The organism is Bacillus sp. SJS, from assembly GCF_000732485.2.
Lineage (GTDB): Bacteria > Bacillota > Bacilli > Bacillales > Bacillaceae > Metabacillus_B > Metabacillus_B sediminis.
The window spans coordinates 1-57,671 of the sequence record NZ_JAQV02000015.1; the positions used below are offsets into that span (position 1 = coordinate 1).

The 57,671-nt window shown below is 39.6% G+C and carries 50 protein-coding genes, 1 other RNA gene, 5 pseudogenes and 1 riboswitch; of the genes and pseudogenes, 9 read left to right on the forward strand and 47 right to left on the reverse strand.

Annotation, left to right across the window (positions count from 1 at the left end; genetic code table 11):
* Positions 1-442: 442 nt before the first annotated feature.
* From AS29_RS07100 to AS29_RS07120, 5 genes and pseudogenes are all read right to left on the reverse strand, one after another.
* The gene (locus tag AS29_RS07100; RefSeq protein WP_035404433.1) at positions 443-1,207 is read right to left on the reverse strand and encodes an SDR family oxidoreductase; all 765 of its coding nucleotides are present in this window, start codon (positions 1,205-1,207) and stop codon (positions 443-445) included.
* Between the two features lies 1 nt (position 1,208).
* The gene (locus AS29_RS07105) at positions 1,209-1,832 is read right to left on the reverse strand and encodes a sterol desaturase family protein (protein WP_035404437.1); all 624 of its coding nucleotides are present in this window, start codon (positions 1,830-1,832) and stop codon (positions 1,209-1,211) included.
* A complete protein-coding gene (locus AS29_RS07110; RefSeq protein ID WP_035404440.1) occupies positions 1,829-2,524 on the reverse strand; it encodes a GntR family transcriptional regulator in 696 nt (231 codons plus the stop codon). The genes AS29_RS07105 and AS29_RS07110 overlap by 4 nt, the downstream gene beginning before the upstream one ends.
* A 159-nt stretch (positions 2,525-2,683) precedes the next feature.
* Positions 2,684-2,992 carry an iron-sulfur cluster biosynthesis family protein gene (locus tag AS29_RS07115; protein WP_035404442.1) on the reverse strand — a complete coding sequence of 103 codons (309 nt, stop codon included), beginning with the start codon at positions 2,990-2,992 and terminating at the stop codon, positions 2,684-2,686.
* Between the two features lie 16 nt (positions 2,993-3,008).
* Positions 3,009-3,800 (reverse strand): annotated as a pseudogene (locus tag AS29_RS07120) (SDR family NAD(P)-dependent oxidoreductase).
* Between the two features lie 146 nt (positions 3,801-3,946).
* On the opposite strand from AS29_RS07120, the gene AS29_RS07125 reads away from it, so the two are divergent.
* Positions 3,947-5,752, forward strand: a complete 1,806-nt coding sequence (locus AS29_RS07125; protein ID WP_035404445.1) for a DNA/RNA non-specific endonuclease — start codon at positions 3,947-3,949, stop codon at positions 5,750-5,752.
* 31 nt (positions 5,753-5,783) lie between these two features.
* Here the strand turns inward: AS29_RS07125 and AS29_RS07130 are convergent, their stop codons facing one another.
* A complete protein-coding gene (locus tag AS29_RS07130) occupies positions 5,784-6,146 on the reverse strand; it encodes a winged helix-turn-helix transcriptional regulator (protein WP_035404448.1) in 363 nt (120 codons plus the stop codon).
* A gap of 168 nt (positions 6,147-6,314) precedes the next feature.
* Between AS29_RS07130 and hxlA the strand changes: the two genes are divergently transcribed.
* Together hxlA and hxlB are read left to right on the forward strand one after the other, a co-directional pair.
* The gene (gene hxlA, locus AS29_RS07135; protein ID WP_035404451.1) at positions 6,315-6,947 is read left to right on the forward strand and encodes a 3-hexulose-6-phosphate synthase; all 633 of its coding nucleotides are present in this window, start codon (positions 6,315-6,317) and stop codon (positions 6,945-6,947) included.
* Between the two features lie 4 nt (positions 6,948-6,951).
* A complete protein-coding gene (gene hxlB / locus AS29_RS07140; protein WP_035404454.1) occupies positions 6,952-7,509 on the forward strand; it encodes a 6-phospho-3-hexuloisomerase in 558 nt (185 codons plus the stop codon).
* A 174-nt stretch (positions 7,510-7,683) separates the two neighbouring features.
* Here the strand turns inward: hxlB and AS29_RS07145 are convergent, their stop codons facing one another.
* From AS29_RS07145 to AS29_RS07185, 9 genes are all read right to left on the reverse strand, one after another.
* Positions 7,684-9,390: a hypothetical protein gene (locus AS29_RS07145; protein WP_035404457.1), complete on the reverse strand. Its 1,707-nt coding sequence runs from the start codon at positions 9,388-9,390 to the stop codon at positions 7,684-7,686.
* A gap of 35 nt (positions 9,391-9,425) precedes the next feature.
* Positions 9,426-10,622 (reverse strand): hypothetical protein, encoded by a 1,197-nt coding sequence (locus tag AS29_RS07150; RefSeq protein ID WP_035404460.1) that lies wholly within the window; start codon positions 10,620-10,622, stop codon positions 9,426-9,428.
* Between the two features lie 234 nt (positions 10,623-10,856).
* Complete coding sequence (locus tag AS29_RS07155; RefSeq protein ID WP_035404463.1) at positions 10,857-11,957, reverse strand: Ger(x)C family spore germination protein; 1,101 nt, start codon at positions 11,955-11,957, stop codon at positions 10,857-10,859.
* Position 11,958: 1 nt separating this feature from the next.
* Positions 11,959-13,056 carry a GerAB/ArcD/ProY family transporter gene (locus tag AS29_RS07160; RefSeq protein WP_035404466.1) on the reverse strand — a complete coding sequence of 366 codons (1,098 nt, stop codon included), beginning with the start codon at positions 13,054-13,056 and terminating at the stop codon, positions 11,959-11,961.
* The gene (locus AS29_RS07165) at positions 13,049-14,587 is read right to left on the reverse strand and encodes a spore germination protein (protein ID WP_082883767.1); all 1,539 of its coding nucleotides are present in this window, start codon (positions 14,585-14,587) and stop codon (positions 13,049-13,051) included. Before AS29_RS07165 ends, AS29_RS07160 begins: the two co-directional genes overlap by 8 nt.
* Before the next feature lie 87 nt (positions 14,588-14,674).
* On the reverse strand, positions 14,675-15,691 hold the full coding sequence (locus AS29_RS07170; RefSeq protein ID WP_051860495.1) for a fatty acid desaturase: 1,017 nt from the start codon (positions 15,689-15,691) through the stop codon (positions 14,675-14,677).
* Between the two features lie 188 nt (positions 15,692-15,879).
* A complete protein-coding gene (locus AS29_RS07175) occupies positions 15,880-16,569 on the reverse strand; it encodes a YqjF family protein (protein ID WP_051860496.1) in 690 nt (229 codons plus the stop codon).
* A gap of 109 nt (positions 16,570-16,678) precedes the next feature.
* Positions 16,679-17,872, reverse strand: a complete 1,194-nt coding sequence (locus AS29_RS07180; RefSeq protein ID WP_035404472.1) for a nucleoside transporter C-terminal domain-containing protein — start codon at positions 17,870-17,872, stop codon at positions 16,679-16,681.
* Between the two features lie 134 nt (positions 17,873-18,006).
* A riboswitch (purine riboswitch) is annotated at positions 18,007-18,111 on the reverse strand.
* 89 nt (positions 18,112-18,200) lie between these two features.
* Positions 18,201-18,863: a type 1 glutamine amidotransferase gene (locus AS29_RS07185; protein WP_035405010.1), complete on the reverse strand. Its 663-nt coding sequence runs from the start codon at positions 18,861-18,863 to the stop codon at positions 18,201-18,203.
* A gap of 315 nt (positions 18,864-19,178) precedes the next feature.
* On the opposite strand from AS29_RS07185, the gene AS29_RS07190 reads away from it, so the two are divergent.
* The gene (locus tag AS29_RS07190) at positions 19,179-20,003 is read left to right on the forward strand and encodes an SDR family oxidoreductase (RefSeq protein ID WP_035404475.1); all 825 of its coding nucleotides are present in this window, start codon (positions 19,179-19,181) and stop codon (positions 20,001-20,003) included.
* A gap of 15 nt (positions 20,004-20,018) precedes the next feature.
* Here AS29_RS07190 and AS29_RS07195 read toward each other — a convergent pair whose 3' ends face one another.
* The gene (locus AS29_RS07195; protein ID WP_035404477.1) at positions 20,019-20,999 is read right to left on the reverse strand and encodes a nuclease-related domain-containing protein; all 981 of its coding nucleotides are present in this window, start codon (positions 20,997-20,999) and stop codon (positions 20,019-20,021) included.
* Between the two features lie 345 nt (positions 21,000-21,344).
* Between AS29_RS07195 and AS29_RS07200 the strand changes: the two genes are divergently transcribed.
* Positions 21,345-22,064 (forward strand): YebC/PmpR family DNA-binding transcriptional regulator, encoded by a 720-nt coding sequence (locus AS29_RS07200; RefSeq protein WP_035404480.1) that lies wholly within the window; start codon positions 21,345-21,347, stop codon positions 22,062-22,064.
* A gap of 18 nt (positions 22,065-22,082) precedes the next feature.
* On the opposite strand, the gene AS29_RS07205 is transcribed toward AS29_RS07200, so the two are convergent.
* From AS29_RS07205 to AS29_RS07230, 6 genes are all read right to left on the reverse strand, one after another.
* Positions 22,083-23,264 carry an MFS transporter gene (locus tag AS29_RS07205; protein WP_035404482.1) on the reverse strand — a complete coding sequence of 394 codons (1,182 nt, stop codon included), beginning with the start codon at positions 23,262-23,264 and terminating at the stop codon, positions 22,083-22,085.
* A 55-nt stretch (positions 23,265-23,319) separates the two neighbouring features.
* Entirely contained in the window at positions 23,320-24,126 is an 807-nt protein-coding gene (locus tag AS29_RS07210; RefSeq protein ID WP_051860497.1) for a MerR family DNA-binding transcriptional regulator, read from the reverse strand.
* Between the two features lie 89 nt (positions 24,127-24,215).
* Positions 24,216-24,521 carry a hypothetical protein gene (locus tag AS29_RS21710; RefSeq protein WP_035404484.1) on the reverse strand — a complete coding sequence of 102 codons (306 nt, stop codon included), beginning with the start codon at positions 24,519-24,521 and terminating at the stop codon, positions 24,216-24,218.
* Between the two features lie 140 nt (positions 24,522-24,661).
* On the reverse strand, positions 24,662-26,794 hold the full coding sequence (locus tag AS29_RS07220; protein WP_035404486.1) for a peptidoglycan D,D-transpeptidase FtsI family protein: 2,133 nt from the start codon (positions 26,792-26,794) through the stop codon (positions 24,662-24,664).
* A 207-nt stretch (positions 26,795-27,001) separates the two neighbouring features.
* Positions 27,002-27,376, reverse strand: coding sequence for a hypothetical protein (locus AS29_RS07225; RefSeq protein WP_051860498.1), 375 nt, complete (start codon positions 27,374-27,376; stop codon positions 27,002-27,004).
* A gap of 46 nt (positions 27,377-27,422) precedes the next feature.
* On the reverse strand, positions 27,423-28,112 hold the full coding sequence (locus tag AS29_RS07230) for an MgtC/SapB family protein (protein ID WP_035404489.1): 690 nt from the start codon (positions 28,110-28,112) through the stop codon (positions 27,423-27,425).
* Positions 28,113-28,479: 367 nt separating this feature from the next.
* On the opposite strand from AS29_RS07230, the gene AS29_RS07235 reads away from it, so the two are divergent.
* Entirely contained in the window at positions 28,480-28,914 is a 435-nt protein-coding gene (locus AS29_RS07235) for a DUF6526 family protein (RefSeq protein ID WP_035404492.1), read from the forward strand.
* 84 nt (positions 28,915-28,998) lie between these two features.
* On the opposite strand, the gene AS29_RS07240 is transcribed toward AS29_RS07235, so the two are convergent.
* The gene (locus AS29_RS07240) at positions 28,999-29,379 is read right to left on the reverse strand and encodes a VOC family protein (protein ID WP_035404495.1); all 381 of its coding nucleotides are present in this window, start codon (positions 29,377-29,379) and stop codon (positions 28,999-29,001) included.
* Between the two features lie 404 nt (positions 29,380-29,783).
* Positions 29,784-30,011, reverse strand: coding sequence for a hypothetical protein (locus tag AS29_RS07245; RefSeq protein WP_035404497.1), 228 nt, complete (start codon positions 30,009-30,011; stop codon positions 29,784-29,786).
* 42 nt (positions 30,012-30,053) lie between these two features.
* Between AS29_RS07245 and AS29_RS07250 the strand changes: the two genes are divergently transcribed.
* On the forward strand, positions 30,054-30,317 hold the full coding sequence (locus AS29_RS07250; RefSeq protein ID WP_035404499.1) for a hypothetical protein: 264 nt from the start codon (positions 30,054-30,056) through the stop codon (positions 30,315-30,317).
* Between the two features lie 147 nt (positions 30,318-30,464).
* Here AS29_RS07250 and AS29_RS07255 read toward each other — a convergent pair whose 3' ends face one another.
* Positions 30,465-31,043, reverse strand: a complete 579-nt coding sequence (locus tag AS29_RS07255; RefSeq protein ID WP_035404500.1) for a hypothetical protein — start codon at positions 31,041-31,043, stop codon at positions 30,465-30,467.
* A 160-nt stretch (positions 31,044-31,203) separates the two neighbouring features.
* On the opposite strand from AS29_RS07255, the gene AS29_RS07260 reads away from it, so the two are divergent.
* Positions 31,204-31,905 carry a hypothetical protein gene (locus AS29_RS07260; RefSeq protein ID WP_035404502.1) on the forward strand — a complete coding sequence of 234 codons (702 nt, stop codon included), beginning with the start codon at positions 31,204-31,206 and terminating at the stop codon, positions 31,903-31,905.
* Positions 31,906-32,041: 136 nt separating this feature from the next.
* Here the strand turns inward: AS29_RS07260 and AS29_RS07265 are convergent, their stop codons facing one another.
* The 16 genes and pseudogenes from AS29_RS07265 to AS29_RS07340 all read right to left on the reverse strand — a co-directional run bounded on the left by AS29_RS07265 (position 32,042) and on the right by AS29_RS07340 (position 50,294).
* Positions 32,042-32,458, reverse strand: coding sequence for a DUF4304 domain-containing protein (locus AS29_RS07265; RefSeq protein WP_051860499.1), 417 nt, complete (start codon positions 32,456-32,458; stop codon positions 32,042-32,044).
* 26 nt (positions 32,459-32,484) lie between these two features.
* Positions 32,485-33,491: pseudogene (locus tag AS29_RS07270) on the reverse strand (IS1595 family transposase).
* 87 nt (positions 33,492-33,578) lie between these two features.
* Entirely contained in the window at positions 33,579-34,931 is a 1,353-nt protein-coding gene (locus AS29_RS07275; protein WP_035404504.1) for a TniQ family protein, read from the reverse strand.
* A 27-nt stretch (positions 34,932-34,958) separates the two neighbouring features.
* Entirely contained in the window at positions 34,959-36,110 is a 1,152-nt protein-coding gene (locus AS29_RS07280; protein WP_035404506.1) for an AAA family ATPase, read from the reverse strand.
* A 175-nt stretch (positions 36,111-36,285) separates the two neighbouring features.
* Entirely contained in the window at positions 36,286-38,850 is a 2,565-nt protein-coding gene (locus tag AS29_RS07285) for a TnsA endonuclease N-terminal domain-containing protein (RefSeq protein ID WP_066098999.1), read from the reverse strand.
* 94 nt (positions 38,851-38,944) lie between these two features.
* Positions 38,945-40,213 (reverse strand): helix-turn-helix domain-containing protein, encoded by a 1,269-nt coding sequence (locus tag AS29_RS07290; RefSeq protein WP_051860500.1) that lies wholly within the window; start codon positions 40,211-40,213, stop codon positions 38,945-38,947.
* 987 nt (positions 40,214-41,200) lie between these two features.
* A complete protein-coding gene (locus AS29_RS07295) occupies positions 41,201-41,713 on the reverse strand; it encodes a HEAT repeat domain-containing protein (RefSeq protein WP_035404508.1) in 513 nt (170 codons plus the stop codon).
* 85 nt (positions 41,714-41,798) lie between these two features.
* Positions 41,799-42,038, reverse strand: a complete 240-nt coding sequence (locus AS29_RS07300) for a hypothetical protein (RefSeq protein ID WP_035404511.1) — start codon at positions 42,036-42,038, stop codon at positions 41,799-41,801.
* A gap of 104 nt (positions 42,039-42,142) precedes the next feature.
* A pseudogene (locus AS29_RS07305) lies at positions 42,143-42,553 on the reverse strand (transposase); the annotation flags it as partial.
* A 119-nt stretch (positions 42,554-42,672) separates the two neighbouring features.
* A pseudogene (locus tag AS29_RS07310) lies at positions 42,673-43,444 on the reverse strand (recombinase family protein).
* Positions 43,445-43,877: 433 nt separating this feature from the next.
* Entirely contained in the window at positions 43,878-44,243 is a 366-nt protein-coding gene (locus AS29_RS07315; protein WP_035404515.1) for a hypothetical protein, read from the reverse strand.
* Between the two features lie 22 nt (positions 44,244-44,265).
* Entirely contained in the window at positions 44,266-45,597 is a 1,332-nt protein-coding gene (locus tag AS29_RS20970; RefSeq protein ID WP_156505887.1) for an RHS repeat domain-containing protein, read from the reverse strand.
* A gap of 794 nt (positions 45,598-46,391) precedes the next feature.
* Positions 46,392-46,727: a hypothetical protein gene (locus AS29_RS07325; RefSeq protein ID WP_035404519.1), complete on the reverse strand. Its 336-nt coding sequence runs from the start codon at positions 46,725-46,727 to the stop codon at positions 46,392-46,394.
* A gap of 38 nt (positions 46,728-46,765) precedes the next feature.
* Entirely contained in the window at positions 46,766-48,685 is a 1,920-nt protein-coding gene (locus tag AS29_RS07330) for an RHS repeat domain-containing protein (protein ID WP_051860501.1), read from the reverse strand.
* A gap of 65 nt (positions 48,686-48,750) precedes the next feature.
* Entirely contained in the window at positions 48,751-49,197 is a 447-nt protein-coding gene (locus AS29_RS21715; protein WP_035404520.1) for a hypothetical protein, read from the reverse strand.
* A 269-nt stretch (positions 49,198-49,466) separates the two neighbouring features.
* Positions 49,467-50,294 carry an Ig-like domain-containing protein gene (locus tag AS29_RS07340; protein WP_035404521.1) on the reverse strand — a complete coding sequence of 276 codons (828 nt, stop codon included), beginning with the start codon at positions 50,292-50,294 and terminating at the stop codon, positions 49,467-49,469.
* A 491-nt stretch (positions 50,295-50,785) separates the two neighbouring features.
* Here AS29_RS07340 and AS29_RS07345 point away from each other — a divergent pair, with 491 nt between their 5' ends.
* Positions 50,786-51,016, forward strand: coding sequence for a hypothetical protein (locus AS29_RS07345; protein ID WP_035404522.1), 231 nt, complete (start codon positions 50,786-50,788; stop codon positions 51,014-51,016).
* Between the two features lie 117 nt (positions 51,017-51,133).
* Here AS29_RS07345 and AS29_RS21315 read toward each other — a convergent pair.
* The 6 genes and pseudogenes from AS29_RS21315 to secG form a co-directional block, all read right to left on the reverse strand.
* Positions 51,134-52,140 (reverse strand): annotated as a pseudogene (locus tag AS29_RS21315) (IS1595 family transposase).
* A 301-nt stretch (positions 52,141-52,441) separates the two neighbouring features.
* Positions 52,442-52,806, reverse strand: a transfer-messenger RNA (tmRNA) gene (ssrA, locus tag AS29_RS07355).
* Positions 52,807-53,080: 274 nt separating this feature from the next.
* Positions 53,081-53,548 carry an SsrA-binding protein SmpB gene (gene smpB, locus AS29_RS07360; protein WP_035404524.1) on the reverse strand — a complete coding sequence of 156 codons (468 nt, stop codon included), beginning with the start codon at positions 53,546-53,548 and terminating at the stop codon, positions 53,081-53,083.
* 90 nt (positions 53,549-53,638) lie between these two features.
* The gene (gene rnr / locus AS29_RS07365; protein WP_051860545.1) at positions 53,639-55,936 is read right to left on the reverse strand and encodes a ribonuclease R; all 2,298 of its coding nucleotides are present in this window, start codon (positions 55,934-55,936) and stop codon (positions 53,639-53,641) included.
* Positions 55,937-56,005: 69 nt separating this feature from the next.
* Positions 56,006-56,746 (reverse strand): alpha/beta hydrolase, encoded by a 741-nt coding sequence (locus tag AS29_RS07370; protein ID WP_035404531.1) that lies wholly within the window; start codon positions 56,744-56,746, stop codon positions 56,006-56,008.
* A gap of 452 nt (positions 56,747-57,198) precedes the next feature.
* Positions 57,199-57,432 carry a preprotein translocase subunit SecG gene (secG, locus tag AS29_RS07375; protein WP_035404534.1) on the reverse strand — a complete coding sequence of 78 codons (234 nt, stop codon included), beginning with the start codon at positions 57,430-57,432 and terminating at the stop codon, positions 57,199-57,201.
* Positions 57,433-57,671 lie beyond the last annotated feature (239 nt).

Consider the following 57,671-nt stretch of genomic DNA (forward strand, 5'->3'; position numbering starts at 1 on the left):
TTTATCGGTCACTCATTTCAGGATATCGGACCCTCGCTACCTTTTATCGGACACAGCCAGCCTTATATCGGACATTGAACCAGTTATCGGACATTCACGCTCCTTTATCGATCACTCACTTCAGGATATCGGACCCTCGCTACCTTTTATCGGACACAGCCAACCTTATATCGGACATTGAATGAGTTATCGGACATTCCCCTTCTTTTATCGATCACTCACTTCAGGATATCGGACCCTCGCTACCTTTTATCGGACACAACCAGCCTTATATCGGACATTGAATCGGTTATCGGACATTCACGCTATTATATCGGTCACTCACTTCTGGATATCAGACTCTGACCTCCTTTTTTCGGACACAGCCCTCCCGATATCGGCGAAGCTGAATGAAGACCAGACCGCCTCCCCCCAACCTCAGCGGTCCCCCCCATCCATCCCACTACCTCCGAAACCCGCCTTCCGAGTGCAGCACCTGCCCCGTGATCCAGGCTGCTTCCTCACTAACTAAAAATCGGATGAGCCGCGCGGCGTCTGCAGGCTGTCCGATTCGGCCGAAGGGAAACATCGGCGCCAGCTGCTCTTTTACTTCGCGGTTCATCCAGCCGCTGTCGGTGGGTCCTGGGTTGACGGCGTTTACGGTGATGCCCATTGGTGCGAGTTCAGCTGAAATGGATACAGTCAGAGCGTCGATGGCTCCCTTGCTTGCGGCATATGGAATTTCACCCGGCATGGGACCGCGTGATTGGCCGGACGTCATGTTGACGATGCGGCCTCCGCTCGCCTTAGAAAAATGGCGGGCGAAGGCTCCGCACATGAGGGCGGTTCCTCTGACATTGACGTGATAATGACGGTCCATGTCCAGGGCGGTCATCTCCAAAATGTCTTTATTCATGCTGAATGCGGCATTATTAATGAGGATGTCAGGTTCTGTACCGAATCTCCTTATTACTTCACTAAAAATCATTTCAGGTACCGCAGGGTCAGATAAATCAGCGTCCATCATTTCCGCTTGGACTCCGATTGTGCGCAGTTCGTCCAGCAATAACCCGGGTTCATTTACATGATTTTTCTCGTACACAGCCTGATCAAATGGAGACCATGCTGTAAAGAAAATGTCGTGTCCTGCCGCCGCCAGCTCTCTGCATAAAGCGGCTCCAATACCATTTAAACGGGAGGCCCCCGTAATAAGCGCGATTTTATTCATATCACAATCCACCTTTTCCCTCTAAATCTTTCGCTGTTTGACTCATTTCTACCTTTTTTTCATCCTTTAATGTTCCAAACAGAACATCTCCGATTGGATTGGAGACGCCATACCAGTAGTTTTCATTTTTAAAATGGTGAAGCTGATGGGTTTTTTTCATCCATTTTCCGAATCCGAAAAGCGGTTTGATCGGCCGGTGGGCGACATAGTGCTTCCACTCATAGGTGAGCAGCATGAGAATCAGCCCCATGCCGAAAGCGGCTGTACTTATTACATTCGCTGTGAAAAGATAAAAAATGGCCGCCAAAACAATAAAATTCGGAAGACTGTACCAGACCGGCAGAAATAACAGTTTTAAGTCATTCGGATATTTGTGATGATCGTAATGTAAACGCTTTAAAAACTGGAGAAACAAACGATTTTTTGGCGGTTTAAGATGAAAAAGAAAGCGGTGTGTTAAATACTCGCTGAAAATAAAAACGATTAATCCAGTACAGAAAAAAACGAAATTCAGCCAGGAAGGATTCATAATTAGAACAGCAGCACCAAGGACAATAAATATCAGTCCCATTACTAAAATATCAAAATGAAGGAAAAAATCACGATACAATCCTTTACTTTTCATTTTTTCAGCTCCTCATTTTTAGCTTCCCATAACACCAGACTATCCTGCATCATCTTCCTTGCGATTGCTTCCGCTTCCCTTGAACTCCCGGCGAGAACAGCCTCCAGCAAATCCGTATAATACTTCCTCGAAGCAATTCGATGATTCTCCTCATCAAAATACTGCACAGCCATCGCTATATAACAATCTGTAAAACTATTAATAATGAGCAAATATATTGGATTAGAGGACAATCTCGCCATTCCCCGTTGAAGCTCCCAGTCAAATTCCGCAAAATCTTCAGCGGCATGCTTAAGAGTATCGGCTTTGATTAAGAGAGCAGCGGCCTCTGCCCGATTCGTTTCAACGGCATCCCGAATATAGGCAGGGGTGAGTGAGATCCTCAGCTCCAGCATATAGCTAATCCATTCCCGCGGAATATTCTCATAGGATTTGAGCAGGCTGGCAATTGTCATCAGATTCCCATGCTGCCAAATATCATTGACAGTCGGCGGCATTCCTTTTCTCAAAGTAACCCACCCATCACGCTCCATTCTTTGGATCGCTTCCCTGACAGCCGGTCTGCCAACCCCATAGATTGAAGCAAGCTCTCTCTCAGGCTTTAAAGAGGTGTGCGGCAAAAGTTTGTGCGCCAGAATGGATTGAACGAGTTCTTTTTCAACAAAATCTGATGCCCTTTCCACATTCCCCATCTCCTTTTTGGTATGACCAAAATATATGCTGGTAAGACCAAATTATTCTAAAATTCAGAAATTGTCAACATCCAATAGGGACTTTTATGCTTTATTCCTTACCATCTTCCGGAAATCTCCATAAAAAAAGCGAACCCATTGCGGTCCGCTTCCCCCTTACTATTCGACTGTTAATCTCACCCGGCTGTTAAAAATCTGATTTTTATTGCGGAGGACAAAGTGGTTGTTGGAGAAGTCAATCTCCAGCTCATGATCAAAGCCTTCTTCGAAATCCTTGTCAACGATAAAATCGTATCCTTCGGCTGAAATTTTCTTTTCGCGGCCTTCCAGATCGCGGTCCTTCATTCCCTTGATTTCATAAACATTGTTTACGATATCGCAGCTTCCGGGATCAAAAGGGATGGCAAAGACTGTGCCCTCCGGCGCCTCATTCAGCTTCTGTTTTGCTTGTTCGGTTAGCTTAATCATTGTGAATTCCTCCTTATTATAAAGAACGAATAATGCCTCCCTCGACCCTCTGGGCAGAGCCATTAATGGCAGAAGCCTTATCCGAAGCTAAAAACAAAATGGTACTGGCCACTTCTTCAACAGTTGCAAAACGCTGAATCAATGAAGTTGGCTCATTTTCTTTAAAATAATCTTTCGTGAACTTCTCGAGATCTTTTCCTTCCGATTCGGCTGCGCCTTTCATGAAGTTCTCGACACCCTCAGTCCAGGTTGGCCCCGGCAGGACTGAGTTTACTGTAACGTTTGTTCCCTTTGTCAATTCTGCCAATCCTCTTGAAAGAGAAATGAGGGCAGTTTTGGTTACCGAATAAGGAATCATCTGCGGCAAAGGCTTGACTCCGGCTTCACTTGCAAGGTTAAGAAGGCGTCCGCTGTTTCGTTTCAGCATATCCGGCAAAAATTTGCGTTAGAGTCTTACGGCACTCATAATGTTGGTTTGGAAGTAATCTTCCCATTCTTCATCTGTCACCTCTTCAAATGATTTCACTTCGAAAAAGGCAAGATTGTTGACCAATATATCAACTGGTCCGATTTCATTCACTTTTGAAATGAAATCATTGCTTCCTTCAAGATTTGAAAGATCCGCTGCAATTCCATGCACCGTTCCAAATGCGGATAGCTCGTCCACAACTTTTTGTACTTTTTCTTCTGTTCTTCCATTAACAATGACTGTGGCACCTTCCTGAAGAAAGCTTTTTGCTGTTTCTTTACCTATACCCCCTGTTGATCCTGTTACAACAGCTAATTTACCTTTTAGATTTAAATCCAAACCTTCCACCTGCTTTCACCTTATTCAAATATTCATTAGGTTATCATACCCTTAACTTTCAGTGCCAATGTTTGAGCTTATGGAAAAACCCTTCTATAATGGAATTGTCCGCCATAAAGGCGGATAAAAAAGTTCAGGAGGGAATCATGACAATCATTCGTGTGAAAGAGCCGCAGAAGCAGTGGAACCAAGCATCTTCAGCCCAACAGGAACAGCAGGCGATGAAAAGGTATGAGCATCGTTCCAATGAACGTGAAAAACTGGCAAAAAAGCTGGAGACAAAGAATCCTCTTGAAGTCGATACGCCTGAAAGAGCCGCTTACCGGCAAGCACTTGTCAATCCTCGAGATGGCTTAGCACTTGAACGAATTGTTGGTGAAAACAACCTGTTTCCGATTTCTTATTTGGAATCCGGAATTCAAGCTTCAAAATCTGTGTGCAGAATTGAAGTGAGAGACCGGATCGGCAGAGTGCTTGGACATGGCACAGGTTTTCTTGTTTCACCTTCCCTTCTGCTTACAAATCACCACGTCTTGGTTGACGAAGATGCTGCTTTAAACAGTTTGGCTCAATTCAACTATGAATTGGATCTAAATTTAAGAGAAAAGCAGATTAAAAGCTTTCGGATTACTCCTGAAAGATTGTTCATTACGAATGAAGAAATGGATTTTACACTGACAGCTGTTGAAGAAATTTCAGCCGATGGCTCTCCATTAAGTGATTTTGGCTTTCTTCCGCTGCATGCCCAGTCTGGAAAAGGGCTTGTTGGAGAATATGTTTCAATTATTCAGCATCCGTCAGGCGCACCTAAATCCTTAGCTATTCGCGATAATAAAATAACGGATGTTTTCGATGATTACATTCATTATTCTACTGATACACAAGAAGGTTCTTCCGGGTCACCCGTTTTAAACGATGAATGGGTCATAGTGGCTCTTCACCATGCCGGCGTACCCGATCCTGAAAATCCGGAGGAATATACAGCAAATGAAGGAATTCGAATCAGCAGCATCGTTAAATTTCTTTCAGAGCAAAAAGCATCTCTTAAAGAGCACCAAAAGGAGCTGCTATCTGAAATCCTTGGAGATATAAAAGCCGAGCAAGCGAATCCTAAACCGGTGAAAGTGGAAAAATTAAAGCCTTCCCGATATGAAAAAGCAACTGGATATGACAGCAAATTCCTTGGCACCAAACACGCGGTTTCACTGCCTAAGCTCTCAAAGGATCAGGAAGCGGATGCCGCCCCAGTGAAAGCCGGAGGGAACGTGCTTGATTACACACATTTTTCCCTTGTTATGAGTAAAAAGAGAAGAATTGCTTACTATACGGTTGTCAATATAGATGGAAAACAGCTGAAGGAGATCGAACGGGATAAAGACTCCTGGTATTACGATCCCCGTATTGATGAAAAGTATCAAGCAGGTGAGGAATTATACAGCCGTAACGACTTGGATCGCGGCCATCTGGTTAGAAGAAGAGATCCGGTATGGGGATCAGATGCAAAAAAAGCAAATGATGATACGTTCCATTTTACAAACTGCTCCCCTCAGCATAAAAATTTGAACCAAAAAACGTGGCTTGAGCTTGAAAATTACATCCTGGACAATGCCGAAAACCATCAGTTTAAAGCCACCATTTTTACTGGGCCGGTCTTCAGAGATGATGATCTTGTCTATCGCGATATTCAAATTCCGGCTGAGTTTTGGAAAGTGGCGGTCATGGTAAAAGAAGACGACACCCTCTCCGCTACCGCCTACCTTCAGTCACAAAAGAATTTAATTGATGATCTGGAATTTGCATACGGAGAATATAAAACGTATCAGGTTCCTTTATCAAAAATCGAGTCTTTAACAGGCCTTCAGTTTAAAGATCTTAAAAAGAGCGATTCGATTGAAAAGCTTGAATCGGCTGTCGGACGGGTCATTGAAGGACCGGAAGATATTGAAATCTAATCAAAAAGGCTTGCCGACGCGGCAAGTCTTTTTATTTTTGAGCCGTTTTTTCAAGCGGATTCTCTTCTAACTCACTCATATAATTTTTACCCCAGTCATACATAGCTTCAAGAATGGGCATCAGACTCTCTCCCTGAATTGTGAGGGAATATTCTACTTTTGGCGGAACTACAGGATATACTTCCCTGTGCACAATCCCGTCCTCTTCAAGCTCCCGAAGCTGGTTTACAAGCATACGCTGTGTAATTCCAGGCATGAGCGATTTAAGTTCTCCAAAACGCTTTGTCCCTTCTTTTCCAAGATGCCAAAGAATCAGCATTTTCCACTTTCCGCCGATAACGGAAAGGGTTAATTCTTTTTCACAATTAAAAAATTTATCTTTCGTTCGTGTCATTTAAATCACCTCAAGTCTTATTATAACTCATGGTATACTTTTTAACACTATGTGAGTTTTAAGTCAGTACTTACAAAATAATAAATTTGAGAGTATGCTTATTTCAGGCAGTTTTTTAGGGAACAGTAAAAAGGATTGCCTCACACTAATATACAGGAGTGATTATAGATGGAATTGCAGCTCGCATTAGACCTCGTGAACATTCCAGAGGCCATTGAATTGGTTAAAGAAGTAGAGGAACACATCGATATCGTCGAGATCGGCACGCCCGTTGTAATAAATGAAGGACTTAAGGCAGTAAAAGAAATGAAAGCAGCATTTCCTAATTTGAAGGTTTTAGCTGACCTGAAAATTATGGATGCAGCCGGATACGAAGTGATGAAGGCTTCTGAAGCTGGTGCAGACATCATTACCATTCTTGGAGCAGCTGAAGATATGTCTATAAAAGGCGCTGTAGAAGAAGCAAAAAAACAAAACAAAAAAATTCTTGTAGACATGATTGCTGTTAAAGACATTGAAACACGTGCAAAAGAACTGGACGCAATCGGCGTAGATTACATTTGCGTTCATACTGGATATGACCTTCAAGCAGTTGGCCAAAACTCCTTTGAAGATCTTAAAGCCATTAAACGTGTCGTCAAAAATGCAAAAACAGCAGTAGCCGGCGGAATTAAAATGGATACATTGCCAGAAGTAATCAAAGCCAGCCCGGATTTAGTCATTGTTGGAGGCGGCATCACTGGTCAAGATGATAAAAAAGCAACAGCCGCTAAAATGCAAAAACTGATAAAGCAAGGGTAATCCCATGCAGACCGCTGAATTCTTCCGCACCATTCTCAATGAATTGAATGCTGCAGCAGATGCACTGAACGAGCAGGAATCCGCTGAGCTTGTCGATAAAATCTTGGCATCGAACAAGATTTTTGTTGCAGGCGCCGGCCGCTCCGGGTTAATGGCCAAATCCTTCGTCATGAGAATGATGCACATGGGGCTCGACGCTTACGCCGTTGGCGAAACGACTACTCCCCAATTTGAAGAGAACGATCTTATCATCATCGCATCCGGATCAGGAGAAACCAAAAGTCTTGTTTCCATGGCTGAAAAAGCGCATTCGATCGGAGGCAGCATAGCCTGTGTCACTATTTCACCCGAGTCCACTCTTGGCAAAATAGCGGATTTCACCGTAAAACTGCCTGGAGCACCAAAGGATCAATCCGGAGAACGGAAAGAAACGATCCAGCCGATGGGTTCACTTTTTGAACAAACCCTGCTTCTTTTTTTCGATGCCGTAATCCTGAAGTTCATGGAGAAAAAAGGACTCGATTCGAAAACGATGTATGGAAAGCATGCGAATTTGGAATAAATGTTTGGAATGGAGAGGTTTTATGACCTCTCCATTTTTTTGCGGTGATTTGTTGTACGGGGGGAAGGAGGTCAGGTAACGTCTTGTTTTAGTCGCGATGTCCGGCACTCATGTACTTCCTTACAAAAAAAGAGGAAAGACCTCGTCAGGCCTTTCCTTTTAAAAGGATAAATCTTATAGTCCTAAATCAAGACCATCTTCGGAGTCAGTTACTCCATTCAGCATAAGGTTAAGACCAAGGTTCAAGCCGCTGTTGAAGCTGCTTTCGCTATCGTCTCCTTCTTCACTGTCAGAGAACATCGCTTGAAGATCTGTCATAAGTCCAACGTTCGCACCAAGCATAGATTCTTCACCATCTGTAAGGTTTAAACCAAGCTGATTGTTTGTTTTGGAGTTTAGTCCAGCTTCATACGAATCATTTTCTTCATTTGATTGTACCCATAGTCCAGTAAGGATATCAGACATTCCATTAATCATAACAGACTCATTATCTTCCCCTTGCAAACCAAGTCCAAAGTTTGTAGCAGAATCTGTTCCAATTGCAGCTTTCGAAGAATCATCGTTTGTTTCGAAAACATTCCAGATTTTTGTGTTCGTATCAGCGTTTGCAGCGGCAGAGCTGTCTTCACCTTCCAAAACAGTTCCTACACCAGTTCCAAGGCTGCCTTCTGTTTTTGAAGAATAAGAATCATTTTCTTCATCAACCACTGTTTCATTAGTGATTCCAGCGTTTCCTTTCGCTTTTACAGCGGCAGAAGCGTCTTCACCTTCAAGAACAGCACCTGTTTCACCAGCAAGATTCCCTTCAGTTTTAGAAGAGTATGTGTCATTTTCTTCGTCAACAACGGTTTCGTTAGAGATTCCAGCGTCACCCTTTGCATTCACTGCAGCAGATGTATCCTCGCCTTCAATCATTGCTCCAGTTTCACCGGATGCTTTGGCATCAGTTTTAGAAGAGTAGTTATCTTCTTCTACTACGGTTTCATTGGAAACTCCAGCGTCACCTTTCGCATTCACTGCGGCAGAAGTGTCTTCGCCTTCAATCATTGCTCCAGTTTCACCGGATGCTTTGGCATCTGTTTTAGAAGAGTAGTTATCTTCTTCTACTACGGTTTTATTGGAGATTCCAGCGTCACCCTTTGCATTCACTGCAGCAGATGTATCCTCGCCTTCAATCATTGCTCCAGTTTCACCGGATGCTTTGGCATCTGTTTTAGAAGAATACTTATCATCTTCGACTACGGTTTCATTGGAGATTCCAGCGTCACCCTTTGCATTGACTGCAGCAGAAGTGTCTTCGCCTTCAATCACCGCTCCAGTTTCACCAGATGCTTTGGCATCGGTTTTAGAAGAATACTTATCATCTTCGACTACGGTTTCATTGGAAACTCCAGCATTGCCTTCCGCTTTGGCTGCAGCTGATGTATCTTCGCCTTTAATTACGGCTCCTGCTTCACCTTTTGCATCGGCATCAGTTTTAGAAGAATATGAGTCGTTTTCTTCATTCACGATGGTTTCATTGGAGACTTTTCCGCTGCCTTCTGCTTTCGCTGCGGCAGATGTGTCTTCGCCTTCAACGGCTGCGGCGGCTCCCGCTGTCCCCTTTGCTTCTGAAACAGTTGTCTTCGTATCTTCTGTTTCTTTCACATCGGATTTAATGTTTCCATCTGTAACCGTATCTGCTTTTACACGCTGATCGTCACTGCGATCCAGGATATTGATGTTTTCGAGCAAGCTTTGATTTTCTCCGCTTTCCAAGATATTGATTCTATCCAAGTCCAGCAAAGAATCCTTTTCCGCTGCGTAGCTTGTTTGGCCTCCAACAAATAGACTTGCTGCAAGAGCACCTGTAACGGTTAATGTTCTGAGTACGTTTTTCATAATAAAATTCTCTCCTTTTAATAAAAGTTTTTTGTTTATATGCTTTTAGTTAAAAGAAGAGAAGATTGGGGCGGCTGTGCCGGCGGAGCATTTAACCATTGGTCATAGTAGTTCTTACTCTGGCTGTTATGGATTGGATCCGCGAAAATAAATTCCCCCTGCATCGGATTCAGCAGTCCGATCGCTGCCAATCCTGAACTGGCTGCGCTGCTTCCTGTCATCGTTGTTGTAGAGGATGACGGAGCACTTTGGCTTACTGTAATGGCGGTTAGTTTTTCTTTCACCATTTCAGGCGGGCCGTTTGCCGGATCTTCCGTACCCTTTACTATTTTTGCAGGGCTTGTTTCGGAAGGCTTAGCCGTGATTTTTGCACGTTCTGGCTCAGTTTGGCTGATTACCTTTTTTACTGGCGCTTGAACGGCTGCTGCAGGTTTCTTGCTTGCTTCCGGTTTATCGGCAGCCTGCAAGGAATTGGATGTTTCTTTTTCTATTGTTTCTTTCGTATCCTTTTCTTTCAGTTCAGCTGGAGCTTGATCCTTTACAGGAGTTACAGCAGGTTTTGGATCTGCTTCACTTTTAGGCTGCTCCTCTTTTACCGGGATGTCTGATTTGGCTGGAGTGCTGCCAGTATTTACTGAGACGCTGTCTTTGTTTCCTTCAGCCTGAACAATCTTTGTATCGATTTTGATACTTGGCTCTTTGGATACATCGGCTTGAATCACGTTTGTATCGATTTTAATGCTTGGTTCTTCCGATACATCTGCTTTGACTATGCCGGTGTTCACTTTGACAGAAGGTTTTTCTGATAAGTCTGCATTAGCGATTCCCGTTTCAACCTTGACGCTTGGCTTTCTGGAAAGATCTGCGTTTACTGCTCCAGCGTTCACTTTTAAAGAAGGATCTTTTGATAGATTTAAATCCACTAAAGGCTTGCCGTCGGATAGGGAATCTGTCACCTTGTCCGTTGTAGTAGATAGAGACTCTGTTACAGAAGAAACCGTTTTACTTAATGCGTTTTGGGTGCTGCTTTCCTTTTTAATCGGAGCAGCCTGCTTTTCTTCCATAGCAGAATCTTCTTTTTCTGTTGAAACACCAATGACTTCATTCGTGACAGATTCCACAATTCCAGTGGTATTTTTCACAGTTGAGCTCAGCAAGCCTTCAGCGGAAGCGAATGCAGGAACCGTTAAGATTCCTAAGACTAATGCAGCCTGAATTACTTGCTTATGCACCTTATGTTTTCACCTCCTCCTTGAAAAGTCATTTTTCATGCAGTAACGATTAATTTTGTGTATTCGATAAGCTAACGGAAAAGATTTAGGTTTGGATCACTATTTTGTCATTTACTCAAAAAAATTTGGCTATTTTCTTAAACATGGTTGTTTTGACAAATAGTTTGGGAGGTTAAGGGCAGCTCTATTTACATTTATCTTTAACACAACCCTCTCTGACAGAGCCAAAATTTTTTAATTGATGACCCCATGCTCTGTCACTGTAACTTCAACTTTTGGAAGGATTTCTATGGATGGATATTCTTTTTCCCAGTCAAGATTCTTCCATACGTGAGGATAGTAAGCCATTAATTCTCTCCCGATTCCAAACATATCACTGTTGGCTTCCTGGATTTTGCTGATGACGGATTTAGCTTCGGCTGTCAGCTGCTCTGAGATTTTCTTATTTATTGCTTTAACTAATTTTTCATTTGTCAAAGAATCCTGCGGGTATTCTGCCACATCAATTTCAGCCTTCATTTTTACTTCAGCCTTTATATTTCCGGGAGTTGCATGGATTACGTTCATTCCGGACTTCACTTTTAGGAATGAATAGGTGATATAGTTATTTTTTTCAGGCTTCTCTCCATCATGAATACGGTTAACATATCTTGCAGATTTAGCCTTTGCCCCCATTAATAAAAGCAATAGCGTTGATTCATCAACAGAAAGATATCCAGACAGAACTTTATCATGAAAAAGAGCTATGCCATCTACGGTTACTTCATTTAACTCTTTTTTTACCAAAGGAAGACCAAAGTCTTTTCCTTCATCAAACATCAGGGTACAGATCGTCTGCAGGCTATGAATAGGGCTAACCGTCGATTTTTCCTGGCTTTCAATGACTTCAATCAAATACTCGGAAATGAGCACATTCCCAACCATTCCCATATCCAAAATCTCACTTGCATCCCCTTTTGCTACAGCCACCTTGGAAGAAACCGAACTATTGGAGTCTCTGTACAGCACATCCAGATATGAATAGATATCACTTTTTGCAAGATTTTCACCAAGGAGAAAAATTCTGTTTTTTGAAGGATCAAATTGGCCGGATACTTTCCTGTCCATGATCATCCTGGATTCCCTTAATGTATGAGCTTTTGTATGGACAATCGAATTATTCGGAATTCCGCCAATGAAGTCTCTAATCGTGGCCGTCACGTATAATTGTTCATCCTCAACCAGATCAATTCCCGTCCCAAAAACAAGTCTGCTATCCTTGAGCAGGCGCTGATCCCAGCATCCAGATATAAAGATTTGCAAACCAGCCAATACCGCGAGCATGATTTTCTTCATCTCACATACTCCCTTTGGTTTTCTTTTTGTAAAAAAACAACCTAATGATCAATAGAAGAGAAGGAATGATCACAATAGGAATCACACTACATTTAAGCAAAATATCGTTCACTATATGCATCTGTTTTTCATCCTTTAAAAACAAAGCAATGAAAAATGTTGCGGCGCAAAGACCATAAGCAAGATACGGCCTTTTCAGTTTCATAAGAACCGTTTTCAACCCTTCTGTTGATAGGAATAAGTAACTTACATAAGAGGTGGAAACATTGACAATCCAGATGGATGCGAAAAGCAAATCAAACCTTTCCACGACCTGAATATAAAGGGCCTTTACCAAATAAAGAAGCGGCTGCGGAATGATATCCATCTCGTCCGGACTAAAAACAATTTGGCAGACGACTGTTAAATACGTGTAAACTCCAGTGACTGTAAAATTTGCCCATGTGGCGGATTTTAAAATGGCTCCTGCCGTTTTTGTCTTGACAAGAGGATATAAAATTAAAAGGACTTCAAACCCGATCATTGAAAAATAAGCTTTGGTGATTCCCATTGAAATTTCTTTCCAGCCCGATTGCGACAGGGGCAGCAGATACCTGAAATCTAATGGATAGGAAAAAAGAGCAATGACCGTAATCACTAATAGCAGAATAATCAATCCCGATACAATTACATGAAACTTCGCAATAACTTCAGCCTCTTCTTTTCCAAGGTATACTCCTACAAGGCAAAGCATTGCTACGATAATCCACCTTGGCGTTTCATCCAGCACCCAGTCCTTAATGATTCCCACTGCAAAAACAAGAATGACAACCATGACTGTAATTCCGTACAAAACGTACAGTCCATTGATGAATCTCCCCGCAATTCCCCCTAGCATGCTGACTGAGTATTGGAACAGATTTTTTTCCGGGTTCCTTTTTGCCAATAGCCAATATAGCGTGATGACCATCTGAATGAGGATGCCTGTTACCACAATGGAAATCCACGCATCCCCTTTCGCTTCACTTTGAACCTCATAAGGAAGTCCAAGAATCCCCACCCCAATTTGGGTTTGAATGATGAAGAAGTAGAGCTGAAAAGGAGATAGATTTTTATTCATTTTTTCTCCACCCTCTTGACTTTGATTCCTTCCATGAATAAACCGGCTTCGTATCACGCGGCCTTTCATTCATCATCCAGATTGGAACACGGAAGACCGTGTCTTTAAAAAACTTAAAGTCAAAAGGTGCCAGAGGATAAAAATAGGGACAGCCAAAGGGCTTTAATTTCACAAGATGAATCAATATAAGCATAAAAGAAATCACAATTCCGAAGAAACCAAAAAGGGCCGACATCAGCATAATCGGAAAGCCTAAAATCCTGATTGTATTGCTCATCTCATTGGAAGGAATGACAAAGGAAGAGATGGCAGTAATGGCGACTACAATAATCATGGTGTTGGAAACAAAATGAGCTTCCACTACTGCCGTTCCGATCACTAAACCTCCGACGACGCCAATGGTCTGGGAAATGGCATTTGGAAGGCGAATCGCTGCTTCTCTAAGCAATTCAAGAGTAAGCTGCATAATCATGGCTTCAAGAACCGGCTGGAATGGAACATATTCCAGTGAGCTTTTAATGGAGAAAACAATTTCCACCGGGATTACCTCATAGTTAAAGGAAACGAGGGCGATATAGAAGGCGGGCAGCCCCAATGCAATTAAAAAAGAGACCATTCGTACAATTCTGTAAAAGGATCCAATTAGCGTCCGCTGGTTATAATCCTCCGATGACTGAAAAAATGTAAAGAAGTGGGCAGGCAGAATCAGTACAGTCGGACTTCCTTCCATCAAAATTGCGATCCTTCCATCCATTAAATTCGACGCTGCCCGGTCAGGCCTTTCCGTGCTTAAAAACTGAGGAAACGGAGAAAATGGGTAGTCCTCGAGAAATTCCTCAAAATAACCCGGTGATTGAACAGAATCTACCTGAAGGTAGCTGAGCCTTCTTTCCACTTCTTTAACGAGGGATGGATTCACAATTTTCCCTACATAGACAATTGCCATTTTCGAATGGCCCGTCCTTCCTACTGAACGAAACTGAACAGTTAAGGAAGGACTTTTAATTCTTTCGCGGATAAAATGAATGTTTTTTAATACATTTTCAGAAAAGCTTTGGTGTGATCCTCTGATTACTTTCTCATTATTCGGTTCCTGGCCGGTATCCATCTCTTTTTTGTATACATTTAATAAAAAGAGCTCTGTTTCTCCCTCTATAAATAAAAGACAATGTCCTTCCACCATGGATTCAATAGCGCTATCAAGCTCCAAGGTCCTATGCATGACGGTAATGGTCACAATGTCTTCAATTTTTCCTTTTTGCTTATTCAAGAGAGGTTTTAAAACATTCGTCTGAATGATCTCGCGGTCTGCTATGGAATCAATATAGAGAATAAATGTATTTTTTTCATTGAAAATAAACCTCTTTATTTTCAGATCATCCGCCTGGAAGAACGAATTCTTTATGTATGAAATCGTTTCGTCCGGGCTTCCTGAAGAGAGCGGCCCGTTCCCGCTGCCTGTTCTAGCCGATGGATCATGATTGATATGAGAGCTTGAGCTCATCCGCTTCACCTCGATTATTTTTAGCATTTTCGATTCTGTCTGAAAATATACAGCCTGGGAAACCCGTAAACAGCAAAAAACCTGCAGAGCAGGTCTGCAGGTTTTTCAGGGCTATTACATTTCTGAATTCGGTTTACGGAGAAGATGTTTTATATCCTTAAAACGGACGAACGTTCTATTTTTCTGATCCCACAGATGAAAACGGAGGGATTTAAAGCTGGAAAGCAGCGTAATCGTTGTCGCCTTGTGGAGCGGCGGAGTGGATTGATGCGCTTTTTCCAGGTTGTAGTTTGGCACCTTAGGGCTCAAATGGTGAACGTGGTGAAAGCCGATGTTGCCTGTTACCCATTGAAGAACCTTCGGGAGCTTGTAATAAGAGCTGCCGTCTACAGCCGCTTTGACATAATCCCATTCTTCTTCATTCTCATAATAGGAATCTTCAAATTGATGCTGTACATAAAACAGCCAAATTCCAAGAGCACCAGATACAAAGACAATCGGAACCTGGATAAGCAGGAACGCCTGCCAGCCAATCCACCAGCACATGAGCGCATAAGATCCGGCAATCAAAAAGTTAATCAAGTACGTATTGAGGCGTTCTTTTTTCCTTGCTCCTTTACGGTTAAAGCGGTTCGAAATAAGGAAAAGATAGATTGGGCCAAGTCCGAACATCACAAGCGGATTGCGGTATAGCTGATAACCAATTTTTCTCCAAAAAGACGAAGAAACATATTCATCAACCGTTAATACCCAAATATCGCCTGTTCCTCTTTTTGTTAAGTTACTGCTTGTCGCATGGTGAATGGAATGGGCTCTCTTCCATTTTTCATAAGGGAATAACGTGAGGACACCGCTGATAATCCCAAGAATGTCATTGCCTTTGCGGGTCTTCATAAACGATTGATGGCAGCAGTCATGGAAAATGATAAAGATTCGAATGACAAAACCTGAAGCTGCAATCGCGAGAGCAAGGGACAGCCAATAGGAAACGGACAAACATTGATAGGCTGCAAACCAAAGGAGAAAAAATGGCGGAAATGTATTAATAAGCTGTCTTACGCTTGATTTCACACTGGATTTTTCAAATGGGGCCATGTCTTTTTTGAGCATTACTTGTTTTTGTTTAGACATATCTTCCTCCTCGAGGGTTAGGTACGTGATCTATTTTCAGCTAAACAGCTGTTATTTTTATCTTCATGAACTACTCCCATCTTACTATGTTTGGCTCCATAAAACTAGATGCTTTAATTTTATAAAGAGTTAAAATATCGGAAACATTCTTCAAATGACTGCTGTGACTGAGTTCAGCACCTGAAAAATTAGAACAGTTTAACAAATGGAAAGAATTGAGTTTTCAGCTCTTCGGCATATAAAATATGTAAGGATTCGCTCTCATCTCTTCTGAAGGGAACAGTGATGGTGTCTGTGTGAATAATGCACGTTCCTAATTGAAGCTTCCAAGGCTCATGATCAAGATCTCCCCGGAATAGATGACCTCTTTTTTCGGTAAAGAGGCAATATCGTTCCGTCAGCCAAAGATCGAGTGCGGATGGCTTCATGATCACCTCAGATGAAGCAGGTCCATATTCTATATGAAGTTTTGCAGAAGGAGCTCCCTTATGAAGTCTTTCCGAGGTGAATTGCGTCCGTTCTCCTTCCTTCTCCGCCATCATTTTTGCACGGTAATATGGCAGATGAAAGAACGACCTTGCCACCTCAACTCCAATCGCGCTGCTCGCGTCAAGGCTGAAGAAATATACACCCCGCTTGCTGCTGCAGGTTACATACGTCCGTATGTTGAGCTCTAACAGGTTAGACAGGCGAGGGATAGAGGGGAATCCCCTGAATCTGATGTCATCCATTTCAAACGGCACGAGTCCTATCCAAGCCTGGCCTTCAAATACATCTGCTGTTAATGAATGAGGAAGCCTTTCCTGCAGCCATGCAGGGTCAACCGGCCAATGCACAAACAGCAGATTCCGCCACGTTTGCTTCATGATCCATTTCACCAAATCCCCCCTCTCCATTATGTATATGTGCCTCTTAAAATAATTTAGCCAGATAGAGTATCAGCCATTCAAAAAAATCCGCCTCCCTGATTAGGAGACGGATTTTATTTCACCAGACGTATAAGCCTACAATCATCGCACTCAACAGGGAAACTGCCAACCCGCTGACAAGCAGCTTCCAGACATTTTTCCCGATCATCGAGGATTTTTCCTCTCCTAAAACGGAGCTGAATGTGCCGTAAATCATTCCTACAGTACTGAAGTTTGCAAAGGAGGTCAGGAACGTCGTCGCAACGGCAACCGTATGCGGGCTTAGCGTATTCAGATTGTTTTTCAAATCAAGCATAGCCACAAATTCATTTGTCGCCATCTTAATTCCCATAAGCTGAGCCACATACATCGTATCCTTTGCTGACAAACCAAGAAGGAACGCAAAAGGACTGAAAATGATGGAGAAGATTTTTTGAATGGTCAGACCGTCTACGAAAAATCCAAGAAAACCATTCAAGACAGCCGTTAGGGCTACATATCCAATTACCATCGCGAGGATAACAATCACCATGTTCATTCCAACCATCATACTGTTGGAAATGGTCGAAAAGAAATCCTTCTTTTCGCTCTTTGGCGGAACGTATACAATGTCTTCCTCTTTAGGGACAACTGCAGGATTCAAAATACTTGCAAGAAGGAGTGCATTCAGGCAGTTCAGCGGAATCGCACTGAACACATACTCAGCCGGAACCATCGTTAAATAGGCTCCGATGATCGATCCGCTTATGCTGCTCATACTCATGATTCCAAAAGTTAGAAGCCGGTTTTCTTTTAGAACGACCAGCTGCTGACGGATAACCGCAAGTGCTTCTGTGTTTCCAAGAAACATCATTTGAATGGAAAAAAAACTTTCAAGCTTCGGCAACCCGGAAATTTTCGAGATTACCCACCCTACTTTATCAATAATCCAAGTCAAGATACCAAAATAAGATAATATATCAAAAAAGGTGACAATTACAATGATAGGAAGAAGTGCACTAAAAAAGAAATCTACCGTGTCATTGGCCATGACGGAAGGAAAGACGAACGAAATCCCTTCATTTGCGCATGCAATCAGCCAAGTGAAAAATGAAGCAAACGTGCTGATTGCCTTACCGCCTATTTCTGTACCAAGCATGAACCAGGTTATAAGCAGTTCAGCCGCGAGCAAAATTCCAATCGACTTCCATTTTACCTCTCTCTTTTGAGGAGAACAGGCAAAGACAAGAGCGATCACAACGAAAATGCCCAGCAGGTTAATTAAAAAATACATGATCTCAACTCCCAGATGTATTGACCCAATAAAAAAACCCTAATTTTCACCCTCAGCCAAATGGACCGAAAGCATGAAAATTAGAGCCTGCAGACAGGGATTGCCCATTGTAAACGGCATGCCCCTGTTTCTCTTATATGATCATACTTCCTTGTAGTCCGGCATTTTGCGGCTGCCAGGTAGAAACTATCAGACCGAATCTTAACTGATATTATACAAGGATATAAAATTAGGTTAATTGAGTATAGCTTATTCTAAAACAGGTATAGGTATTTAGCAACCTGTCTCCGAGAAGTTGAAATTTTTCGATAGTTTCCTATTACTGATTTTAGTAATCTAAAAAGCAGCTAACTAATCTTTTTGATTGCTGAAAATAATGTCTGCCTTCTGCAATTTCTTCCAAGCTTTGAACATACTGTCCCTTTGAAGGAGTTTCACTCTTGGCAACTTTAAAAACAATTTCTTCTGTAAACTCCAGATGAAACTGGAGACCGATGACACGGTCATCGTAAAGAAACGCCTGGTTGGAACAAGCTTCGCTCTCTGCCAGCCAAATGCAGTCTTCCGGGAGATCAAATGTATCCCCATGCCATTGCATCGCTTTGAAACTGGCCGGCAGACCAGGAATTCGAGTCTCTCTCATTTTCACCTCATGCCAGCCTACCTCTTCAAACGCGTTTTTGCTTACTATCGCGCCCAAAGCAGTCGCAGTTAACTGAGATCCCATACAAATTCCCAGCACCTTTTTGCCTGAATGTATGGCCCTGGAGATAAACTCTTTCTCTTGCTTCAGCCAAGGATATTCATCAGTTTGATCAATATTCATCGGACCGCCTAGAACAATAAGGAGATCAAACTCACTCAGTTCAGGGAAATGGATATCATCCTTATATAAAGCTGTCTTCGTCAGATGGAACCCTCTTTCATCTGCCCAATCCTGTATATATCCCAAACCCTCATAGGGAACATGCTGTAAATAATGAACGATCAACTTGAACCTCTCCTTTTTCAGCAAAATTGCACGGTATAGATCCTTCCGTGCTTTTATCTCCGTGTACTCGCATCGTGCGTCTCCTCTCGGACCAACCCGGCTAAAAGTGCGCGGAACCCAGGAAACTTTGATTTGAATGTACATGGATTTAGGGTTTTTCGTCAATGCTATTTTGGTATACGTCCTATACTGATCGGGATTTTTAGCCTTCGGAATTCTAATATTCTTTTGCTTCTCCTCCGACACATCCGTATGTTTACTCCTTCACATACAGGGAATCTAGCAGACAGAGAATATTTTAGGAGGGTTTTGAAAATGGGAAGATTAGAAAACAAGACAGCCGTCATTACCGGTGCTGCAACAGGAATCGGACAGGCGACCGCTCTAGTTTTTGCCAGAGAAGGCGCTAAAGTGATCTGTGCAGATATCAATGAAGCTGAAATGAAGAAAACCGTGGAAAAAATCAAAGAAAATGGCGGACAGGCTGAAGCGGCTTATCTCGATGTTTCCAGCGAGGATAGCGTTGATGATTTTGCCGAAAAAATAAAGGAATCCTACGGAACGATCGATATTTTATTCAATAACGCAGGCGTTGATCAGCAAGGCGGCAAAGTTCACGAATACCCGGTTGAGCTTTTCGATAAAATTATAGCCGTCGATTTGCGCGGAACGTTCCTTGCGAGCAAATACTTAATCCCGCTCATGCTTGATAACGGAGGATCGATTATTAATACCTCCTCAATGTCAGGCAGAGCAGCTGACCTTGACCGCTCTGGATACAATGCTGCAAAAGGCGGAATCACAAACTTTACACGGGCAATGGCTATTGATTATGCCCGCGATGGAATCCGGGTCAACTCCCTCTCTCCTGGAACAATTGAAACGCCGCTAATTGACACCCTTGTAGGCGGCAAAGACGAAGATATGGGCGAGAAATTCAGAGAAGCCAACAAATGGATTACCCCAATGGGCAGACTCGGGCGTCCGGAAGAAATGGCAACCGTCGCTCTATTCCTTGCATCCGACGACAGCTCCTATGTAACAGGCGAAGACATTACCGCGGACGGCGGAATTATGGCTTATACATGGCCGGGAAAAATGCTGATAGAGGACGAGAAATGGAAAAAAGGTACGAAATGATTGGATAGCACCTCTTTATGGGGTGCTTTTTTCATTGAGAGAGAGTTCGTAAACTCTGCCTTTGTTTTGGCCGGTGGATTTTAGGTTGAGGGAATGGAGGAGACGAGTAGCTGCCGCTTGGGAAGGAATTCGAAGATACTCTCGAATCTCTTTATTAGTAATAGAAGTATTGATCAGCAGTCTATAATCGTTTAATGCTTGAATATGAGCAGACTTAGAAGAAGACTTGCATTCCTTGCACTTCCATCCGCCGTGAATTCTCTCCATTATATTTTCGCATTGAACACAGATGACTCCCTTTATGATTTCATCTTTCTCAACTGAAAATTTTTGAATGACTGGATAATCTGCTTCATTGTGGGATTTAAGAAAAAGTTTTACTGTTTTTTTAAGATCTTTTTCTGTCAGAATTTTTTCGTGGTTCATTTTTCGGATGCTCTGTATCACTGAAGGAAGTTTCTCTGCATGAATAACCTTCTTATTAAGCATATTCTGAAACCTGGTTTCAGTTTGAATAATGGTCTTTGGACTGCTGATCACAACAAAAGAATAAGTAGGGAGCGGTTTAATTCTATGCTTTGCAGTCCATCTTTTAAAATAATGTTCAAGCCTCTCAGTTTGAAGAATTGGATCCGCATATGCAGTTTCCTGACCATCCTTCGTTCGGATAAATTGATTAAAAACAGGGTCAAAATGCAGCGTTCCAGCAATATTTTTCACTTCCAAGATTGCCGCAAAACTTGCTGTTAATAGTAGAGTGTCCATTTGAAAAGAGACAGATTGATCTATCAGGCGAAGATCATTAAACTGATAAGTTATCCCATCCTTTATTGTGCTTAGATGATAGTCTGCATTAAGTTCTCCTTTATAACCTGCATTTCTTTTCAGGAGTTCTTCCTTAATTAAAGGAAGTTTTTCGTGATTCGGGGGTAATCTGCGTATTAGTGCTTGCAATTTCAGAATGGAAAGCGGGGTTTTTCTTTCTTTAGCTATCATAACGTCCCTCCTTTTGGATTTATTGTTTGTTTTCGCCGCTGCTTATCAGATTCCTCTAGCCAATATTCTAGCTCAATTTCGTATATCGACGTTTTTTTAGACATATCTACGAAAAAAAATTTATATCGTCGATAAATTCAGTATATCGACGATATTTTTCATTTATCGACGATTTTATCTATATATCGATTTTCCGACAATAACCGACAAGTCCCGCAACCTCTTAGTTTCCCCCTCCCCCTATCCCTCAAGAAAAACTCGTAACCACCCACCCAAATACGTTATAATAAAAGGTAATGAATCCAAATCATATTTTAGATTTAATACCGAAAGAGAGTGAGCAGTATGGGTCGTAAGTGGAATAATATTAAGGAAAAAAAGGCAGCTAAGGATAAAAACACGAGCCGGATTTACGCGAAGTTTGGACGCGAAATCTATGTAGTGGCTAAACAGGGCGAGCCGGATCCTGAATTGAACCAAGCCTTGAAATTCGTTCTTGAACGGGCAAAAACATACAATGTGCCGAAGCATATTATTGACCGTGCGATTGAGAAAGCAAAAGGCGGTTCTGAGGAAAACTACGATACTCTTCGTTATGAAGGGTTTGGACCGAACGGGTCAATGGTTATCGTAGATGCACTGACAAACAACGTAAACCGAACGGCTTCCGAGGTTCGCGCAGCATTCGGGAAAAATGGCGGGAACATGGGGGTAAGCGGTTCTGTTGCTTACATGTTTGACGCAACAGCCGTAATCGGAGTTGAAGGGAAGTCTTCCGATGACGTACTTGAACTTCTTATGGAAGCAGATGTTGATGCACGCGATATCCAGGAAGAAGAGGAGTCGGTCATCGTTTATGCTGAGCCGGATCAGTTCCATGCGATGCAGGAAGCATTCAAAGGCGCCGGCATTACAGAATTTACTGTAGCCGAGCTGTCCATGCTTGCACAAAATGACGTAGAGCTTCCTGAAGATGCACAGGCTCAATTTGAAAAATTGGTTGATGCACTTGAAGATTTAGAAGACGTTCAGCAGGTTTATCATAACGTAGACCTTGGTGAATAACAGAAAAAGCAGATCCTTTCACAGGACCTGCTTTTTTTTCATACTCAGCATGACAACGAGAACAATTAGTGCTGCGCTCCCCACTCCATAAGCAAAAACGAGCGACACGGTTTTCATGGCAAAGCCTGAAAAGAGGGTTCCCAATGTGATTCCCAAATACATGATTGTGGAACTAAGTCCATTTACTTTCCCCAAGTATTCCTGTCTTGTTTCTTTGAGCATTAGTGCTGCAATATAACCGCTTAAAATGCCCAGCAGCGCATTATCAATAAACTGCAAAACGAGTGTAAAAGCGAAGTTCGTTGAGTACCCTTCAAAAAACAGGGTTACCGCAAGCACGGAGATAAGTGCTGTGAGCACTTTTGTATTGGATAAATACTGCTTAAACAAAATAAATAATACTCCCCCCGCTATGACCCCGACACCGGCAACACCAGAAAAAAGCTGGTAGTAGCGCTCGCCCAAACCGAGTCTTTCAGTCACAATAAAGATATCAAGATTTATCGCAATTCCCATGGCAAAGGATAAAAGGATATAAATTTTCATGAGCTGCTTGATTCTCTCTTTTCGCTTAATATAGCGGAAAGTGGCCTTCAGCTCATCCTTGAAACGCAATTCTGCGATCTTTTGAAACGCCGTTCTTGGAAGGGTGAGGATAAGCATAAATGATAGGAAAAACAACGCAGCGAGGACCCACAAAGTGGTATGAATACCAAATTCAAAATAAAAATAACTCCCTAAAAACGGGCCCAACACATAAAAAAGTGATCCCATCAGCTGAGAAATACCTATGGCACTCTCAACGTCCTCTTTTGCCACATACTCTTTAAAATATTTTTGTGAAGCAGGATAAGAAAATTGAGTAATAATCGCTGAAACTAATACAGCTGCAAATATGCTCCACACCACGCCATTTGATAGGAGCATACCTAATATAACAAAGGAAATTACACTTAAAAAATCACCAAACAGCATAATTTTTTTCGGATTGGTTCGATCAGCAATCAATCCTCCGATAAACGTAAAGATAATCAGGGGTACGTATTCCAGAAAATTCAGGGTGGAGATTGCGAGCGGATCTCCACTCGTTACATCCATAATGTAAAACATGATTGCCATATTTCTGACCCAGATTCCGAACTGCTGAATAAAATCAGTGGCAAGTATCGTCATAAACACTTTATTTTTAATTAATCGCATAGAGGCTCCTCCTTTATCTCCTAAGGTGATGATAAAGGGTGGAGCTGCTCCAGGGTCAATCCATAACGTTTAAGATTATTTCAGAAAAATATTCGTCCTGTTCCTTTTTCTGAAGATAGAATTCCTCTTTTATATAAATACTTGTTTCCTTTAGCGAAAAATAGGCACAAATCTTTTTAATATACTGCTCCAAATCAGGAATGTTCCCATAAAAATGAGTTTTTACAAACATGCCGGTTATCGTTATTTTTTCAGCCTCCAGCTGATGCTTTTTAATCCATGAATCAATTTCTGATTCCTTTTTATGTATTGCATCAATCAAAATCAGCTGGTCATTCACACGCAATTCGCTTGGTTCACTTAAATCATATGCATAATAATAGTGGGTTTCCTCTTCAAATAATTTTACATAGTAAGAGTGATTTTTATCCTTTAGCCAATCAAAATTCAGCGCGTAAAAGCGATACTCATAATTAAACACGGGAAGACTGGAGAAATCATGAGAATTGTGGTGAGCAGTTGCCTCGATGATTCCTTTCTTCGTTTCGGCTAACTTTTTCTCCAGCTTCTGAAGCTGTGAAATTCTGTCTGAAATAATATTTTCCTGTCTTTTCATCAAATCTATATATACCTCAATAGATTCCTGATCAATCGCTCTCTGTATATCCTGAATTGAAATCTCTAATGATCTCGCATTTAAAATAATTTCCAGTTGATCCAAATGCCGAACGTAGTAGTATCTGTATCCATTCTGCGGATCTTTTTCTGGCTGAAGCAAGCCGATTTTATCATAATATCGAAGAGTATCAATGCTGATACCATAAAGTTTGCTTACTTGTCCAACCGATAATTTAAAAGACATCTCTTTCCTCACTTTCAGGTGTTATAAGATGAATATATCGGTTTTAACAAAAATATCATACCTTTCAAGTTTATATTGGCAGGATGACTTTATGGATGAGTCTTCTTTTTCTTATTTCCAGACCCATTCCGGTAGGCTAAAATAGAAGTTTTTAATGACGAATAGCTTCCTATCGCAGCACTGCCGTAAAAAAAACCCATGAACAATCCCGCCCATAGATTATGACGATGACTGTAAAAGACCGACATCATCAACCCTAAAAAAGAAGCCAGTGCTGGGATGTAAGCCCTTGGGATTGGCAGAAAAATTTTTATGAGCTGCGTGACAATGATGATCACCGGCACTGCCAGGACCGCGTCCCAAAAATTGGTGTGAATGACGGGAAATTCGGTCATGGGAGGCTGACCACTGTTTCAGCTGCGTTTATTTTCAATTACGCCGCCTCCTGAATTCTTATTTTCTTTTTAATATGGAATAATCTAGGGCGAACTATGCAGAAAAAGGCCGCCAGTTCATGGCGGCCTTATGTCATTGCTTATTCAGCCGGGTCAATGTTAATAACAGGGGGCTCTTCGCCGTATTTCTTCTGCAAATCCACATAAGCTTTCACTACCCTGGCAGCGATGTCTTTGTTGATGTTCTTCTCGGCATATGGGACGACTACGCTAAGAGCAATTTGCGGTTCATCGGTGGGATAGTAGCCTACAAAATTTATGTTATAGGTTTTTTCCGTAAGATCTGAATCAGGGTATCTGTAGGTAGTTTGAGCAGTGCCGGTTTTACCGGATACATCGAGGCCTGGGAACTTGCCGGCAGCGGTTCCGCCCGTTTGTGTTACGGCTTTAAATCCCCTTTGGACCTGTCTGATTTCTGCTGAAGTGTTGTTAATCCGGTTTAATACCTTTGGTTCCTTGTCCAGATGAAACGGGCCCAGCCCCTTTTCAGATGTGGGTTCATGAACCGATTTTACGACTCTTGGCTGAATGCGGTATCCGCCGTTTGCTATAACGGAAACATATTGAGCCAGCTGGAGCGGTGTATAGGTGTCCAGCTGTCCGATGGAAAAGTCTAAGAGCTGTCCGACATTATCAGGGTCTGTTCTGTATCCATGCGATTCATTGGGGAGATCAATTCCGGTTTCTCTCCCTAAACCAAATTGATAGTACCCATTTCTCAAGGTCTCGAAATCTTTAAAGCTCCCTTTAAACGTTCCATTCTCCACGTACGAGAATCCGGCAATATTTTCAATGACCGCTTTAAACATGTAGATGTTCGAGCTCTTTTTTAACGCTGTTATATCACTTACCGAGCCAAGTGACCGATTGCCGGCAGAGGACTTGGTGGCCGTATTTTTAAATGTCATAGGAGCATCATAATAGACTTTGCTGACAGGCATTCCATTTTGATAAGCCGTGAGAACTGTTGCGCCCTTCACCACGGATCCCATCTCATACTGTCCTGTAAAAGCTCCATAAGAATAATCCAGCGGCTTGCTGCTTTTTCTGAAATCATATTGCTTTCCAGCCATTGAAAGAATGTCTCCATTATTAGGATCCATTACCACTGCAAAAGCACTGCTCACAAGCCGGTTGCCAGCTGTTCTTCTTCCCTTAATAATTTCTTCTTCAAGAATTTTCTCAATTTCTTTTTGAAGCTCCATATCAAATGTCAGCTGCAGATCGTAGCCCCGTCTGCCAGTACTGATAACTTCTTCAGACACGTTGCCGTCCCGGTCGGTTGTATATTGGATTTTAGACTTGGAGGCATTTAAAAACTGCTCATACTGCATTTCAATGTACCCTTTGCCGACCCGGTCATTCCTTGAATACCCACGGGCTTGAAAATAATCCATGCGCTCTCGCGGCAGGCCTTCTTGAGAGGTTGTGACCTTGCCGAGAATTGGCCCTAGTACATTGCCATAAGGATATTGCCTGTCCCAGTCCGTGATGATGTTCAATCCCGGCATTTTTTCAAGATTTTCCGAGACTCGGGCTATCTCATCATTGGTCAGCATGACATCCGGTCCTGGCTTTTCATCCTTAGGCAGAATCTGAGCTTTAATAATTTGCGGCTCATATTGGTACCCGGAGGAAAACCGTTTAAAAAGAACGGCAATGGATAGCTGCCTTTCACTTTGCTTCATTTTTTGAATTTCTGCTTGAGGGACCCTTTCAATTTGAAGCTGATATTGCTCTTTTCCATCCAGCTCCAGCTCTTTTTTCTTAAGGAGCTTCTTTGCTTCTTCCGGATTAGCGGACAGCCAGTAATCCTTTATGTCCCTGCTGCTCTCCTGCTCCCGAATCTTTTTAAGAGCTTCTGATTCGATCTCAATATAGTTAATCAGTTCCCTTGCGGTTTTTATTTTATTCTCCGGCTTCGTTTTCTTATCAACCGTATATGTAATAGCAGGAACCCCGATATTATCAACAACCACTCTGCCATAGCGGTCAAACATTTTGCCTCTTGGAGCAGGATAGGATGATACATTGGTCTCCGTTCTGGATAGTTCCTTATTAAACTCTTCTCCCCGGACAATCTGCACAATCCCTAAACGGATGATCACCAGAACAAAAACAAAGAATACCGCAAAAAACAATATATTTATCCGCCGCAATCTGGTCTTTTTTATGCCGCGGTTTTCGGAAGTATTTGTGGCCGTCTCAGTCATCTGATATATTCCCCTTCCTCATAAATGCAAAATAACTCGCTCTTTTATTCTACATTTTTTTACAAGGGAATAATACCCACTTTAAACACAATGAAATTTTCTTAGTGAAACAGGTGGTTATTCGCTGGCTGACGGTATAAAATCATCATCCATCCACTTCTGAAATAAATAGATAGGCACAGCTACCGCCAAACAAAGCATATATACTCAAAGTGGAGTCATGTTCACGAGCTTATAAATGCCTAAATGTTCAAATACGGCATTGAGTATAAAGGCCTGCACAGCATCGATCGCAGCGTTTAGCAGCATATAGCGCATACAATCACCATATGTAAGTGCTAATATGAGGGTGGTGCCTATAAAAAACACTCCATAAACAAACGAAGTTACATCGGTTAGAATGGGAATTTTTTCTTTAACCTCAAACCATTGAAACCGGTTTGCCATCTGGAAAAGAATCGTCAGGAGAATAGAACCAAATAATGCAGAACCAACGAATCGCTTCAGGTTTTTCTTATGAGAGAAAAAGAGGAGAAAAAAAGGGCAAATGAATAAGGACCATAAAATTATCTGATTCAGCATACATTTCCTCCACTTTTTTTATCAGTTTCAGCAAAAAAACGGAGTCCTATTCCATATTCTCTACATCCACCCTAAAAACGCCCGCTGGTTTCCTGATTTCATAAAAGATTTCTGCAGGGCTGTCTATTTTTTCGGAAACGACTACGCAATAAATCATGATTGCTTCTTTTTCTTCCTTAATTCTGATCCGTTTAATGCCAAGCTTCAGAGCCTCTAATTCATGAAGCAGCTTCGTAAGGTTGGTGTCTTTTGAAATAGAAATTTTCACTTTGAATTCTTTTTCTCCCAAGCGTCTAATCACAAACTTCTCCAGCAGAAAAGGAAGGATTCTTACACCAGAAAAAATGAAAGCAACTCCAGCAAGGGCTTCCATGTAAAAGCCCGCTCCTATGGTAATTCCGATTGCAGCTGAGGCAAATACGAGCGCAGCAGTTGTAAGCCCGGAGATAACCTCGTTGTGTCTTCTCAGAATGACACCTGCTCCCAAAAAACCAATGCCGCTAATCACGTACGAGGGAATTCGGCCAGGATCCATTGGACGGGAATAGGCTTCTGCATACATAAAAGCAGACTCGTATGAAACAAGTGTTAGCAGGCAAGCTGTTACTGAAATAATCAAGCATGTTTTCAAGCCCAGGGGTTTCCCCTTTAATTCTCTTTCCAATCCAATTATGATGCCTGCAATGGCCGAAAAGCTCAGCTTCATCAGGACATCAACATGCAGGACCTCCCCCATCTCATCCCTCCTCAATCCATACCTTTCTTAAGTATATAAACCGCTGGTGTAAAATATTTCTGGGGAAAGGAATCCGATTTTTTATGTATGCCTAAGTTTACAAAAGGATCAGCTTCTCCTGATCCCCTGCAGTCCATCTTGCTCTGTCTATTTAACCTGGCCGAAATAAAACAGATGGTTTACCCACTCCGGGCCTACCTGCTCCAAAGAGAAATTCCCGCTCATATCCTCTTGCAGGATGACTAATGAAGGTGATAGGGTCAGAATGGATTGAAACCTGCATAGACTTAATTTAATTGAATACTCAGGCTCCAATAAGTAAACTAAAGAGGAAATAAAATATAAAAATGTAAACGGAGAGGGTAAAATGGAGACACAAAATTACAAAAACCACACACGGATGCACCCGCTTTATCATTATGTTCTAACCGTATTGCTTCTCGGTATGCTGATCTCAGCAGTTATTCATGCAGTCAATGCGATGAGCAGCGGGGAAAATGTGTTCCAGGCCTTTATCATACTGCTTACTGCAGCAAGTGTTGTCATCATTGGTGTGCTCGTGCGGACGTACACGTTAAAAGCACAGGACCGAGCTATACGTGCGGAAGAAAACCTGCGCCACTATGTTCTAACAGGAAAATTGCTGAATCCCTCGTTGACTGTGAAACAAGCCGTCGCTTTAAGGTTTGCATCTGACAAAGAGCTGCCAGCCTTAAGTGAAAAAGCAGCGGCAGAGAACTTAAAGCCTGATGATATTAAGAAGCTTATTCTGGACTGGAGAGCGGATCACTATAGGATATGATCTTAACCTAATCTCACTGTGACAGACGTAAAAATGAAGCACCATCCATTAAAATGGATGGTGCTTCATTTTTATAGTGGCCTCTTACTTCTTTTCCATTACAGCGAAATAATTCCCTTCACAGTCTGCAAAATTAAAGACCCGGCCAGATGGCATTTCCACTAACTCGCCAACTGTCACGTGTTTGCTGGATAAATCCGTATATAATTGATCCAAGTTGTCAGTGAAAAATAATAAGGACGGTGTCCCTAAATTTAATTCAGGCGACATTTTTGCAATGAATTCTTTGTTGTGGAGAACGATTGTGGTTTCTGAATCATTGGCTGGAGCAATTTCAATCCATCTCATTCCCTGACCGTTATCTTCATCAGAAATGACTTGGAAGCCTGCTTTTTCCGTCCAAAATTTCACAACCTCATCCTGGTTGTTTACATACAGCATGATTTGTCCAATTTTTTGAATCATTCGTCCCCACTCCTTTTTGTCACTTTTCTGAAATTTTACCACCTTCTGTATTATTGGACAATGAGAAATGCTAAGCTTCAGCTATGAATACTAGGAATTTCATTGTGAATTTAGGCAGTCCTCAAATAAAATAAAGCATAAACTGTCGCATTGGACAATTTATGCTTTATTTTGCATCTATTGTGACTTAAAGCATATTTTCGCCAAAAACTTAAGCATAAAGTTGCCAGCCCTTGAGCTACATGGGCTATGTAGGATTTTAAAAAATCTAAATGATAAAATATATAAAGCAAAATAAAAAATTAAAGTTAAAAGCGGGATTTTAATATACTTTAGGCAAGGTTTTGCTTAAATTTTAAACTTTAGGCAAAATTATGATTAAACATATATAACCACATCATTGGCTATTGTTTGTCCCCTCTTTCCTGCTGATAATTTTCGATATATTCTCCAAGTTCTCTGTCTGTACCATATTCATTATTTTTCTCGTCTATTTTATAATGACTGCGATTACTTGGTCCACTGTCAGAATTCAAGGCTTGGAGAAAGTGCCCCAGACCAATAAGAATCAAAATTGAAAAGTGGATAATTTTTCTTTCTTTTCGGTCTTGATTAGGCTGCTGCTGCACCAAATATTCATATTCCTCTTCTACACAACTCTACGTGAAGAGTATATGTTTGACGTTCCAAAGCCAAATTCAGCCCCTGAAGCAATAGCAAAGTTGTTAGAACAAAATGGTGCTGGTAACTCCTGTTATGTGATTTCCTGGGATGAAGAAATTGATGGCAAAGAGCTACCATTATTAACTGCCTTAGAACAAGCTGTTGGGATGGGGATGCCGTCAATCATTTCCTGTATCCCAGATAAACTCGTTTATTTTGAAGCTGAGCAAGAAGTTCTTCCTTCCCCAAGATTTTTATTAAAAAGGCAACAGTAAAAAAGAAATGCAAAATAGGACTTCCAATTCTGGAGTCCTATTCTTAAATAAAAAATCAACATTATCCTTTAACAGAGCCAAGTTTTTAGCAATGGAATTTTAATTATGAAAGTATGACTACGATATCTGGAAAAGTACACAAATCATTTATTTTAAATTTGAATTAATAAAATCCACTAATTTATCTGTAAAATGTACTGCTATTGGTTCATTCTTTGTTTTATCGTTTAAATTAAGAACTGTAATTTTAAAAATGATATTCTTATAAACTAACATTGATTCATCATAAGTAGCTAAAACCTCTTTATTTTTTAAGCCATAAGGTACAGATTGATCCCAATATAGCATATCGTTATCCATTGGTTTTTCTAAATAAATTAAGTCAAGTACAGTAACAACGTTAGTATTATTGTTTTCAAAAAAAACTCTTTCATTAGTTTCCTTGCCGTCCATTTTGCCTCCTATCGTAAGAAATTCCCTTTTCCCAAAAGATGCTTTTTTTCCGACAATGGTTATTTGAGTATCTGTAGATGCCCCTTTAAATTGAAAACCTTCTACCTTTATTGAATTTCCTAACTCGTTTAATAAAGATTGATATCTGTCATATGTTATAAGCTCAGGTTTCTTTTTTTCGGCATGTACCTTTGTTGTTGTATGGACACCCTGATTTTCATTTAAATTGCAGCCTACTAACATAAAAAGTGCTAAAAGAATTGAAAATCTCACAAATCTCCTCATTACTTCACCAACCTATTTTTTAAACTATTATAATACATATCCATATATAAACAAATATGTTATTTTTTAAATAAATTGTTGTTTTTTTTTAAAAAAGTAATATATTGTAAAAGTAAGAAACCAATACCATATATTAGGGGGAAGTTCGATGAAGAAAAAACAAACTGTTTTGGCATCATTAGCTTTAATTACTGGATTAAGTCTGTATGGCGGTTCTAGTGCAAGCGCAGAAATTGGAACATATAGCAATACAATGGATTCAGCAGACTACAGTAAATACATAACCAATACTGGAGTGCAACCAATATCAACAGTGGATTATAACTTATTAGGTAGTGTAACTTCTACAGGTGTAGAACCGGCTTATATAATCAATGCTAGAGGTTCAGGTACTAGATATGTATACGAGTCATTTACAATGTCAAGCACTTCACCTGTAACTAAAGCTCACTATGTATCAAGAGTAGGATTTGAAAACAGAACTACAAAGGCAGTTCCTTTAGAATACAGTCAACAAAATAGTGAAACAGTAGATTGGAGAGTAAGTTCAAATATAACTGCTGAAGCCAGTCTTGGAAATAAGTTCTTAGCTGATCTTAAGGCTTCAACATCAGTTGAAGTAGAAAAACAAAAAAACGTAGCTTCATCAAACACTGTAACCTTTACAATAGAGATTCCTGTAAATAAATATGGAAAAATTACCCGTTGGAAAGACGGACAAAAGGGAGTTGGTACTGCAAGATACAAAAAATATATTAATGGTACCCATGTAGGAATGCGTAGTGAAAGAGCAAGTGGATCTGGAGTTAAAAATGCAGATGAATACGAAGGGGTAGTAAGTTCTCTTTAAAATAAAAGAACATTAAAACGAACCATCCTAGGCTTGACCTAGGGTGGTTTTTAAATTATCGGCTTTGTTAAAGTTCAATGTTGAAATAAGGATAAAATTTGGGAATCCCAAAAGAAAAGGAATTTCCTCTTCAAATTTATTGGAATAGCGATTTAATCCAAGCTGCATCGGATGTTTTAAGTAATTTGAGGGCGCTTTGTGCAACTTTAGCGTAATCTTCATCTGTTAGAGCATCTTCGTAACTAAACCATATGCCGTCATCTTCTAAAAATTTTGCTCCTAGCCTAAACCGTTCATTTATATGGTGGGCAGTAACTTTGGTTGGTGGTATTTTTTCTCCAAAATACATTGTTGTTCCTTCTTTAGGACATGTTGCTAACTCGATAACAAATGAACCTCCCCATTTGTTGAATTGAAAAGTAATCAAATCAATATTGGTTTCATTGACTGTTCTAAGATGAGGAAAGGACCCTTTAAATCCTTGCTCTCTCAAAATTGGTATTACTTCCTGTTTTATGGCGTTCTCCATCATTTTTCTTTCAGTAGTAGCCATTTGATTTCCCCTCTTATTTAGTAAAGTTAAACAGATAATTTTAATTGACGTAGACTTCTGTAAGTATCAGTCATTTCATATACGAATGATGATAACAAGAAATCTTTGATATTATGTTTTTTGTTTTCATTGCTGCGACTGTCAATAAACAAGAACCAAGCAAGATAATTGTTGAGATACTTGGTTGATACACCCTTAAACCGTTCAATCCACAGCTTCAAACTAGAGTGGAGACCATTAACATTTTGTATTTGGTACAAACCCTTGATAATGTGCTTTCCATCGTTTGAATTAATCCGGTAATGTTCTAATTCTTTATCTTTGACGTAGGTCTTGTAAGCTCTCCAAGCATCCGTTACAAGCACGTTGTTGGATTTCAGTTTAGAGCCAATCAAATTCTCAACTTTTGTTTTAACGACACGACCCATACAGTCACCCTTTGAGGCAGTTGACTTTGTACGGTCTCTTGCAACAAGAACACATACTTGTTCGTGGCTAATTTCTCTATGTTTTGATTTTCCGCCACGCTTTCGAGGTTTACGCTCAGTTATGCCACGTTGCCCTTTTTGAGAGTATAGGAAATAGTTTTCGTCAACTTCGACAATACCTTCAAATTGTTCAAAATCCATTTGTTTAAGAGCCGTTAACAGCTTGTGTCCAAGTAACCCCTACAATTTCAGCAGATTTTCGTAGGGAGTATCCATTGAACATACAGTCAACAAATGTAATCCATTCGTCGCCTTTTCGAGTACGAAAGAGAATTGTGTTCGTAGTGTCTGTAAATTTTTCACTACAGCATTTGCAACGGTACCGTTGACGACTATTATATTTACCAAATCGAACGACGTGCTCCGAGGAACAATGGGGGCATTCAAAGCCTTCTTTAAAGCCAGCTCTCTTATTTCGTTAATTAACTTACACCAGTAGATGATGCAGGATCAACATAGCGTTTCAACAGATGATACGCTCTTTCTTTTTGAGTAGAGTTTAAACTACCTAAATGTTTCAGTAAGTTATTAAACGATCTGTTCATTACCTTTAGGCATAAATATTTAAATAATTTAGATAGCGAATTCTTATCTGAAGGATAATGTATAAGATCCAAATAATTAATAAGTCATTAATTATTTGGATTTGTGTTTCTTCTTTCCACCTTTAGTTCCTTACATATTTCATTTAAAGTTTCTCTGTTATCTTTTTTCCAAAAGAAAGAATTTGTCTTATTAAGTGCCTCTGAAATTTTTTTTTGTGAAGGATATTCATCTTTGTTAACCAAATCAATAATTATACTTTTTATTTCTTCTTTCTTTGAACGTGATTTTTCTGATAGATATTTTTTGTGGTTTTTCACTATTTCTTGAGTTTCCTGGGGGAATTTTTCTTTCAAGGTTTCGGATTTTGTATAACCCAATTTTTTGGTGACATAGGAAAGTGAAGGTGGAGGATTTACTTTGTCCATTAATATTTGTTCTAATAAAGTTTTTAGTACATTATCTTCATATCTCTTTAAACTTCTATTATTATTTATTTCTTTTAAAGAAGTAGGCAATTCGTTTAAGGTGTCTGTATAAATCGTGGTATTTCCAGAAAAAATATCAATAAGAGACTTGTTTAAAATAAAGCATAATTTTAATAGCGAATGCAAACTCGCTCGTTGTGTCCCATTTTCCCAATACATTAATATTCTACATGGAATTAAACAGGATTTGGATAATTCCATCTTAGATATCCCGAATTTTTCCTTGATATTAATTAATAAATCCCTAATGTAATATTGGAAATTTACTGCAGACATATTAATAATATTTCTTTCCTCACTTTTTAAAACTATAAGCTGATAAATATTATTTATTATCCAATTTTGCCATTTTACATATTCAATTGATTCTAATTTATCATTATTTTCAACTCTTGAAGCACCAAGCCAATTACCGCATTTGTAACATTTGCCCATCTGTCCACTCCGATGTATGTGATACTGATAAGCATTGCAATTTGGGCAGTTACAAATAAGTCTCTTATTATGAAGCTCGCAAATTTCTACAATTTTAAATACCCAAATTAACTTTTCATATACTTCTTCTCCATTAGTTTTCCATTTTTCAAAGCAGTCAGGACACCAGTATTTCTTTGACCTAACATCATTGAAGGAAGAAAGACACTTACTAAAGTTTATTAACGTAAGCTGGTCTAAACCTTTCACTAAAGTAAGACTCTCTAAAGTAAATACCAAATCTTTAGCATTTTGGTGGAAGTTATTAAAGCTCGAAGTTTTTGCTGCAGTTATACCATCTCGAGGAATACTGTCCTTTTGCAAAGAAACATAAATTATTTTTGTAAAAAAAACTCCAAGGGATATCAGGTGCGCTGAACTGAGCCTCGTAACATAACTAGTTAGGCTTTCAATATTTTTTGTCCCATTACCTATAGGAGGTAAATGGTAGAGATAACTTCTTTCTGGTATGTTATTCACGAACAAATCACCCCTGCTGAATAAACTTTATTGAGCTTCTTCTAGTTCGTCTACACCGACTGAATCTCTCCTTGGATTTCTTTCACCCACTAGTTTATTACGCTTTTTTATCTCTTTCTTAGCTGGCTTATCAGCAAAATAGGCTTCTTCTTCTGTTAACCCCAATTCTAAATACAACTTATTTTCCTCAGAATTAGTTGTGTTCTCAACGCGTTTTTCACCTAACTTAGCTTCACTAAGCATCTTTAAAGCTCTGGCAGCAGAGATCTCATACTTTTTAAAATAATCCATCTCCATGGACGGTAAGTCAGGGTTGTTACTCAAACATATGCTATAAGTTAAATATATCCAATCCTTTAGTGTACCTACACTTCCGAGAGTCCGGCTATAAAAGTAATCCCAATGACTAACCAAGTCCGGTTCTTTCTGCAAAGGTAAATGCTTTTGAAATGCGAACAGTACATTGATAAAAGCCTCTAGATCATCCTTATTTTGAGCCTGATATCTCTTTATATGTGTATCTCTTCCTCTTCTAATTGTTTGGCCTTGTAAGTCTCGGAAAGTGAGTATATCATAAGTTCCACATAGGACTATCGGAACCTTGGTTATATTGGCTAATGATTTTATAATATTGACTTGATTTTTAAGATTTCTCGCACTAGTTGTCAGGGTAATGTGTTGGGCTTCATCGATAATAAATGCTTTTGGCTTACGGTATATTAAAACATTTTCTAAAGATCTTTTTAAAATAGCGCGACTGTCTTCTTTTACTTTTTTTTCACGACTTAAATATTTTTCAACATTTACCTTATAATCAATCGCTGGTTCATTGGCCTCTACCAATGCACGATAGTAAAAATCTTTCCAGTCAAAGTTCCCCGAATCCGGTGGTATTGCTTCGACCATTAAAGTAGAAAACATACCAGGATCCTGTTTTAATTGCTCTAAGTAATCTTTATAAATTTTCTCATTTACCTTTTGTATAAGTTTTGATTTTCCAGCTCCTGTTGGTCCATATACAAGAATCACTGAATTATCTGTACAGTTGTAAATCTTATCTAGCAAATCATTGTATGCTTGCTCAAAAGCTGGATGGGCTGCTGTATATTCTTTAAAATAAGTTTTTCTTTCTTCAATGGTTTCACTTAATAGTCTCTCCGGAAATAAATACTGTGTCATTATCACAGCTCCCTATAAACTTTGAGTGTGTTTTGCTCTTGCATCTTACTTACGATATCATTTAATGTTCTAGTAGTTGTTTGTGGACCGTTTTGTTTTTTATCCTCTTGTTTATCTTCAATCCTCTTCTCCTCATTTTTCTTTACTTTTGCTCTTTCCTTTTTCTCTCCGCCTTCTATACAGTGAACGTGCTTTGAAGAGCGTTGTCTTTAAGCTTTTGGAGTTGCAAAGATTCAAAATTTTGAGCACTTTCAAGAAAATCAACAATCTGAGCACCCGATATGGATTTTTTTAGGCCATATAGTTTATTTTTTTTACGTATTTCAGCAGTAATTAACATTAATTCTTTTTCAGTGCGCCCCTCTAATAAAGCCCGATTCTGCGCATTTAAAGTTACCCAGTGATTCTTAACATACGCATATGCTATCCCCAAATTATATGGGTCATATCTTACTGGAACCTGCTTACCCTCAATATCAGGGTGAAGCAAGATTTCAGCCCAATAATAAAAATAATTAATTTTCAATCCCTGGCCGACCAGTACCTTAGCAGTTCCTTTTTTGGTGGAAGGTAGTGTTAACAATCTAAAAGTTTCATCATACTTAATAAAAGTACTCTTTCTTTTACCAGTTTTTACAATACGTCTTAAAAAGATCTCTCTTGGAGTGTCTAGAAGGCTACTATGTGGTGTTGTATCATATATTTCATAACACCATTGTTGAAACATTATATGTAACTCTTCAAGTGTCCAGACAGCATGTGTTTTGGGATTTACTGCTTTTGTAACTTGTCTAACAAGTTTCATTATTTTTGTATTACCTAATAAATTGTGAACGAATACTTCATTAGTTGTGCCAAAGAGTCGTTCACATACCGACCCAAACCTTGGCTTGGCACCCGGTCTGTGCTTTTTTAATCCTTTATATTTAGCAATTAAAGTGTCAAAGTAGATGCTATGGAAATCTTTCCCTCCATCAACAACAACTGTTTTTGGAATTAGATTGTGCCTTCTAACACACTCCCTAATAACCATCATGCAAGATCTATAACTAGGTGGATCATAGGTTAGGTAAAAAGCGAGTATTCTTCTTGAAAAAGCATCAACCATAAATGTAATCCATGGTCTGCCCAGTATCTCTCCTGTTTCTGAACAAATGAGTTCTATATCAAGTTCAGTATGATCAATATGACCAATTTCAAATGGACGATCGCCATGTCTTGGCGTTGTCATCTTTAATTCAAAATAAAATGACTCAGTCTCATATGCAGCCTTCTCCCCTTGCCTCTTCTTAGTTTGCATATGTATTGAACGAGAATTTATTTCAACTAAGAATGTAGGAAAACTAGGGGCTGAATATCCCTCCTGCTTACATTTTTCTTTGAATGCGGTATATACAGTATAGGCACTCTTTTGAATAATCGTTTCATAGTCTGCTTCTATATATTGTTGCATCAATTCTAAAACCTCTGATTGGACTCTTCTTGTCCTGTTTCCTTGTTTATTTCTTTTTGATAGCAGGCCAACATATCCACACTGATAAGTTTCATCAGCTTTCCGATAATTATATAGCCATTCTCGTATGGTACGAGGGGGTATGTCATAATCATTGTAGTTTCCACCAGCTAGCATACCTTGAACAATATGGTATTTCCTATTTGCGCTTTCTAATTCCTTCTCATCCGCCGACAACAACATATCCGTAACTTGTTTTTCAGTCTCAGTCTCATCTACCGTCTCAACTCCATTAATAGAACCATTTTGTATTAACTCACTAAATACATTTTTAGGAATATCAACAATTTTATTAGAGTCATCCAAGAGTGTGATTACATTTTCTCCTGTGTTGATGATTGTATAAACCCTTACATCCCAAGTAACTTTTGCACCAACGTTAACATCAATTCCAGAAGGATTTAGCAATGGTTTAACATGACTCTCTAACATATTTTTATAAGCAATCGCAGCTTCTTTGTTAATGAAAAGGGGGAACTTTCCAAAATCAACTATTAAGTGATTATTGATGTCGACGAAGATTTCACCCAGAGCTATCATGGCGTAAACATCATCAGCTGTAAAAGAACATTGATCTGTTAAAAGATCATCTAGGAGCGTATAAGGCTTCTCTTTCATCAATCTTGTTATAATTAAACGGGAAGGTTGAGATAAATTCGGTTCTTCATCTAATAGGTAATCCTCTAAAAACTTTATATTTCTCTGATACGTCCAATCAATATCCTTAGAGGAGCAAATTCGAAAGCTGAGTCCTAGACTTTCAGCATATGATTCACATGGCGGACATCTCCATTGTCCACTCTCAACCAATTTATATCTATTAGGATACTTACGCGATAATTCAATTAATTCTTCATCTTGCTTCCACTCTTCCCATCCTATCCAATCCTTTTCTATTACAAAGAAATCCGCAGTATATAAATGAGTGTAATGTTTTTTCTTAGTTCCTTCTGGTGCTTTATATGTAATAGTAAATGAAGGTGGTTGATCATAATATTCCATAACATTCGAATCATGTTCTTTTTCATAAATACCAGCTAGTTCCAGCTTATGGCTTTCAAATTGAATTGTTAAGCCCATCTTCTTACTAGGATAAAACCCTGATACATTTCTACCTTTACTTCTAACCTTCCTAGCAGGGTCCGAGGTTCTAATATTATTTATTGCTTTGATAGTTACTTCTGGAAAGTTAAATTTTTTCAAGAAATTATTTATTTGGATTGGCATATAGTATCTCTCCGATCAAGAATCATACTTTTTAAACCACCAAAAATATCCACATCAAGGATTTCCCTTTCTTGCTTTACGCTTTTTTCTCTGATTAAGACCTCCTCATTATTTTCGATTCTCTCTTTAGTTGGTTCCAATATTCCTGTAGAGAGGTTTCTTTTAAAAATCCACTCCCTAATACACTTTCTAACTGCCTTCGACTCGGATAAATGCTTTGTTCTAATAGGGAATAAAATGCGCTATTGAGCTGATTAATTTTCTTTAAATATCTTTCATTCTTTTGTTGTTCTATAAATGCAATATGTCTTTTTTTTATCTGCTCACATTCCACCTTATATTTTCTCGAAAGCAATCTTCGGTCACAACCAACCCACTTTGCTATTTCACTTATTGAGACAGCCTCTTTAGAATTAATAATCCTTTTCAAAACATTCAATATTTCCATATGGTCGTGGGTTTTTTTTGTCGAATTAATGCAACCTGTTGAAAATTCACTTTTAAAAGTTGGAGTTTCTCGGCGAAGAAATTGATTAATTGAAACATCTAATACTTTACATATGTGTACTAAATTGTAAATATTAGGATGGGAATCTCCCGAAACCCAAGTACTGAAGGTTGATTTAGGTACATTTAAAGCTGAAGCTGCTTTATTTTTCGATGAACCAAAATATACCCGTAAATAAAATTGAAGTGAATCAAGCACTGTTCCTTGAATTTTATTACTTTCATCTACAGCTAGAAAATCACCAATTAGTTCTATATCTTTAAGTAATTCGTTATTCACCATTTCTTGTGGAGAAATTGATCCTAACCAACTCCCACACTTTGAACATATCCCTGGCGCAGAATTTCTATCTACAACTCGATTTTCTTTACCGCAACTGCAACAGTATTCAACAAGAGGAGTTTTATGGAATAAACAATATTTAACAAGCTGAAAATTCCAGATTAATTTATCATAAACAATTCTTTTATTTAATTTGGCCTCTTCATAACAGTTAGGGCACCATGATTTATTTTTTTTTAGTAATCCCATAGTTGGTAACATACACGACCACTGCTTAAGGGTTGTTCTCGTTATATCTGACCTCCCCGTTAACTCTTTAGTCAAATCACTAAACTCCTCAGCTAATTTACCTACTCCATTAATACCGTTTGCACTTTCATAAAACCCGCCTCCACGAATTGATATTTTGTTGAGGTAGTCTTTTTTTAAATATGGAGCATAAATACATGAAATTAGAGTACCAGTCTTTATGCAATGAGCATCTGCTAACCGGGTAATATAACTAGTTAAAGATTCTACATAAGGGGTTCCTATGCCAACCGGTTCAATATTATACAATTTGCTTCTTTCCATTTTTCACCACAATGTTTTTGTGGTAGTATTTTCTTTTTAATTAGATAATATCCATTAAATTTATATAATTATTGATCATAATGAGTATTACTCATCTCTGTCTCCGTTATAGAGTGGGGGATGTAATTTTAATTAAATAAAAATACTACTACCATAACCTCGCAAAAATTAAAACTTCATCTGTTTAGAAATATTTTTGCTGTGCGCTGTTCTCTGCATTCATCTATATGTTTATTCTTATTTTAATTTGTACAAGGCAAAACACCTATAGCATACAGTCAAATAACATTTAATTGTAATATGTCTTGTAAAAAGGGGTGAGATAAAGCGAGAGATACCTCGTTTTTCTTCACTTCATTATATTTTATTAGAGGCTACTTAATCAGGGAGCCAGCAGGCCCGATGTCTGCTTTCATTGAGAATGTTTTTTTAAAAGTAGAATTGGTCTCAGTTAGCCAGCCAATCCTTTTTTGTTGCAATGAGGTAAAGGCTCATTGCATGGCTTTTTCTTCAGGAAGTTTTATACAACATAGTTTCTTCTGGCTACTGGCAAAGGGGTAGTGGATGGTAGTTAAAACTGAAAAAGGATTACTTATACTTTTGGTTCCTGGTGTTAACATTGTAGGAGCTTCTATAAACAAAACAATGAGGCAGAAGACATCATTATTAATGAGTAAGTAGAAATTAAAAATTATGATAAACATCCTTCCTGTTGTCCTATTCAAAATTCTTTATTTCTTTTCTGTTCAATTGCCTTATATATCAGTTTTTTCCTTCTTTATCACCACGTGCTTTGTCATTCTCATATGTAAATATAAATCGAGTAGTAAGTGTGGTTGTTTTATATTAATGTCACTGCAACCAAACTTGTACGTCTTCTTACCATCATGAGTTTTTGATTCTGATATCAGATTTTATAAGCGTAAAACTATAAAAACAACAAAAAACCTTGATAGGTGTGTAGCCAATCAAGGTCCTTGTTTAAAGCTATATTTCTAAATTACCCATAACTTCTTCTATAAGCTCAATCACTTCAGTATCTTCTTCTTGCTTTTGTGCATTTTTTATTAAATCTAAAACTCTTTTATCATCAATTTCAGCTAATGCTACAATTACTGCATACCTTATATCAGCCGCCTTGTCTGTTAGTAATTTTGCAAGTGGCTCAATTAGTTTTTTGTCAGGAAATGAAGAAGCTATTTGTGAACTCCAATACCTTATACCATACTTTTCACTATTTAACCCTTTAATTAAATGAAGTATTACTTGTTCCGGAGAATACTTTAATAGCACATCCTCAATAAGTTGATATATCCCAAACCCACTGCCATTTCCAAATGAATTTATAAATAATGGGATGCAAATGGGATTAGGATTCTCTAAAAAATATTTTCGTACTTCGTTATATTTTTCGAGTATCTCAGAATTCGTTTCCAATACCCTATCATCAGGGAGAGGTTGATTTTTCTTTAAAAAATCTACTGCCTCAATTAAATTCATATTTTTTATCGAAACCTCCTGTTGCTTTATTTTGTCTTATCAATTCTTGTAGCTGTGTATTTATTGTAGAATTGTTATATCCATTCTATTTAAGCAAATTCCTCATTTCAAAAATATCTGCTGCAAGATGTTCGCGAGGACTGTTCAAATCTCGTTTAGAGCCAAAGGTTGCTGTCTGTTCGTGAATATCTTTTCGAATGTTAACCGTTATCCCTTTACCATGTGTTGTATGGCTCACAGCATCTTGTACTACATGGTGAGGCGTATGAGTTTCATTCAATCCCGTCTTTTTATTACCGTATCGAGATTGATTATAGGTACCCACAAATAAATCCTCTCCAAGTTTTGCTAGTTCAGGTTTATTTTTAACCGTACCCTATGTTGTAATCTTAAAAGCTATAAATAAAAAAGGCAGCCATCATTACCTTATTAAACAACTTTTTTCTCATTTACTATCGGCAATTTATAGGGTGTTTTGTGTTTCATCATGCCGTAAATAATATTCACAAGCCTTCTCATAATACAAACCAATGCTTGCCCTTTTGTTTTGCCTTCCTTAAGCTTTCGTTGGTAATATGCATAAAATACTGGGTTTCTTGGCAGCTTACTCCCTTTTGCCACTTGTACTTGCTGTACAGCTAGGTTGTAAAATAAAGCGTGCAGCGCCCGATTTCCCTGTTTGCTTTTTTGTTCCTTGCCTTTCCCACCAGAGCCAAAGTAAACAGGCGCAATACCCGCAAATCGTGCTAATTTGATGGCATTTGGAAAACGTCTAACGTCACCAATCTCTGCAATTAAAGCTGAGGCTGTCACAAGGTCAATGCCTGGCATGGAGTCTAAAATGCCGGCAACCTTAGTTCGAGCGTTCACCTATCGGTGCGCATTGGTACGAAAGCCTATCCATTTTCATCGTTTCACAAGAACTTATAAGAAAATGAGTCCCTTTGTTAAGTAGCCTTCTAAATTATTGCTTCATGTTTCCCATTTGCTTGTATTTGTCCGTATGTATATATCCCTTGATAAAATATTTCTCGGTCTAAAATGCGTTTCACTTGTACTTTCGTAAATGCTTTACCTTGCGTTGTTTGATAGCCTTCCTCATTCAATGCTTCTGCCAACCTAGACAAAGACCATTTATCATGTCTCTGTTTTAGTTCAAACAACCGTTTCACTACTTCAGCTTGACCGTTATGTATCTTAAGTTCCTTTTCACCCTTTTGTTTCGTATATCCAAAGGTTACCCTTCCTCCTGCATACCCACCTTCCTTCGCCTTTTTATTTCTCCCTTTTGTTAGTTTGAGCGCAATTTCAAGCCGTTGATATTGGTCTAATAACTCCATTAAGCCATTTACCAAAAAGTCGTTGGGGTCTTTCTTATGGATACTATACATTGGTTGTTCAATACTTTTAATGTCACAACCATATTTCTTTAACTCTCGTTGAATCAGCACCTTCACAATATCCGATCTCCATAATCGGCTTGTGTTCAGCACTACCACATAATGTATTTGGACAGACGAAAGGTGAGCCAACATTTCCTGTAAGCCCACCCTGTCTATTTCTAATGCTTCTTCATTCAGTTTGGCACCACTGATTCCTTCGTCTCTAAAAATATGTATCAGTTTCAAGCCTTGTCCCTTACAGTACTCTTTAATTTCGTCTTCTTGATATTTCAAACTGTATCCTTGCTTGCCCTTGAGTGGAGACACGTATATACCCGACAACGGTCAACTTCTCACCCTCCCGTTACGAAAATTACAATTTATGTAACGCTTTCTAAACGAATAGCGAGTATTATACGACCGTCTCTAGGAAAATTACAACACAAAAGTTATTTGCCCTAAACAATAAAACAGCACCCTCTCACATAGCCCATTGTTTATCGCCACGAGCTTATGCGATCTCGTTAGTTTGTTAGTTACTCCATGTCATAAGTTTCCCTGCCATTTAAAATGTCATCTCGCCCAATTCTCACGTTTTTTTTCCTTGCCAATATTAAAATAAAACTCCTTGATGGTACTACCATCATGAGCTTTCGATTCTTAAACAAAATCATTTTCATTTTATCCTACTCAAAATCATCCAATTTTCCTGTTTGTCCTGTCCTTATATACAAAAAAGAAAACCTTGAAAGGCATTGAGCCAATCAAGGTTTTCTAGATTTCTATTTATTACTAAAACGTGAAATCCATCCATCTTCTGTGTATAATTCTCCAGCTAAACCATCACTGATTTCTCTAATATTAGAATACTTATTTTCTTCAGCTTTAACCAATACATTAATGTCTTCTTCTTGTTCTAATGTCCACAAAAGATGATGTAATGTTGTATCAACAATTTTAGGAAACAAATTAATAATAAATTGAACTTGTTCAGGACTAAACGTGCTTAATGTTTCAAATATTTTTTTTGATTCATTATCTCTCATCTTACCTTGGAATATTCTTTCCCAATCATCTATAGCTTCATCTCGTATTCTTCCCATTAAAACTTGGCCAAAAAAATCTATTACTTGTTTATTGTCACTCACTTTAATCCACTCCTTATTTATACTAAGGTATATTACTAGGTTCTCTTACTCCTTGTTGACGTAAGTTTTTGTGAGATGCCGCAACTAAATCCCTAGCTTCTTGACGTGTTGCTCCCCCTGCTATTAGTGCTTCTACCGCAATTCGAGTATGCTCTTGTAGAGAGTTTGGTCTTCCACTTTCATTAAGTTCTTTAAACAGCTCTCTTTGCTTATTCGTCTTATGCTGATGATTTAGTCCATTATCCTTCATAAAACTTTGACTTATACTAAATCCTTTTTTCGGGTCATAGTTCACATTGTCCTTAAATGCTGATTTTGCATGAACATGATGTCCACCAACCTTACTATATTCACCCGTACCCTTAGATAAATATTGAAAACCTTCAAACAAATCATCTGTTTTCCCTGCTAATTTAGTTCCAGCTTTAACCGCTTGGCCCGCTTTTTTGATTGGACCTACTCCTGGTAAAAATCCTGCCATAGCTATGCCTTTATCAAAGCTAGTTGAACATGGGTCAGAAAAGGCAGCATAGGTTTCTAATGCAGACATTAATGCGAACGCGGCCGCAACAACTATGTGAACAGGGAAATGACCGCTTGGATCTGCATATTTGGCTGGATTATTGTAAACATAGGAATACAAATTGAAACTGCGAGGGTCAGTCAAATCTCCCCGGTAGGTATCCTTAGTGACAAACCTTCCAAATTCAGGGTTATAATCTCTTGCTTTTAAATTGTAGAGGCCTGTCTGGTCATCGTAATATTCTCCTCCATATAAATATGGATTAGTATGCACGGTATCATTACTAAAAATTGGTTTTCCCCATGGGTCGTAGCTGTATTGCTCTTGGGTACTTCCATTTAAATCCGTTAAGGTTCTAACATCTTTATGGGCATCATATTGATAGAATGAAATTGCGCCAGGGCTTTCTTGACTCTTTTCATTGACACGGGCAACCCTATCAATAGGATTATTAATATTACGGGCTATTTGCGACTTGTTTTCATCTGATTCAAAAGCAATTTTATTATCAAGCCAGTAAAGATTTTTCGTGTCATTTCCGGTTGTTATTTTAAAATCTGAATTAATTCCTTTTCCTTGAAGTTTGGTTAATTGATTCAGAGAATTGTAACTATAAATATTATTCCCGTCCTCCACCATATTACCTTTTTTATCAAATGTAAACTTTGTTTCCTGAGATCCTTCTTTAATACTGACTAATTGATTTGCTTTGTCATATGCGAATTGGCGGTTAATTGCAGTTTTTTCCTGCACACCTGTCTCTGTTAAACGGTTCCCTACATTATCGTAAGTGTAAATTATATTTTCCCCATTTAATGAGTACGAAGTCATTCTGCCAAGGCTGTCATAAGAATAGTCAGTACTTCCTCGACTGTCGGTTGACTTAACCAGATTTCCAACAGAATCATAAACATATTGATAATCTTCCGAAAGGGTGCCGGACCTAACTGATTCAATATTAGTTATTCTGTTTCCCTTGTCGTATGTGTAAGATACATTCACATTACCTGGTAGGATTTCTTTGATCTTTCTTCCACCTAAGTCATAGGAATATTGAACACTTCCTGCCTGACTATCTTCTACATTTGTGATTAGTCCAAAGAGATCGTATTTATAGTTAGTATTTTACGCATAGTTAATATCCTTTAAAATGCCAGCATTCAGTTATTCTACTTTCTCCCTCACCTTTTGTCGGGCATATAAAGTCCAGCAGTTCAATTTTGCATTTATGTATTGTTTTTTTACTTTTCCCTATAGCAGTAAGAATATGCTTCTTTCGAACATCTTTTAATGGATTAAGGATATATTATTTACCATTTACAATATCTTTTTTTAACATCTACATTAGAGAACAATTTATTTATATCAACAGTGTAATGCTCCATCCATTGATCCGCCTATTTCCGTTTTTTATAGGGGAATATAAGATTAAGTATCACGTCATACAAATAAAGATAACAAAAAGACCGACACGTTTTATTAGTGTGTCGGTCTTTGCCATAACTCAGCATAAAATAAAACTAACACTAACAGGAATGTGAGTTCTATAACAGATTATGAAAGAGGAATGTTTTTTTATTTGGGCTTACACAGAATCACCTATAAAACAGTTTTTGTTAAATTTATTACACTCTACCGTATACATGCAAAGTATCGTCTACTATTTCACCAGTTTCATGATCGAATAGCATTTTATACTCACCTATTGTCGTTTCAGAGTATTCGAAGTTTGCAGAAACAATAATCTGATTGTAATCTTCGTCTGGCCAATTTGTTACTCTAAGCGAAACGTGTTTGACATAAATATTTAGATTTATTGGGTCAAATTTTTTTCTGAAGGTTTTAACAAATTCTTTCGGAGAATCTTTTTTCCAATAATTAAAAGCTACCCAAAATCCTTCAATAGTTTCTTCCACCAGTTTTTTTTCTAATACAAAACTTTTAAGCTCTTTAATATCCATTAGTTAATAATTCACTCCAAGAACTAATTTTTAAAAAATCATGTATGCTTATCGAACTTTGTAAAATAATAGCAATGTAATTCACTGTCCCAATTTCCATATACTCTATAATTACTAAATTCCCCGTATACTTTAATTTCCACTTTGTATATTTTCCCTTTTATTTTTGCACCTTTCCCTAGTTTTTTAATTCCACTTTCCCCCTTTGCGCTTACAATTCCTTTGTCCATTGCTTTATCAAATGCTTTTAATCCCTTTTTCCCAATCTTTTTCGTAATATCTTTACAAGCTTTATCCGACATTATTGCACAAGAACCTTTTTCTTGTCTCCTGATATCCATAAAACTGTTACCAAGATCAAAAAATGCTTCTTCACGTGCCCTATATCCACTTGGGTCAACATATTTTATCGGATTGCTATTTGCATAAGAGTATCCATTTTGAGATAAAATATCCTCTTGATCTCCAGGATATGGATCAAGTGATAAGAATACCCCCTGAGTTGGATTATAATATCTAGCAATTAAGTAATACATATCCGTTTCTTTATCATAATGGTATCCCGCATATCGATAAGGATTGTCCTTTACCTCGTCTTGTTCTACTTCTTTCAGGACATTTCCCCATGCATCATACTCGTACGAAGACACGACATTACTTTGGGCGTCCGTTAACGCAATGACGTCACCGCGTGCATTATAGTGATAGAAGTATTGGCTTGATCCTTTCATCATAGAAAGCAGCTGGCCGCCTTCTGAATAGGTGTAGGAACGGACGACCTGATTGGTACCGTTGGTTTCGTAGAGAACATTCTGACTGTCCCCATCGTAGAAATAGTTGGTGATGGTTCCGTTTACCGTTTTTTGAATACGTTTGCCTTCTTCGTTGTATTTGTAGGTGGCGAACGGCTGGGATTCTCCTTTTTTCGTGACAGCCATCAGCTGATCGCGGCTGTTCCAGGTGTACTGGTATCGGCCATCCTCTGTCCGGTTTCCGTTGAGGTCATAGGCGAGCTCTTCTGAGCCGAAACGGGTCAGCTGGTTGGCCAGGTTGTACTGGGCATCGACCGTTGTGGTTTGTCCGGCGCCGCTTGTTTCTTTGGTAGAGATGCGGTTCCCGAATCCGTCATAGCTGTACTCATTGACCGTTCCATTCGAATAGGTTTCCTTCGTCAGCTGATCGAGTTCATCATATTGGTAGTGGACGTTGGACCCGTTGCCGGATTCAATTTTCGTCCGGTTTCCATTGGCGTCATAGATATAGGATTCGCTTAAGACTGACGTTCCGTCCTGCAGACCGACGTGGATTTGTTCTACCAGACCTGTCGAATCGTATTGAAAGGAAGATCCTGATCCGTTTCCAGAAATATAGGTGGACATGTTTCCTTGCTCATCATAGTCGAAACGGTAGGTGCTTGCTCCATCTTTAACCACAGTATTCTGATCTTTTTGATTATACTCATAGGTGTTCGTCTGGGTAAACCCACCATGCGTGGACTGGAATGACTTCAGTTTATCGGTTTCCGTCGGATAGGTCCAGGTTTGGCGGCTGCCCCGGTCGGTAAGGGCCGTTACCCGGTTGGCTTTGTCAAAGGTCCGGGTTTTCGTTCCCCCTGATGCCAAATCTTTTACGGACAGTTCATTTCCGTTCCGGTCATAGCTGTATTCATAAAGAGGGGTGCCGTTATAGCCGATGGATTTAATGCGATTCTTCCCGTCGTAGGTCCAGTTGACCATGGTTCCATTCGGAAGCGTTGTCTTAATTTTGTTTCCATTCGGATCATATTCATTCCGTGTCACATCTTGTAAAGGACCCTTGGATTCAACCAGCTTCCCCAATTCATCATATTGATAGCTAAAGGTCTGCTTGACCCCTGCAGAAGAGGTGATGACCTTGGAAAGTATGTTCCCATTCGCATCATACTCATAGATGACATCGGTGCCATTTTGGAACTGCAATTTCTTCAGCTGATCCGACAGGTCGTACGTGAAGATTTTGCTGTAGCCTTTCGGATTAATTTCCTTTACGGCATTCCCGAATGAATCATATTGCTTAATCGTTTTATTCCCTGGTTACCAACTGTAGAACCATCTTTGATCGCTTCGCTGAAAGTGATTTCGATAGTTTTTGAACCAGTAACCTTAGCAGACACTGCTGTAGGACGAACGGTTTCTGTGAAAGTACGAGCTTTAACTTCAGTATCCATAACAGCCCCAGCACCTGTAGCTACTTTTTTAACAGTGAAGTTGCGATCTCCAGTTGTTGCAATAGCATCATCTTTAAGAGTCAATTCAACTGTTTTAGCATTAGCTTTGAAGATTGGTGTTCCTACAAATGTAGAGGAAATTCCTTCAACTTCGTAGTTAGCATTATTTAGTGCAGTTGTCGCGGAAACTTCGCGGTCAAACGTTACAACTACTTTATTATTAGTTTGAACAACTGTAGATACTTTTGGCTTTGTAGTATCCACTGCAGTACCAAGCTTGAATGTTACAGTTTTAGATGCAGCTGTATTGTTAGCAGTGTCCTTTACTGTTGGAAGATTTAAAGTGTAATCTCCTGCAGTTGTAGGAAGTTTAATTTCTACAGATTTATTATCGCTTCCAGGAGCAATGTTTGCTTTATCGATAGTAACTGATTTAGTTACAGAATCAGAACCAACGTAAGAGCCCGTTACATCTTTAGTAGTATCTACAGTTACTTCTTCATTGTAGTTAATTACTAAGATTTGATCAGAACCTACAGTTTTAATGTTTTGGCTAACATATGCAGGAGGAGTGTTATCTGCAGTAATACTTTAGTAGCAGCTTCCATAGTATTGCCTGCAAGGTCTTTTACTCCACCGATTACAAGGCTTTTCACTCCAGCTGTCAAATCAGCAGATTTGAAAGTAAAAACTGTTTTTCCTGAATCGGTTGTAATTGCTAATCCTGCCGCAGCAGTTCCACCAACAGTTAATGTAGCAGCAGAACCGTCTACTTGCTCAGAGAAAGTTACAGCAACTTTACCGATACCAGCTGAAGCTACTGAAGTAACAGTTGGTTTTACTGTGTCTGCATCTTTTTTAACGACAGTTGCAGAAACAGGGTTTGGAGTTAGAAGGTTACCCGCAAAGTCTTTAAGGCCAGTGAAAGTAAATGTGTAATTTTGATCTTTTGTCATTGCAGTTGGAAGAGCAACTGAGAATGATTTTTTTGTAGTAGATAGAGTAACGTCTGCTGCAACTACGTTTACAGTAGTTGGACCAGTAACATTTAATGCAGCAGCAATTTGTGCAGCAGTTGCATCAACTGGCTCACTGAAAGTGAATGTAGCATTACCGTTTGGAAGGTAAGTTACACCAACGAAAGTTGGACGAGTAGTATCTGCAACGTTAATAGTAGTTGTTGATTTAGCAAGATCTTTCTTGTCAGTAGATTTTACTTTATAAACAATTACATCGTAACGCTTATCTAATTTAGTAGATGAAGTTAGTGTTAGTGTTTTCCCATCTGCACTAAGTTCTCCAGTTAATGCACCAGCAGGTACTGTATCAAGGCTGCTAACAGTAATAACGCCAGAAATCAATGCCCATTTGCATCAAAAATAGTAGAAGCGTCAACAGCTTTGTTGAACTTCACTTCAACTTGACTAGCGTTAATCGCACTTACAATGCGATATTAAATTTATAAAAACGCCGAAAACCCTTGATAATAAAGGGTTTTCGGCGTTTTATAAGTATGATGTTAGTATGGTTATTAACTAGTCAGATTCTGAACAAGCTAAAATGACAGTACAAAAATGACAGTACAACACTTTTAAAGTGAGAACTTTTAAAGTGAGAGTTCTTTATAATCAGCGTTCGTAAGAATTTGATTTTCAACTTAAAAATAGGCTATGTTAAAGGTAAAGGTTGATTTATAGTGAAATGGTATGGTGACACGTACCCTACATCTGATTATATCAAATCACCCCAACTGGAGATAAGTACAAATTTGTGAAGGTTTACACTTAAACTAACAGGGCAGGTTAGTTGCATAAGAGGTATAATTTAATAAAAGCTCACAGGTGGTGAGAAGATGACTTTAAAAGAGTTTTTTGAGTTCCAAGAAGGTATAGCAATCGGGGAAGAATACTCATTTACATATCAAAATGAAGAATACTGGATAAGCCAAAATCCAGGTGCATATTATCTTACGCGAGTCAGAGGTTCCTATGCTCAAGAGTTTGAAACATCTGAGGCTCTTTTTAAAAATGGAACCATTGAAGGAAGACTTCTTTCAGAGATTTTTATGGATATTGAGTGGTAATTTGAATCGTTAATATGTTCTTGTTGAACTAACGGGTGCTTTAGTAAAAAGTGGACATCAAAATGCAATGAGCTTGGAGATACATTTCCCAGCTCATTTTTATGTGTAAATTTTTATTTAGAATGCATAATCTCTCAGCCTTAACTTGTCTGCGGTTTCCCATGTTCCATGAACACTTACCAAGATAAGCATTTGTTTTTTCTTGCTTAAATCACATTCCATTTTCCTGTTGTCGAGGAATTGAAACCACACTAAATAAAGTTGTAAATATTTCGTAGAAACACCATTAAACCAACCTATCCATTTCTTTAAACGGGAATGGTAATTATTAATATTATTGAGGTGGTAGATGCCTTTCTTTACATATTCTTTCTTACTGCCGTTTATGATGATGTGCTCCACATCGTTAGTAGATGTGTAAGATTTGTAAGATTTGTGAGCATCGGAAATAAGCACCGTATCATTCTTTAACTGCGATGTAAGGGTGTTATCAATTTGTTGCATTAGACCCGTTTTGAAAGGGGTGTTTTGTTTCGGTCTCTCGCTACTAATACACAGACTTGTTCATTGGAAATACCTCTTTTGGAAGCAGAACCGCCACGTTTTCTTGGTTTGCGATTCGCAATAACTCTTCGTCCTTTATGGCTTTCTAAGAAGTATGTTTCATCTACTTCTACTAGTCCTTCAAATATACCGATACTTTCTTTTGCGAGAGCAGACAGCACTTTATGCCTCCAGTAAAAAGCGGTTACGTGAGTGATGCCAATTTGTGAAGCTGTTTCACGAAGTGATAGACCACTCAACATACACTCAATAAATGGAATCCATTTGTCTGCCTTTTTCGTACGATACATAGGGGAATTGGTCAAATCACTGCTTAATTTATGACAGTCTTTGCATTTATAACGTTGGCGATTATCTCGCTTCCCGTAACGAACCACTGATGTACTTCCACAATGCCGACAATAAAAACCACGAGAAAACTTTCTCTCTCTCAATTCACCGATTAAAGCTCCTTGTTGTGAGGCAGACGGCGAGAAATGGCGAGTTAGATAATCTAAAATGTATTCTTTGTCCTTATCATTCAAGGAAGAAATATTAGCTATTATGTTCGTTAAAGTCATTTGAATTACCCCTTTTGTAATGTATACAGTCAGAATACTACAAAAGAGGACGTTTTTTTCAAAATCAACCAAGAACTTTAACATAGCCTAAAAATAAAAAACCATTTCAAAAAAATCGAGAAATGGTTAAGATTACTTTTTAATATTAATGTTTTTAAAGCCCAAGCATGTAAAAGAGTATTTAAAATGAATTATATTTAAGCATATTTTTGCCAAAAGTTCATTTAAGCATATTAATGCCTAAACGGCAAAATTATGCTTAAAGTCACATCTATGTAGGTTTGCCACCAAAATATGTATTTGGTGGAGACGGTGGGAGTCGAACCCACGTCCAGAAATATCGGCACTTAAGCGTCTACGAGCGTAGCTGGGATATTCGCATTTCGCTGTGCCGTATGCCTACCAGCAGGCGTCAGGACAGCTAGTCTGATTGTTCTCTTCCTTCTCCCTCAGACGGCGAGATCCGGCGTAGCCCACTTAAAGTGAGTCCCTTACCCTACCACATGGGCGATGGAGGGAGGAACCGCTATAAACTGTTGTTACGCAGCTACAGCGAGGTTGTTGTTAGTTTTGCCAGTTATTATTGGCGTTGGCGTTATTAACGAGCTCGCCGACTCGGCTCGCAACCTAAGCTCGAACTACCCCTGTCGAATCCGTAACGTCCCCATATAAGAGTAAAAGCCGTTAAGCTTCCATCCCAATAGGAATACGGGAAAGTCTGTTCAGGTCCTGGTTGAAGTCTGGCCGTCACAGAACAGGTGATAAGATAAGCTGTTGCTTATTCAGTTATCATCAGTACATGTTCTATTATAACAAACATCCTGCATAAAGCAATTGTAAAATAATGTTACCTTCTGCTTCTGCGGAAGACGAGTACGGCGCTTAGGATTAGCACAGCCGCTATTCCAAAGTAAACGATGGACACAAAATCACACTCTCATTAGTCTTTTTGGCGGTCGCGGAAGGCACGCTCGATATCGCGTTTCGCTTCTTTCTTTTTCAAATCTTCCCGCTTATCATATTTCTTTTTCCCTTTTCCGAGTCCGACTAAAACCTTTGCGAAGCCATTTTTTAAATAAATTTTCAATGGAACGAGCGCATAGCCGTCTTCTTTTGTAAGGCCAATCAGTTTGCTGATCTCGCTTTTATGGAGCAGGAGCTTCCTCGTTCTAAGCGGGTCATGATTGTAGCGGTTTCCCTGTTCATACGGACTTACGTGCATGTTGTGGACATATAGTTCCCCTGCTTGAATTCTGGCAAAGGCATCTTTTAAGTTGACTCTCCCTGCACGGATTGCTTTAATCTCTGTACCTTGAAGCACAATACCCGCTTCATAGGTTTCTTCTATAAAATAATCGTGGTTGGCTTTTTTATTCTGAGCCAGCACTTTTCCTGTTCCTTTTGGCATGTGAAACCCCTCTCAAGCATCAATATTCTCTCTATTTTACCACGGCTGAAATCAAGCGGGAAGGGCGATGCCTGGCACCGCCCTTATCCGTTACCGCTTCTTTTTCTTCCGCTTTGCCTTTGGCGCATTATCGAACGTTTTTTTCTTTTTCTTCTTCGGTCCTCGGGTTGACCAGCCATCTTCTGCTGAACCGCTTCTTTCACGGGGGCCTGAGCCTCTTTCTTTCGTTGTTTTCTTGCGTCCCTGTCCGGCGCTGATGGATTTAGGAGCATCCTTCACTGGACGTCTTCTCGTCCCCTTCATGCCGACAATTTCGAAGTCAATGGCACGCTCATCTTTATTCACGTTTACTACGCGGACGGTTATTTCATCCCCGATGCGATAAACGTTGGCTGTACGTTCGCCGATCATCGCATAAGTGCGTTCATCATAGCGGTAATAGTCATCGGTCATGTAGCTGACATGAACAAGTCCTTCGATGGTGTTCGGCAGCTCTATAAACATTCCAAAGTTTGTTACGGAGCTGATAATTCCATCGTACTCTTCGCCAATTTTATCAAGCATGTATTCCGATTTTTTCAGGTCATCGGTTTCACGCTCAGCCTCTACAGCCCTGCGTTCCATATTGGAAGCCTGCTCAGCGATAACCGGAAGCTTTTCCGCCCATTTTTGCTTCGTATCTTCTCCCGTCTTGCCTTCAATTAAATACGTACGGATTAAACGATGAACGATTAAATCCGGGTAACGGCGAATCGGTGAAGTGAAATGAGTATAAAACTCAGTGGACAATCCGAAGTGGCCAAGGCTCTCAGGATCGTACTTTGCCTGCTTCATTGATCGAAGCATAACGGTTGAAACAACCATCTCTTCAGGCTGGCCCTTCACTTCTTCAAGAATCTGCTGAAGAGCGCGCGGATGAATTTCGTTTCCGGTACCCTTCACACTGTAGCCAAAATTCGTGATGAATTCCAGGAAACGCTGCAGCTTGCCTTCATTGGGATCCTCATGGATACGGTATATGAAAGGGACCTTCATCCAGTGGAAATGCTCAGCTACCGTTTCATTGGCAAGAAGCATAAATTCTTCGATAAGGCGTTCAGCAGCACCGCGTTCGCGAAGCTCGACATCGTAAGGCTTTCCTTCCTGATCTACGAGAACCTTTGCCTCTTTAAAATCAAAATCAATGGCGCCGCGATTCATACGCTTATTTCTTAGCACTTGAGCAAGCTCGGCCATTTTTTCAAACATGGGCACAAGCGGTTCATACTTTCCGCGGACCTTTTCGTCCCCATCAAGAATGCTGTTTACGTCGCTGTATGTCATTCGTTCCGTCGTTTTAATAACACTTTGGAAAATTTCATGATGAACGACGTCACCGTTTTCATCCACTTCCATATCACATGAAAGAGTGAGCCTGTCTACTTTTGGATTCAGGGAGCAAAGGCCATTGGAAAGACGGTGAGGAATCATCGGGATAACCCGGTCAACTAAGTAAACACTCGTTCCGCGATCCAGCGCCTCAACATCAATTGGTGAATCCTCTGTCACATAATGGCTGACATCGGCAATATGAACACCTAATTTGTAGTGGCCGTTTTCAAGCTTCGTCACCGTTACCGCATCATCCAAATCTTTTGCATCTGCACCATCTATCGTAACGATGGTTTCGTTTCTAAGGTCTCGGCGGCCCTTGTAGTCTGCTTCATCAATTTCATCGGGAACATCATTCGCCTGCTTAAGAACATCCGGTGAGAAGCCTCCAGGAAGTCCGTGCTTATGAATGACGGAAAGAATATCGACTCCAGGATCATTTTTGTGCCCAAGAATTTGGATAACTTCTCCTTCAGCACTCATCCGTCCCTCTGGATACGTAGTAATCTTGACGACTACTTTATGGCCCTCTACAGCTCCGTTTGAAGCATCTCTTGGAATAAAAATATCGTTAGCAATCTTTTTATCATCCGCAATCACAAAACCAAAATTTCTGCTCTCCGTATAGGTCCCAACGACCTCTTTCATTCCGCGGTCTAAAATACGGATAATCGTACCTTCTTTTCTGGCGCCTGATGAATTGGAGCTCACGCGCACAAGCACCGTATCGCCGTGCATCGCATTTCCAAGTTCATTCGGCGGGATGAAAATATCATCATCTGCCGGGTCTTCCGTTACGGCAAAGGCAAAACCCTTCGCATGTCCTGACAATTTGGCCTTCACTAGGTTCATCTTTTCAGGCAGACCGTACCGATTGCTTCTTGTACGGACTACAAGGCCCTGCTCTTCCATATGGACAAGAGCTTTGACAAAATCTCTGAATACATCCGCTTCCCCCACTCCAAATGCATCCTCAAGCTCCTGGATTGTAAGCGGTTTGTATGCTTCATCCCGCATAAATGAAAGCAGGCGGTCAACGTGTTTTTGTATATCCTGGTTCAACTAAATCCCTCCTTCTTCTCGGGCTTACCAGTCCAGCTTTTCCAGGAACTCATAAACATCCTGGTGGACCTGGTCTTTTTCTTTATCAAGGGTAATAACGTGGCCGGAATTTTCATACCACTTCAGCTGCTTTACATCCGATTCCACTTCATCATGAATAATGTTTGCACTATCTGTATTAATCATGTGATCATGGCGTGCCTGAACAACGAAGGTCGGCGAATAAATCATATCGACGTTCTTGCGTACATCTGCAATCAGCTCCTGCAGGCCTTTTAAGGTTCCCATAGGAGTTTTCTCGAACTCTTTCATTTCTTCTTCTATTTGATCAGGCTTTTTCTCTTCGAATTTTTTATAGTTGCGTGCATACTCCAAAACACCTTGATACATGACTTCCTCACTCTTTATGTACATCGGTGCACACATGGTCACGATACCCTTTACTGGTACAGTGTAACCCAGTTTCAAGGAAAATACCCCGCCTAGCGATAACCCTCCGACCGCAATTTCTTCATAGCCCTTTTCCTTAAGATATTCATACCCTTCCATTACGTCCTTCCACCAGTCCTCCGGCCCTGTATGAACCAGTTCTTCCGGCGGCACGCCATGTCCTTTATATTGAGGAGCATGGCACGTATAGCCCCGCTCATTCAAGTATCTTCCAAGCATCCGCACATCTGCCGTGTTTCCTGTAAACCCATGCAGAAGCAATACTGCTTTTTCTCCGCCTTCAAAGAAAAAAGGCTTAGGCATCACTTTTCTCATAGCTGAATCTCCTTCTCTATCCGTTGTCTGTTTCATGCTAAAACCATATATGTATTCTCCCTTAACTCCCTCTTTTCTATTTAAACAAACGTTTGGGGAAAAGAAAAGCGCAGGGCTTTTTCGAAGAGGATGTTCATGCAGGTGCGCTAGGTTACTTTATGGCGCTGCTGAAAATGAGGCACAAGCTTTGTTCTTCATACTTATATGAAGTGCCGAAAACAGTCTCAAGCGATATATCGATGATTTTTAAAATATATCGGCGAAAATTTATTTAAATCGGCGATTTTTTCGATATATCGACGATTTCTTAATTATATCGACGAAAACGGAGGTAAATCGATTTTTCGGGAGATTTCGACAATTGTTTTGCATGAGAATATATGTCGATTGCGGGGAACGGCATGCAGGAAGAAAAACTAAAAAGAGGCCTGCACTCAGACCTCTTCCGCATCTTATAGGTTAAAGTAGGAAATTGCAATGGTAAGAACAAAGAAAACTACAGATAAAACCACAGTAATCCGGTGAAGAATCAAGTCAAGACCGCGGGCTTTTTGCTTTCCGAAAAGCTGCTCCGCTCCGCCTGAGATCGCTCCGGATAAACCAGTGCTTTTACTGGATTGCAATAATACTACTGTAATAAGTGCAAGGCATGTAATAATCAACAGAACAATTAACAAGGTATGCATGTACTACACCTCCTGAAACGCGTTTGCATTGGTTTAAATGTACCATATGGAGGGGGTTAAAACAATAGTGCTTGTCTGCTTACGGCATTTTTTTCTAAAACCTGAATGACAGGTCTATTGAGGAGGAATGTTTGTCCTTTACTGGCAGGTTTGTGTCGATTACGGCCAGGTTTGTGTCGATTACGGGCAATTGTTTGTCGATTACGGGCAAATCCGTGTCGATTACGGCCAATTCGACG

Coding starts and splice junctions, on each gene's coding strand:
- AS29_RS07100 (WP_035404433.1), bottom strand. CDS start 1,207: ATGAATAAAATCGCGCTTATTACGGGGGCCTCCCGTTTAAATGGTATT.
- AS29_RS07105 (WP_035404437.1), bottom strand. CDS start 1,832: ATGAAAAGTAAAGGATTGTATCGTGATTTTTTCCTTCATTTTGATATT.
- AS29_RS07110 (WP_035404440.1), bottom strand. CDS start 2,524: ATGGGGAATGTGGAAAGGGCATCAGATTTTGTTGAAAAAGAACTCGTT.
- AS29_RS07115 (WP_035404442.1), bottom strand. CDS start 2,992: ATGATTAAGCTAACCGAACAAGCAAAACAGAAGCTGAATGAGGCGCCG.
- AS29_RS07125 (WP_035404445.1), top strand. CDS start 3,947: ATGACAATCATTCGTGTGAAAGAGCCGCAGAAGCAGTGGAACCAAGCA.
- AS29_RS07130 (WP_035404448.1), bottom strand. CDS start 6,146: ATGACACGAACGAAAGATAAATTTTTTAATTGTGAAAAAGAATTAACC.
- hxlA (WP_035404451.1), top strand. CDS start 6,315: ATGGAATTGCAGCTCGCATTAGACCTCGTGAACATTCCAGAGGCCATT.
- hxlB (WP_035404454.1), top strand. CDS start 6,952: ATGCAGACCGCTGAATTCTTCCGCACCATTCTCAATGAATTGAATGCT.
- AS29_RS07145 (WP_035404457.1), bottom strand. CDS start 9,390: ATGAAAAACGTACTCAGAACATTAACCGTTACAGGTGCTCTTGCAGCA.
- AS29_RS07155 (WP_035404463.1), bottom strand. CDS start 11,957: ATGAAGAAAATCATGCTCGCGGTATTGGCTGGTTTGCAAATCTTTATA.
- AS29_RS07160 (WP_035404466.1), bottom strand. CDS start 13,056: ATGAATAAAAATCTATCTCCTTTTCAGCTCTACTTCTTCATCATTCAA.
- AS29_RS07165 (WP_082883767.1), bottom strand. CDS start 14,587: ATGCTAAAAATAATCGAGGTGAAGCGGATGAGCTCAAGCTCTCATATC.
- AS29_RS07170 (WP_051860495.1), bottom strand. CDS start 15,691: ATGTCTAAACAAAAACAAGTAATGCTCAAAAAAGACATGGCCCCATTT.
- AS29_RS07180 (WP_035404472.1), bottom strand. CDS start 17,872: ATGTATTTTTTAATTAACCTGCTGGGCATTTTCGTTGTGATCGCTCTT.
- AS29_RS07190 (WP_035404475.1), top strand. CDS start 19,179: ATGGGAAGATTAGAAAACAAGACAGCCGTCATTACCGGTGCTGCAACA.
- AS29_RS07195 (WP_035404477.1), bottom strand. CDS start 20,999: ATGATAGCTAAAGAAAGAAAAACCCCGCTTTCCATTCTGAAATTGCAA.
- AS29_RS07200 (WP_035404480.1), top strand. CDS start 21,345: ATGGGTCGTAAGTGGAATAATATTAAGGAAAAAAAGGCAGCTAAGGAT.
- AS29_RS07205 (WP_035404482.1), bottom strand. CDS start 23,264: ATGCGATTAATTAAAAATAAAGTGTTTATGACGATACTTGCCACTGAT.
- AS29_RS07210 (WP_051860497.1), bottom strand. CDS start 24,126: ATGTCTTTTAAATTATCGGTTGGACAAGTAAGCAAACTTTATGGTATC.
- AS29_RS21710 (WP_035404484.1), bottom strand. CDS start 24,521: ATGACCGAATTTCCCGTCATTCACACCAATTTTTGGGACGCGGTCCTG.
- AS29_RS07220 (WP_035404486.1), bottom strand. CDS start 26,794: ATGACTGAGACGGCCACAAATACTTCCGAAAACCGCGGCATAAAAAAG.
- AS29_RS07225 (WP_051860498.1), bottom strand. CDS start 27,376: ATGCTGAATCAGATAATTTTATGGTCCTTATTCATTTGCCCTTTTTTT.
- AS29_RS07230 (WP_035404489.1), bottom strand. CDS start 28,112: ATGGGGGAGGTCCTGCATGTTGATGTCCTGATGAAGCTGAGCTTTTCG.
- AS29_RS07235 (WP_035404492.1), top strand. CDS start 28,480: ATGGAGACACAAAATTACAAAAACCACACACGGATGCACCCGCTTTAT.
- AS29_RS07240 (WP_035404495.1), bottom strand. CDS start 29,379: ATGATTCAAAAAATTGGACAAATCATGCTGTATGTAAACAACCAGGAT.
- AS29_RS07250 (WP_035404499.1), top strand. CDS start 30,054: ATGTTTGACGTTCCAAAGCCAAATTCAGCCCCTGAAGCAATAGCAAAG.
- AS29_RS07260 (WP_035404502.1), top strand. CDS start 31,204: ATGAAGAAAAAACAAACTGTTTTGGCATCATTAGCTTTAATTACTGGA.
- AS29_RS07265 (WP_051860499.1), bottom strand. CDS start 32,458: ATGGCTACTACTGAAAGAAAAATGATGGAGAACGCCATAAAACAGGAA.
- AS29_RS07280 (WP_035404506.1), bottom strand. CDS start 36,110: ATGACACAGTATTTATTTCCGGAGAGACTATTAAGTGAAACCATTGAA.
- AS29_RS07285 (WP_066098999.1), bottom strand. CDS start 38,850: ATGCCAATCCAAATAAATAATTTCTTGAAAAAATTTAACTTTCCAGAA.
- AS29_RS07290 (WP_051860500.1), bottom strand. CDS start 40,213: ATGGAAAGAAGCAAATTGTATAATATTGAACCGGTTGGCATAGGAACC.
- AS29_RS07295 (WP_035404508.1), bottom strand. CDS start 41,713: ATGAATTTAATTGAGGCAGTAGATTTTTTAAAGAAAAATCAACCTCTC.
- AS29_RS20970 (WP_156505887.1), bottom strand. CDS start 45,597: ATGACTTCGTACTCATTAAATGGGGAAAATATAATTTACACTTACGAT.
- AS29_RS07325 (WP_035404519.1), bottom strand. CDS start 46,727: ATGGATATTAAAGAGCTTAAAAGTTTTGTATTAGAAAAAAAACTGGTG.
- AS29_RS07345 (WP_035404522.1), top strand. CDS start 50,786: ATGACTTTAAAAGAGTTTTTTGAGTTCCAAGAAGGTATAGCAATCGGG.
- smpB (WP_035404524.1), bottom strand. CDS start 53,548: ATGCCAAAAGGAACAGGAAAAGTGCTGGCTCAGAATAAAAAAGCCAAC.
- rnr (WP_051860545.1), bottom strand. CDS start 55,936: ATGCGGGATGAAGCATACAAACCGCTTACAATCCAGGAGCTTGAGGAT.
- AS29_RS07370 (WP_035404531.1), bottom strand. CDS start 56,746: ATGAGAAAAGTGATGCCTAAGCCTTTTTTCTTTGAAGGCGGAGAAAAA.
- secG (WP_035404534.1), bottom strand. CDS start 57,432: ATGCATACCTTGTTAATTGTTCTGTTGATTATTACATGCCTTGCACTT.